Genomic DNA, 57,671 nt, shown 5'->3' with positions numbered 1-57,671 from the left:
CCGCCACGCCGCCAGCAGCCCCGTCCCGTCACCGAAGCCACCCGTGCTGGACCCGAGCACGGCGACGGCGTCCCCCGTGGCGAGGTCCACCCGCAGGTCGGACGTGAAGCCGGGCACCGACCCGGAGTGACCCGCCGTGCGCACCGGCGCGCCGTGGCCCAGCACGTCGTTGCGCACGCGGACCCCCAGACCGTAGGTGCCCGTCCAGGCGGCCCCGGGCTCGTCCACGACCACGCGGGGCGCGGTCATGAGCTGCCGGGCCGTACGGGGCAGCACGGCCTCCCCCGCGACGCCCAGGGTGTCGTGGCAGGCCAGCCAGGTCCCGAACCGCACGAGGTCCGACGGCGTGGACCACACCTCGCCGGCGGGCCCCAGGGCGAGGTAGTCCGGCACCGGCTCGGCGTGCACGAGGTCCTCGTGCGGGTGCACCGCGTAGCCGGCCACGTGCGGACCGACGGGCACGCGCCCGGTCGAGGCCATGCCGAGCGGCGCCCACACCTCGTCCCGCAGCACCTCGTGCCAGGCACGGCCGCGCGCCACCTCCACGAGCCGACCGAGCACGGCGTAGCCCACGTTCGAGTAGTGGTAGCGGGTGCCGGAGGCCGCGAGCCGGGGCAGGCGGGAGGACACGATCTGCTCCCACGTCGAGCCGCCGGCCCGCTCCCACCAGGGCCCGGCGGGTTCGGCGGGCAGCCCGCTCGTGTGGCTCAGCAGCTCCGCGACCGTGGCGTCGGCCGCGGGGGCGTCGGGCAGGTGGGCGCCGACCGGGTCGTGCAGCGCGGCCTTGCCCTCCTCGACGAGCCGCAGCACCGCGACGGCCACCATCGGCTTGGTGATCGAGCCGATGCGGAAGGCGTGCTCCGGCGTGGGCGCGTCCGCGAGCGCCGGGTCCGCCGCGGTCCCGGCCCACGCCACGGCTCCTCCGCGCCCGACGGCGGCGGACAGCGCGGGTGCCCGCGACGCCGTCCGCAGGTCCCCCAGCAGACCCTCCAGCACCTCGAACCCGCCCACGACCCCGTCCATGGGCACAACCTAACGCCCGGCGCGCGCGGTGGGTGACGGCGCGGGTGACGACGGACGGCCGCCGCGCACGGGTGTGCGCGGCGGCCGTCCGGGCCCGGTGCGGGTCAGGCGGGCGTCACGTCGTCCACCGACGGCAGGGTGTTCGTCGTGGCGAGCCGGCGGTACCAGTGCGCCGAGTCCTTCCAGGTGCGCTCGAGCGTGTCGTAGTCGACCCGGATGATGCCGAACCGGCGGTCGTAGCCGTAGGCCCACTCGAAGTTGTCGAGCAGCGACCACGCGAAGTAGCCGCGCACGTCGACGCCGCGGTCGCGGGCCACGCCGAGCGCCTCGACGTGGTCGTGCAGGTAGGTGACGCGCTCGACGTCGTGCACGCGCGCCACGCCGTCCTCGACCACCACGGTGTCGGCGAAGGCCGCGCCGTTCTCGGTGACCATGAGCGGCTGGTCCGGGTAGGTCTCGTGCAGCGAGACCAGCAGGTCCGTGAGGCCCTCGGGCTCGATGTTCCAACCCATGGCGGTGTACGGGCCGGGCTGGGGCAGGAACTCGACGTCGTCCGCCGCGACCCAGGGGGTGCCGGCGGAGTCCTTGTGGCCGTCGGCCTGCTGCCGCTCGCCCTCGCCCGTCCAGTGCCGCACGCGCGCGGTCGAGTAGTAGTTCACGCCGAGCACGTCGAGCGGCTGGCGGGTGATCTCGAGGTCGCCGTCCTGCACGAACGACCAGTCCGTGACCGACGCGGTGTCCCGCAGCAGGTCCTCGGGGTAGGCGCCGTCGAGCACCGGGCCGAGGAAGGCGCGGTTGGCGAGCGCGTCGACCTTGCGGACGGCGCCGAGGTCCGCCTCGGACGACGGGTCGTCCGGCCGGAACACGTGCAGGTTGAGCGTGATCGACGTCTTCGCGGCGTCGCCCAGCACCTCGCGGATCTGCTGCACGGCGAGGCCGTGCGCGAGGTTGAGGTGGTGCACCGCCTGCAGAGCGGCGAGGGGCTCGGTGCGGCCCGGCGCGTGCACGCCCGACCCGTAGCCCAGGTACGCCGAGCACCAGGGCTCGTTGAGGGTGGTCCACACGTCGATGCGGTCGCCGAGCTCCTCGGCCATCCGCCGCGCGTACCGCGCGAACGCGTAGGCCGTCTCGCGGTTGGTCCAGCCGCCTGCGTCCTCGAGCTCCTGCGGGAGGTCCCAGTGGTAGAGCGTGACGACGGGCTTCACGCCGGCCGCGATGAGCGCGTCGACGAGGTCCGAGTAGAACCGGATGCCCTCGGCGTTGAACTCGCCCGACCCGCCCGGCTGCACGCGCGGCCACGCGATGGAGAACCGGTAGGCGCCCAGCCCCAGGTTCTTGATGTGCTCGACGTCCTCCTGCCACCGGTGGAAGTGGTCGTCCGCGACGTCGCCCGTGTCGCCGTTCAGCGTCTTGCCGGGCGTGTGCGAGAACGTGTCCCAGATGGACGGGCCGCGCCCGCCCTCCGTCGCACCGCCCTCGATCTGGTACGACGCGGTCGCGGATCCCCAGAGGAAGTCGCTGGGGAAACTCCGTGCACTCACAGTGCCACCTCTCCCGGGCCGGTGGCCCGAACGGTCTTGCCTTCGCTCTCGACGCCCCATTCACCTGGGGCGTCATCACTGGTCACCCGGACGACGCCGGAGGCGCACCGCACGCGGAACGTCGCGGGGGCGCCGGTGCCACCGGGGACCGTGATCTCTTCGTCGAACCCTTCGGGCAGACGGGTGCAGCGTAACGTCACGCCCTCGGCCCATGCGTAGTCGGGCCGGTCGTCCCGATCACCGACGGGCAGGACCGTCCCCGGCCGGACGAGGACGGGCAGGGTGTCGAAGCCGTGCTCCTCGGTCACCCAGCGCGGGCCGGTGACGGTGGGGGCGAGCCCGTCCGCCGCGACCTCCGGGAGGCGGGTCCACTCGCCGTCCGGCACGTAGACCTCGGCGGTCGTCTCGTCGAAGACGGGCGCGACCAGCAGCGACGGTCCGAGCATGTACTGCGTGTCGACCGCTGCCGCCGTCCGGTCGCCCGGGAACTGGAGCACCATGGGCCGCATCACCGGGGTGCCCTGGCCCGCCGCCTCCTGGCCGAGCCCGCCCAGGTACGGCATGAGCCGCATCTTCAGCCGGGTGAAGGTGCGGGTCACGTCGACGGCCTCGTCGTCGAACGCCCACGGCACGCGGTAGGAGCCCGAGCCGTGCAGGCGCGAGTGCGAGGAGAGCAGGCCGAACGCCGTCCACCGCTTGAAGACGGCCGGGTCGGGCGTGCCCTCGAACCCGCCGATGTCGTGGCTCCAGTACCCGAACCCGGACAGCGACAGCGACAGCCCGCCGCGCAGCGACTCGGCCATGGCCACGAACGTCGACTCGCAGTCGCCGCCCCAGTGCACCGGGTACTGCTGGGTGCCGGCCGTCGCGGACCGCGCGAAGACGACCGCCTCCCCCTGCCCGCGCTCCTGCTCGAGCAGCTCGAAGACCGCCTTGTTGTACAGGTCGGCGTAGGCGTTGTGCATGCGCTGCGGGTCGGAGCCGTCGTGCCAGACGACGTCGGTCGGGATGCGCTCGCCGAAGTCCGTCTTGAAGCAGTCGACGCCCTGGTCGAGCAGCACGCGCAGCTTGTCCTGGTACCACGCGGTGGCCTCGGGGTTGGTGAAGTCGACCAGGCCCATGCCGGCCTGCCACCGGTCCCACTGCCAGACGTCGCCCTCGGGCGTGGTGACGAGGTAGCCCTTCTCCATGCCCTCGCGGAACAGGTGCGAGCGCTGGGCGATGTACGGGTTGATCCACACGCACACCTTGAGGCCGCGCTCGTGGAGCCGGGCGAGCATGCCCTCGGGGTCGGGGAACGTGGCCGGGTCCCACACGAAGTCGCACCAGTGGAACTGCCGCATCCAGAAGCAGTCGAAGTGGAACACCGACAGCGGGATGCCGCGCTCGGCCATGCCGTCGATGAAGCTCGTGACGGTGGCCTCGTCGTAGCTCGTGGTGAACGACGTCGACAGCCACAGCCCGTACGACCAGGCCGGGACGACGGCGGGCCGCCCCGTCAGGGCGGTGTACCGCCGCAGGATGTCCGCCGGGGTGGGCCCGTGGATGACGTAGTACTGCAGCGCCTGGCCCGGCACCGAGAACTGCGTGCGGCTGACGACCTCGGACCCGACCTCGAACGAGACCCGCTCGGGGTGGGCGACGAACACGCCGTAGCCCCGGTCGGTGAGGTAGAACGGGACGTTCTTGTAGGCCTGCTCGCTCGCGGTGCCGCCGTCCTCGTTCCAGATGTCGACGCTCTGGCCGTTCTTGACGAACGCCCCGAACCGTTCGCCCAGCCCGTACACGTGCTCGCCGACGCCGAGCCCGAGCTGCTCGTGCACGAAGTCGCCCTCCGGCGTGGAGGCGACCCCGATGCTCCGCTCGGAGGAGGTGGTGAGCACCCGGCCGCCGGCCACGAAGTCGACGTGCCACGGCCCGTCGGTCGACACCCGCGCGGTCAGGCCACCCGACGTGAGCTCGGCCGGGCCCTCGCCCGGCGCCGCCGGCGTCGTGACCGTGACCGAACCCGGCTGCCGGTGGACGGCGAAGTGCGGTCCCCGGTCGCGGCGGCCCTGGTGGTGCTCGATGCGCACGCCGATGACGTCGTCGGCCGGGGCGTCGAACGTGACGGTCACGAGCGGGCGGTTGAGGGTGTCACCCCGCTTGGTGATCGGCGCCGTCGGCGCGTACACGGTCAGGGTGCCGTCGCCCGCCTCGACCGCGTCGACGTCGCGGGGCCGCAGCATCTCGACCCCGGGCCGCAGGTGCCAGTAGCCGTCGGTGAACTTCATGGGTGGAACCTCGTTGCCTCTCGGTGGGACGCCGTCACTTGACCGCCCCTGCGGTCACGCCCCGGGTCAGGGTGCGCTGGAAGATCAGGAAGAACAGGACGGCGGGCACGAGCGACACGAGCGAGCCCGCGTTGATCGTCGGCGCGTCCATCATGCGGTCGCCCTGGAGGGAGGCCAGGGCGATGGGGATGGTCTGGGTGTCGTTGCTGGTGAGCATGACCAGCGGGATGAAGAACTCGTTCCAGGTCCAGATGAAGAAGAAGATCATCAGCACCGAGAGGGTCGGCCGCACGATCGGGAACACGACCTGCCAGAGGATGCGCCACCGGCTCGCGCCGTCGAGCGCCGCGGCCTCCAGCAGCGCGGGCGGGAAGGTGCCGAGCACGGAGGACAGCAGGTAGGTGCCGAACGCCGACTGGATGACGGTGAAGATGATGATCACCGACCACTGCGAGTTCGATAGGCCCACCGCCTGCGCCATCGTGAACAGCGGGTAGATCAAGGCCTCCTGCGGCAGCATGTTCGCCAGCAGGAACAGCGCGACGATCCACAGCCGCCCCTTGATGCGGCCGATGCCGATCGCGTACGCGTTGAGCAGGGACAGCAGCGCCCCGCCGACCGCGACGAGGGCCGAGATGAAGACCGAGTTCCAGAGCTTGACGGGGAAGTCGGTGCGCTCCCAGAAGCCCACCACGCCGTCGAGGTACAGCGCCGACGGCAGGGACAGCGGGCCGTTCGCCGCGTAGTCCTGCGGCGACTTGAACGCGTTGAGCAGCATGATGCCGAACGGCGCCAGGACGGCGAGGCCCACCAGCACGGCGGCGGCCAGCACGAGCCAGCGGGCGGCCCCGCGGCGGTACCGGGAGTCGATCCCGGTGGATCGAAGATCTGCGGCGACGGTCATCTCAGACCCCCTCCCTCTCACGCCGCTCGGCCCGGTTCTGCAGGCCGAGGATGACCAGCGCCACGACGACGATCACGAGCGTCAGCACGGTCGCGATGGCCGACCCGTAGCCGACCTGGGACTTGTCGAAGAAGCTGAGGTACGAGTAGTAGCTGGGCACGAGCGTCGAGCTCTCCGGGCCGCCCCGCGTCAGCACGTAGATCGGCCCGAACACCTTGAGCGCCGCGACGGTGCAGGTCAGCGTGACGACGAACGTCTCGGGGCGGATCTGCGGCACCGTGATCGCCCGGAACCGGTCCCACCAGCCCGCGCCGTCCAGCTCGGCCGCCTCGTACAGCTCGGGGTCGACGCGCTGCAGCGCCGCCATGAAGATGACCACCGGGTAGCCCATCTGGACCCAGATGAGCACGAGCATCACCGAGGGCAGCGCGGTGTCCGGGTCGCCGAGCCAGTTCGGCGGCGTCTGCACGCCGAGCCCGCGCAGGATCACGTTGAGGGCGCCGGTCTGGGAGTTCAGGATCCAGTTCCACAGCACGCCCGCCACCGCCACGGGCAGGATCTGCGGCAGGTAGTACGTGGCCCGCAGCACCGACGCCACGCGCGGGCCGAAGCGCCGTCCGAGGTAGTCGAACAGCACGGCGGCCAGGACGAGCCCGAGCAGGGTGGGCACGAGCACCATCGCCACGATCATCGCGAGCGAGTTGCCGAACGACGTCCAGAACTTGTCGTCGCCCAGCAGGTCGACGTAGTTGCCCAGCCCGTACCAGCGCAGCGGCGCCATGCCGCCGCGCCACTTGAACAGGCTGAAGTACACGTTGGTCAGCAGCGGGTAGCCGATCACCACGCCGAACGCGACCGCCCCCGGCAGCAGGTAGGGCAGGTAGCCCACCCACTCCGGGCGGCGGCGCGCCCGGCGCGGCGCGCGCGGACGCTCGTCCGCCCGCGCGCGCCGCTCGGCCAGGACGGTGTCAGCCATCGAGCAGGTCGGCCTTGCCGTCCTCGTACGAGCCCTGGAGCCCGTCAAGCACCTCGTCCGGCGTCTTGGACCGGTTGACGAGGGACTGCAGCTCGCTCACCAGCACGTCGTAGTAGCCGGCCACCGGCCAGTCCGGGTAGTACGCGAGGCCGTCCTCGTCGAGGATCGCCTGGAAGTTCTCGGTCAGCTCGCGCGTGCGCTCGTCCTCGATCGCCGACGCGTCGCCCGCCACGGGCAGGCCGCCCTCGACCGCGAGCACGTCCTGCACCTCGGGACGCAGCGTGATGTCGATGAACTCCTCGGCGAGGCTCGGCGAGTCGGCGTTCGCCGGCACGACCCAGAGGTTGCCGGACGAGCCCGTGTGCAGCGTGTTGCCCGGGAAGTTGAACTGGCCCCAGTCCGCCTGCATCTCGGTGGCGAGGCGGCCGAACCACCACGAGCCGCTGACCATGATCGGGTAGGTGCCGTCGATGAACGACACCCCCATGTCCTCCGCCGTCAGCGCCGCCGAGTCGGCGGCGATGTAGCCCTTGTCGATCCACTCGTCGAGCGTCTCGGTGGCCTGCGTCATGGCGTCGTCGTGGAAGTCGACGTCGTTCGCGAAGAGCTGGTAGTCGTCCACGAGGGCGCGGTCGCCGTGGGCGAGCACGAGCTCGTACCAGAGCTGGCCCAGGGGGTACTCCGCGCCGGCCTCGGCCAGGGGCGTCACGCCCTCGGCCTTGAAGGCGGCCAGGACGTCCTCGAGCTCGTCGAGCGTCGTGGGGACCTCGAGACCGAGGTCGGCGAACATGTCCTTGTTGTAGTAGACGCCGACGAACTCGCCGTAGTTGGGAACCCCGTACCAGTCGCCGGAGCCCATGAGGCCCTGCTCGTCGTACCGGGCCGTCGTCGCGAGCGACCCGGGCAGCTTCTCGGCCCAGCCGCGCTCCTCCGCGGCGTCCGTGAGCGGCGCCAGCAGGCCCTGGGCGGCGAGCTGGCCCGCCGTCGCGTTGCCCTTGTTGAACTCCATGACGTCGGGCACGTCGTCGCCCGTCAGCACGATCTTGGCGTTCTTCTGGATCTGCTCGAACGTCTGCTTCTCGACGTCGACCGTGACGTCCGGGTGCTCCTCCTCGAAGATCTCGATGGCCTTGGCCCAGGCCTTGCCCATCGCCGAGTCCTCGTTCTCGTAGTGCCAGATCGTCAGCGTGCTGTCGTCCGTGTCCCCACCGCCGGCGCTCTGGCCCGTGCAGCCGGTCAGGGCAAGTGCCCCGGCCAGGGCGGCCGCCGTGACGGCCGCTGTCCCGTGGTGCTTCATCGCATCTCCTTGGTTCTCGTCCCCGACGGCAGTTGTCGAAGCGGTTCAACACGCTAGCCCGTTGGTAATCCTCGTGTCCAGCCGCATTCTCAGGCTGATCGTGAGACCCGGTGTCGTAGCGCTTGCTCAACATGAGGCACACTGCTCCTGACAGGAGGAGCACCATGACAACGATCGACGACGTCGCCAAGGCCGCGGGGGTCTCGGCCTCGACCGTCTCCTACGTGCTGTCGGGCAAGCGGACCATCTCCGCGCCGACGCGCGCCCGGGTGGAGCGGGCCATCGAGAAGCTCGGCTACCGGCCGCACGCCGGGGCCCGCGCGCTCGCGTCGGCGCGCACCGCCGTCATCGCCCTCATGGTGCCCCTGCGGGTCGGCGTGAACGTGCCCGTCATCATGCAGTTCGTCGCGGGCGTGGTCACCCGGGCCCGCGACTTCGAGCACGACGTGCTGCTCCTGACCCAGGACGACGTCAGCGGGCTGGACCGCGTCACCAGCGGCTCCATGGTGGACGCGCTGGTCATGATGGACATCGAGGCCGACGACCCGCGCGTCCCGCTGGTCGCCGCCGCCAAGCAGCCCACCGTGCTCATCGGGCTGCCGCAGGACCCGGAGGGCCTGAGCTGCGTGGACCTCGACTTCGAGGCCGCGGGCAGGGTCGCGGTGCGGCACCTCGTCGGCACCGGACACACCGACCTCGCCCTCATCGGGTCACCGCCCGAGGTGCTGCGACGGCACACGTCCTACGCCGAGCGGCTCATGCGCGGGCTGCGCGACCAGGCCGCCGGCTCCGGCGCGGCCGTCACGGTCGAGGCGTGCGACTCGACGCCGTCCGGCGCGGTGCAGGCCGTCGACACCCTGCTGGACACGGCCCCGGACACCACCGGCGTCATCGTGCACAACGAGGCGGCCCTCCCCCACGTGCTCGCGCGGCTGGCCGAGCGCGGCCGGGTGCCCGGTACCGACGTGTCCGTCGTCGCCGTGTGCCCCACCGACGTCGCGCTCGCCCAGCGCATCCCGATGACGAGCATCGACCTGCCGGCCGAGGACATCGGCAAGGTGGCGGTCGACATGGTGATGGCGCGGCTCGGCGGCGACCAGCCGTCCGAGACGCGCCTGCTCGCGCCGGTGCTCACCGAGCGCGCGAGCTCGGCGCCCGGGCCGGCGGCCCGCTAGGCGTTCGCCGCGCCGACGTGCGCGGCTCTCGCGTGCTCCCGGTCGAGGATCGCGTAGACCACCTCGGTGGACCACACCCCGTCGCGCAGGTCGCTCTCCACCAGGCGCGCCTCCTGGCGCATCCCGAGCCGCTGCGCCACGCGGATCGACGCCGCGTTCTCCTCGTCGATGCGGGCGAACACGCGGTGGAAGCCGTACACGCCGAACGCCAGCGCGAGCGTCGCACGAGCAGCCTCCGTCGCCAGCCCCCTGCCCCCGGCGTCCGGGCGCACGGCGTAACCGAGCTCGGCCTGCCGCGGCCCCTGGGCGCGCTTGAGCATCGTCTCGCCCACGACGACGCCGTCGACCTCGACGGCCAGCACGAGCACGTCACCCGCGTCCGCGAACGGCGCGCTCGCCCAAGCCCGCAGCTTCTGCTCGGCCGCGGCCCGGTCCCAGGGCTGCTGGTACATGAACCGCACGACGTCGGCCCGCGAGCGCCAGGCGAGGAAGGCCTCGGCATCGGCGGCCGTCACGGGGCGCAGCCGGAGCCGGCCGGTGGTCACGGGCCAGACAGGTCCGGGGGCGGGACCGGAGGGTGTGGAGGGCACGCTCCGACCGTAGCGCCCGGTTCCCGGCGTGCCACCCGAATTGCGTGATCCGGGCGAGGCGGAGATTGCGCGCTGTGAAACGCCGGGTGAAGTGGGCCTCAGCGGCCCTCGTACGGCACGCTCTCCCACCCGGGCGGCACGTCGCGGGGCCGCCAGGAGGGGTCGGGAGTCCAGTCCGCCCAGGCCTTGTCCCACCAGAGGTCGCCGGCGTCGAGCAGGCGGGCGATCCGTGCGCCCTCCGCGCGGATCGCGTCCATCCGGCCGGGGTAGCGGGCCGGGCCGGTCTCCTCGAACTCGACGACGTCCTTGAACTCGTAGGTCTCGGCGTCGGCGGCCCACCAGACGTCGAGCTCGTGGTCGAGGGTGTCGAACCCGATGGCCGTGCGCCGCGGCGCGTCCTCGAGGTTGAGGTACCAGCCCTGGAAGGTGCGCTCGGGGCCGGACCAGAACAGGAAGAGCGAGTGCTCCACCCCGGTCCAGTGCAGCTCGAGGCGACCGTGGCCACGCCACGCGGTGGAGCCGGCGAGCTTCCAGGGGTGCTCGCCGACCGGGAACGTCCCCGAGGCGGGATAGGCCAGCGGCGTGCCGCCCGGCGTGTAGGTGACGAGCAGGTCGCCGTCGTCCTGGACGCAGACCTGCGGGATGGCGATCCACGGCTCGCCGCGCATGATCTCGCGGCGCACGACGGTCTGGCCGGGCCGGAGCACGGGACCGCTCATGCGGCCACCCCCGCCACGTCGAGCCCGTGCCGCAGCACGCGCACCGGGCGAAGGTCCGTGTCGGTGACGAGCACGTCCGCGCGGGCGCCGTCGACCAGCGCGCCGACCTGCCCGGTGAGGCCGAGCACGCGGGCCGGGACGGCGGTCGCGGAGCGCACGGCGTCGACCAGGGGGACGCCGGCGGCCACGGCGTGCCGCACGACGTCGACGAGGTGGGCGGTGCCGCCCGCGATCGCGCCGTCGTCGGCGGGGGCCGACGGGTCGTCGGGAACGATGCGGGCCACCCCTGCGCGGACGGAGACCGACATCGGCCCCAGCTCGTAGCGGCCGTCGGCGACGCCCGCCGCGGCCATCGCGTCGGTCACGAGGGCGACGTTGTCGGCGCCGACCGTCTCGAACACGGTACGCACGGTCGCCGGGTCGAGGTGCACGCCGTCGCCGATGAGCTCGACCACCAGGTCGCCCCGTGCGGCGGCCGCGAGGCAGGCCGCGATCGGTCCGGGCGCCCGGTGGTGCAAGGGACGCATCCCGTTGAACAGGTGCGTCGCCGTCATCCGCCCCGCCGTGCCGCCCGACGCCGTGCCGCCCGACGCGGCCAGGGCCTGCGTGACCTGCGCGATCAGCTCCTCTGCCTGCTCGGTGCTGCCGTCGGTGTGCCCGAGGGAGGGCAGCACGCCGAGCTCGACCAGCGCCTGCGCCACGCCGCCCGCGCCGGTGACGCCGGGGACCTCCGGCGCGACGGTCATGGTACGCAGCCATCCCCGCGCCGCCGCGGCCAGCTCCTTGACCAGCTCCACACTGCCTTCTTGCAGGTCAGCGGGGTTGTGGGCGCCGCGGCGGCGGTGCGAGAGGAACGGGCCCTCCGCGTGCAGGCCCTCGATCTCGCCCGCGTCCGCGAGGTCGGCGAGCACGGCCGCGCGCTCCAGCAGCACGGCGGGCTGTGCGGTGACCAGCGACGCGAGCAGCGCCGTCGTGCCGTGGCGGCGGTGCTCCAGCACGCCGGGAAGTGCCGCCTCGGGCGTGGTGGCGTCGGGGAACGAGGCGCCCCCGCCGCCGTGGTTGTGGAGGTCGACGAGCCCGGGCAGCACGTACGCGTCCGGCGCGGCGGGCGTGCGCGCGACGTCGGCCCCGAAGCCCGCGTCCGCGGCGTCCTGCGCTGCCCCCGCGAAGACGACCCGGTCGCCCGACACGACGACGACGCCGTCGTCCACCAGAGCCGATGCCTGAACCAACCGCCCGCGCACGACGACGACTTCACTCATGCGGACATCCTGCCATCGGTCGTCGCGTGCCCCGGCAGCGGCCACTCACCTTCGAACCCGACGTCTCTCGGCTTTGGCTGCCCCGAGAGCCGAGAAACGTCGGGTTCGAAGCCGATGATGCGGGGCGGACCTAGAAGAGCCGGGACTCCGGGTCGTCGACGCCGCGCATGGCGTCGTAGTCGAGCAGGAGGGTGGCGATGCCGCGGTCCTTGGCCAGGACGCGGGCCTGCGGCTTGATCTCCTGCGCCGCGTAGATACCACGCACCGGCGCCAGCAGCGGGTCGCGGTTGAGCAGGTCGAGGTAGCGCGTGAGCTGCTCGACGCCGTCGATGTCGCCGCGGCGCTTGATCTCCACCGCGACGGTGGCGCCGGTCGCGTCGCGCGCCAGGATGTCCACGGGACCGATCGCCGTGGGGTACTCACGGCGCACGAGCGTGTGTCCCTCCCCCAGCAGCGCGATCTGCTCGGCGAGCAGCTCCTGGAGGTGCGCCTCGACGCCGTCCTTCACGAGGCCGGGGTCGATGCCCAGGTCGTGCGACGAGTCGTGGTGCACCGTGAACAGCTCGACCTCGAGCCGGTCGTCCGACTTCGCGTGCTGGACCGTCCAGACCTCGGTGACGCCGCGCTCGGCGGCCTCGTCCGACGGCGCCCGCACGGCCAGCGTGCACGGCGGGCTCATCCAGTTCAGCGGCTTGTACGAGCCGCCGTCGGAGTGGATGAGCACGCTGCCGTCGGCCTTGACCACGAGCAGCCGCGTGGCGCGCGGCAGCATGGCGGTGAGACGTCCGGTGTACAGAGCAGAGCAGTCGGCGACGACCAGCCGCATCAGAGAACCAGATCCTGTCGTCCGGGTGGGGCGGCCTCGAGCCAGGAGGCGAGGCCGAAGTAGTCGCCGGCGGCGAGGTCGAGCTCGAAGTCGAGCCCGTCGTACCGGCACTGGACGAGGTAGTGGTCGCCCTGACCACGCTCGTCCGGGTCCAGCGGGGTGCGGCCCGTGACGGTCAGCCGCTCGCGGTACCACGTGCGGGCCGGACGGGGTGACAGCGACCAGCACCGCCACCACTCGATCCGGCCCACCGCGTACTGCGCGATGCCCGGCGTCCAGGACCCCTCGGGGTTACCGGTCGGCCGGGCGTTGCAGCTGAACGAGCCCACCCTGCGGGAGAGCGCGCGCAGGCGGGAGATGCCCGCCGCGAGCACGAGCGCGAGCGCGCCGAGCACCGCAATCGCGATCCATATGACGCCCGGCACCCGCGTCCTCCCTCAGACCAGGGAGATCTCGTCGACCACGAGGGTGACGAGGTTGTTGTCGACGGACATGAAACCGCCGGTGACCTGGGCCTCCAGGGCCGGACCCGACGCCGTGTCCACCGTGATCGTGCCCGGGCGGAGCACAGCCAGCAGCGGCGTGTGGTTCGCCAGGATGCCGACCTGGCCGTCCGCCGACGGCGCGCTCACCTGCGTCGCCGCACCGCTCCAGACCTTACGGTCGCGGGACACGAGGTCCACGCTCAGCTCTGCCACGAGAGCTCCTTCCGATGTCGCTGCGTGATGCCGCCCCTACCGGTCGGCCTGATTGTGGCACGACCGGCGGGGCGGCATCACGCCCGGGGATGTCCGAGGCTCAGGCCCCGTACTCCTTCTGGATACGGGCCCAGTTCTCCTCGAGCATCTCGAGGCCACCGATGTTGTAGAACGCCTGCTCGGCGATGTGGTCGAACTCGCCGTCCGCGATCTTCTTGAACGCCTCGATGGTCTCCGACAGAGGCACCGTGGAGCCCACCACACCCGTGAACTTCTCGGCCATGTAGGTGTTCTGCGAGAGGAACTGCTCGATGCGGCGCGCACGCGCGACGACCGTCTTGTCCTCCTCCGAGAGCTCGTCCACACCGAGGATCGCGATGATGTCCTGCAGCTCCTTGTTGCGCTGCAGGATCGACTTCACGCGGGTCGCGACGTCGTAGTGCTCCTGGCCCACGTAGCGCGGGTCGAGGATGCGGGACGTCGAGGCCAGCGGGTCGATCGCGGGGTACAGGCCCTTCGACGCGATCTCGCGCGAGAGCTCGGTCGTGGCGTCCAGGTGGGCGAACGTCGTGGCCGGTGCCGGGTCGGTGTAGTCGTCGGCCGGCACGTAGATCGCCTGCAGCGAGGTGATGGAGTGACCACGCGTCGAGGTGATGCGCTCCTGGAGGAGGCCCATCTCGTCGGCCAGGTTCGGCTGGTAGCCCACGGCCGAGGGCATGCGGCCCAGCAGCGTGGAGACCTCGGAGCCGGCCTGCGTGAAGCGGAAGATGTTGTCGATGAACAGGAGCACGTCCTGCTGCTGCACGTCGCGGAAGTACTCCGCCATCGTCAGCGCCGACAGGGCGACGCGCAGACGCGTCCCCGGCGGCTCGTCCATCTGGCCGAACACGAGCGCCGTCTTGTCGAAGACGCCCGCCTCCTCCATCTCACCGATCAGGTCGTTGCCCTCACGGGTGCGCTCGCCGACACCGGCGAACACCGACACACCACCGTGGTCCTGGGCGACGCGCTGGATCATCTCCTGGATGAGGACCGTCTTGCCGACGCCCGCACCACCGAAGAGACCGATCTTGCCACCCTGCACGTACGGGGTGAGCAGGTCGATCGACTTGATGCCCGTCTCGAACATCTGGGTCTTCGACTCGAGCTGGTCGAAGGCCGGGGGCTTGCGGTGGATCGGCCAGCGCTCGTTGACCTCGAACCGCTCGCCCTCGGCGAGGTTGAGCACGTCACCCGTGACGTTGAAGACCTTGCCCTTGGTGATGTCGCCGACGGGCACGGTGATGGGCGCACCCGTGTCGGTCACCACGGCACCGCGGACCAGGCCGTCGGTCGGCTTGAGCGCGATGGCGCGCACCAGGGAGTCGCCCAGGTGCTGCTCGACCTCGAGGGTCAGGGTGAAGGAGTCCGTGCCCTCGCCCGAGAGGTCGATCTCGGTGGTGAGCGCGTTGTAGATGTCGGGGATCGCGTCCTCGGGGAACTCGATGTCCACGACGGGGCCGATCACGCGAGCGACCCGGCCGGTCGCCGGCCCGCTCGTGTGGTCGACCGTGGCTTCCACGGTGGTGGCGGTCATACTTGCCTCGCTTCGGTGGGCCGGAGGGTCCTCCGGCGGGGAGTCTGTTGTCTGTTCAGGACGCCAGGGCGTCGGCACCGGAGACGATCTCGCTGATCTCCTGGGTGATGTCCGCCTGACGGGCCTGGTTGGCCAGTCGGGTGTACGTGCGGATCAGGTCCTCGGCGTTGTCCGTCGCCGTGTGCATCGCGCGCTGCCGGGCCGCGAGCTCGGACGCCGCCGCGTCGAGCAGGACGGCGTAGATCCGCTGCTCCACGTAGCGCGGCAGGAGCGAGTCCAGCACGGCCTCGGGCGAGGGCTCGAAGTCGTACAGCGGCAGGGCCTCGTTCTCCTCCGCCTCCGACACGCCCTCGACGACCTCGAGCGGCAGCATGCGCACCACGTGCGGGCGCTGCGTGACCATGTTGACGAACTGCGTCGACACCACGTGCAGCTCCGAGACGCCGTCCTCGTCCTCCGTGAGGAGGAACTTCTCGAGCAGCGCCTGAGCGATCTCCTCCGCCGTCTCCGGCGTCGGGCGCTCCGAGCCGTACACCCAGGTGCGAACCATGTCGCGGCCGCGGAAGGTGTAGTACGACACCGCACGACGGCCGGCGACGTAGAGGAGAACCTCCTTGCCCTCGGCCTCGAGCTGCTGGGTGAGCCGCTCGGCCTCACGCACGATCGACGCAGGGTACGAGCCCGCCATGCCGCGGTCCGACGAGACCACGAGGACGGCGGCGCGGTTGCCGCCCTCCTCCTGCGTCAGCGGGTGGTCGATGTTCGTGTGGGTCGCCACGGCCGAGACCGCACGCGTGATGGCCTGCGCGTAGGGAGCCGCCGCCGCCGTCTTCGCACGGGCCTTGCCGATGCGGGACGCCGCGATGAGCTCCTGGGCACGGAACATCTTCTTCAGCGACTGCGTCGACCTGATCCGTGCCTTGTAGACGCGCTGGGATCCACCGGCCATGGGTCAGGCCTTCTTCTTGACGACGATCTGTTCCTGCGCGACGTCGACCGGCCCGTCGTCGACCGCACCGCCGACCAGCGGCGTGCCGTCACCCTTCTGGAAGCCCGCGCGGAAGTCGTCGACGGCGGAGGCGAGCGCCTCCTCCGTGTCGGACTCCAGCTTGCCGGACTCCCGGATCGTCGACAGGACGTCGCTCTTGCGGCGCAGGTGGTCCAGCAGCTCCGACTCGAACCGCTTGACGTCCTCGACCGCGACGTCGTCCAGCTTGCCCTTCGTGCCGGCCCAGACGACGGCGACCTGGTCCTCGACCGCGTACGGCGTGTACTGCGGCTGCTTGAGCAGCTCGGTCAGCACGGCGCCGCGCTGCAGCTGCGCGCGGGACGCGGCGTCGAGGTCGGACGCGAACATCGCGAACGCCTCGAGCGAGCGGTACTGCGCGAGCTCCAGCTTCAGCGTGCCGGAGACCTTCTTCATCGCCTTGATCTGCGCGTCACCGCCGACGCGGGACACGGAGATACCGACGTCCACGGCGGGGCGCTGGTCGGCGTTGAACAGGTCGGACTGGAGGAAGATCTGGCCGTCCGTGATGGAGATGACGTTCGTCGGGATGTACGCCGACACGTCGTTCGCCTTGGTCTCGATGATCGGCAGACCGGTCATCGAACCGGCGCCCAGGTCGTCGCTCAGCTTGGCGCAACGCTCCAGGAGGCGGGAGTGCAGGTAGAAGACGTCACCCGGGTAGGCCTCGCGCCCCGGCGGGCGGCGCAGCAGCAGCGACACGGCGCGGTACGCCTCGGCCTGCTTCGACAGGTCGTCGAAGATGATCAGGACGTGCTTGCCCGAGTACATCCAGTGCTGGCCGATGGCCGAGCCGGTGTAGGGGGCCAGGTACTTGAAGCCGGCGGGGTCGGACGCGGGAGCCGCGACGATGGTCGTGTACTCCAGGGCGCCGGCCTCCTCGAGCGCGCCACGCACCGAGGCGATGGTCGAGCCCTTCTGGCCGACGGCGACGTAGATGCAGCGGACCTGCTTGGTGGGGTCGCCGCTCTCCCAGTTCGCCTTCTGGTTGATGATGGTGTCGACCGCGATCGCCGTCTTGCCGGTCTGGCGGTCGCCGATGATCAGCTGGCGCTGACCGCGGCCGATCGGGATCATCGAGTCGATCGCCTTGATGCCGGTCTGCAGCGGCTCGTGCACGGACTTGCGCTGCATGACGCCGGGCGCCTGGAGCTCGAGGGCACGGGTGCCCTCGGTCTCGATCGCACCGAGGCCGTCGACGGGGTTGCCCAGGGGGTCGACCACGCGACCGAGGTAGCCCTCGCCCACGGGCACCGAGAGCACGTCACCCGTGCGGCGGACCTCCTGGCCCTCCTCGATGCCGGTGAACTCGCCGAGGACGACGACACCGATCTCGCGGACGTCCAGGTTCTGCGCGAGGCCGAGCGTGCCGTCCTCGAAGCGCAGCAGCTCGTTGGCCATCACGCCCGGGAGGCCCTCGACGCGGGCGATGCCGTCCGCGGCGTACGCGACGCGGCCCACCTCCTCGGTGGCAGCTTCCTGGGGCTCGTAGGCCTTCACGAAGCTGTCCAGTGCGGCCCGGACCTCGTCCGGCCGGATCGTCAGCTCAGCCATTGCTCTTCTCCTGTCGTGGCCGCGAGAGCCGCGGCGGAAGGTTCTTGTTCACGTTTTCAGCCGGCCAGACGACGCGAGGCGTCAGCAAGGCGCGACAGGACGGTGGAGTCGACGACGTCCGCGCCGACCTGGATGCGCAGGCCCCCGACGATGGCGGGGTCCACGGTGACGTTCAGCTGGACGGACCTGCCGTACGAGCGCTCGAGGATCGCCGCGAGGCGGTCCTGCTGCGCACGCGTCAGCACGGTCGCGCTGGTCACGGTGGCCACGAGACGCGAGCGGCGCTCGGCCGCGATCTCGCCGAACCAGCCGAGCGTCTGCACGAAGCGCCGGCCGCGCAGCGAGGCTGTCGCACGCCGGGCCAGGCTCAGGGTCACCTCGTCCGCCTTGCCGGCGACCAGCGCGTCCACCAGAGCCACGCGACGCTCCGGTGCCGTGGTGGCGTCGGAGAGCACCTGCTTGGCCTCCCGCTGCCCGTCGAGCGACCGGCTGATCCGGAACAGCTCGTCCTCCACGGTCTCGAGCGCCCCGCGCGCCTCGGCGGACGCCAGCACGGCGTCGACGCCGAGGCGCTCGATCGCGTCGGCCAGGTCCGACTCGTCCGCCCAGCGGGAGCGGACCAGGCCGGAGACCAGGTCGACGACACGCTCGTCGAAGCCGCCCAGCAGGCTCGCCACCAGGCCGGCCTTGGCGTCGCCGTCGCGCGAGGGGTCGGCGAGCGAGCGGCGCAGCGCCGCCGAGTCGTCCAGCGCCGACACCACGGTGAGCAGCTGCTCACCCAGCGTCAGCGCGTCCGCACCCGCGGCACGCAGCACCGGCTCGAAGCGCTCCTGCGCCGCCTTCAGCGATGCCCCGCTCGTTCCCCGCATCACGCCTCCTTGGTGCTTGCCACGGCCTGGCTCGCCTCGAGCTCGTCGAGGAAGCGGTCCACCACGCGCGACTGCCGGGCGGAGTCCTCGAGGGACTCGCCGACGATCTTGGACGCGAGCTCGGTCGCGAGCGACCCGACCTCGGTGCGCAGCGAGACCACGGCGGACTGCCGCTCGGCCTCGATCTGGCGGTGCGCGGTCTCGGTGATCCGCTCCGCCTCCTCGTTCGCCTTGGCGCGCAGCTCCTTGACGATGGCGGTGCCCTCGGCACGCGCCTCCTCACGGACCTGCGCGGCCTCCGCGCGGGCCTCGGCGAGCAGCTCCTGCTGCTTGGCCAGGGCCTCGTCGGCCTGCTTCTGCGCGGCGGCCGCCTTCTCGATGCCACCCTCGATGAGGGAGGCACGCTCGTCCAGCACCGCGTTCATGCGGGGCAGCACGAGCTTGTAGAACACGGCGGCGATGACCACGAGGATCACGGCCGACCAGAGCAGGTCGTACCCGGCGGGCAGGAACAGCTGGATGCCCGCGGGCTCCTCGTCTGCTGCCAGTACGGCGGCAGCGCCCGGGAGCGCAGCCATCACGCGGCGGGGAAGAGGAAGCCGGCGACCAGGCCGAGAAGCGCGAGCACCTCGACGAAGGCGACACCCAGGAACATGGTGGCGCGGAGCTGGCCGGCGACCTCGGGCTGGCGAGCCATGCCCTCGATGGTCTTGCCGATCAGGATGCCGAGACCGATACCCGGGCCGGTGGCCGCGAGGCCGTAGCCGACAGCGTTCAGGTTACCGGTGACCTCGGCGAGAGTGGTGACGTCCACTTGCGTCTTCCTTCCGTTGGGCGCCGGACCGGTGTGGTCCGGCGTCGCGTGGTGTGCGAAGGCGCTGGTGCGCCCGTCGCGGGTTTCCAGGTGAAGCTATGCAGCGCCGCCCGGAGGAGCGAGCACCGTCAGTGCTCCTCCTCCAGCGACATGTTGATGTAGACCGCGGCCAGCAGCGCGAAGATGTACGCCTGCAGGAACGCGACCAGGAGCTCGAACAGCGTCACGAAGATGCCGGCCGGGAGCGTGAGCACGCCGAACGCCATCAGGCCGCTGCCTGCCGAGTCGATCAGGAAGAACTGGGTCGCCGCGAAGCAGAGCACGAGCATGATGTGCCCGGCCACCATGTTGGCGACGAGTCGGACCGCGAGCGAGCCCGGCCGGATGATCACCAGCTGGAGCAGCTCGATCGGCGTCAGGATGAAGTAGATCGGCCACGGGACCCCGGGCGGGAACAGGTTCGCCTTGAGGTACCCGCCCAGACCGTGCTTGCGGATGCCGACGGCCCAGTAGGTGACGAACACCCAGAGCGCGAGCAGCAGCGGCACGCCGATGCGCGACGTCCCGGCCAGGTTCAGGCCGGGGATCACGCTCGTCACGTTGAACGCAAGGATGGTCAGGAAGATCGTCGTGAGCATCGGGACGAACCGCCGGGCGTTCTCCTTGCCCAGGATCTCCTCCGCGATCTGCACCCGGACGAAGCCGAGCAGGAACTCGACCCCCGCCTGGAAACGACCCGGCACCACCTTCGCCCGGCGCGCGGCGATCACGAAGACCGACAGCAGCACGAGCGTGGCGACGATGCGGATGATCCAGATGCGGTCGATCTGGAAGATGGTGCCCTCGAAGAGGATTCCCGACGGGAAGAAGTCGGCGATCGACGGCGTGTGGAAGCCGCCCTCACCCTCGTGGCCTCCAGCGGCGGCGAGGATGGCGGACGTCGCATACGTGGACAGAAGGACTCCCAGGTGGTCATTAGGCCCGGCGCGCATCACCGCAACGGGGCGGAACGGGCGCGCCATCGGGCCTGGCCGTCATGGATTCGTCGTAAGCCTAACCTATCCGCGGTGTGAATCTTGCCGCGGAACGGCATGGCGCGGCCCCTTGTGACTTATTGCGCAACCTCGCGGCGACCCTGCGGACGCCCGTGCGGCGCGCCTCAGGATCCCGCATCCGGATCGACATACGTGATCCGGGCATTGCGGACAGCGCGGTAGTCGAGCAGGGCGGACCCGACGGCGCCCAGCAGGAGCACGACGAACAGCACCACGCGGTCGAAGAAGTCGAACTGCGTGATCACCGCCATGACGACGATCAGCACGACCATCTTGGCGATCCAGCCGCCCATGACGACGGCGCCCATCGTGACGGCGCCCTTGCCGACCGTCCACAGCATCGACAGCACGGTGGCGCCGCAGAAGAACGCGGCCAGCGCCGCGCCGATCAGCGCGCCCCACAGGCCCGGCACGCCGGCGATCAGCAGCCCCGCCGCCGAGCCGAGGACGGCGAGGCCTGCCACCAGGACGAGGCTGTCCCGCAGGGCGGTGCGCAGCATCGCCTGCTCCGCTCCGCGCGCGGCGTGGGGGGCGGGGGGTACCTGCTCGGTCATTCGACGGTCTCCTTGGGGGTGGGTGCGCTCTGCACGGTCACGGGCTCGCCGGGCGCCGACAGCTCGACGGCCTGCTCGACGGCGACGGCGGGCACCTGGCCCGACAGCGCGACGTCGTCGTCGAGGAAGCGGCCGCGGTGGCGCAGCGGGCCGAGAGTGGCCAGCAGCGAGAGCACGGCGAACACCCCGGTCCAGACGAGCACGACCTCCCAGTCCCAGACCACCAGGGCCGCGGCGCTGAACGCGAACACCGCGGTCCAGACGTAGAGGATCACCACGGCGCGACGGTGCGAGTGGCCGAGGGCCATCATCCGGTGGTGCAGGTGCATGCGGTCGGGGGCCATCGGTGACTTGCCGGCCGCGAGCCGCCGGACGACGGCCAGCCCCATGTCCAGCAGCGGGAGCATGAGCACCGCGACGGGCAGCAGCAGGGTGATGAAGGCGGGCAGCGACTGGGCCCCCGTCATGACGTCCGGCTGCACGTTGCCGGTCACGGTGATCGCCGCACCGGCGAACACCAGACCGATGAGCATCGACCCGGCGTCGCCCATGAAGATGCGCGACGGGAAGAAGTTGTGCGGCAGGAAGCCGACGCAGACGCCCACGAGGGCGGCGAGCACCAGCGAGGCGAGGCTCGCGTAGTCGTCCGGCGTCGCCTCGGCGGTCAGCCGGTAGGTGTAGAGGAAGAACGCGCTGCCGCCGATGGCGATGAGGCCGGCGGCCAGGCCGTCGAGCCCGTCGACGAAGTTCACGGCGTTCATCGCGACCACGACGACGAGGACGGTCGCGACGAGCGACATCCGCGACGACGGGATCGTCGTGCCCGCGATCGGCAGCGTGATGAGCTGGACGCCCTGCAGGGCCATGAAACCCGCGGCGAGCACCTGGCCCGCGAGCTTGGTGACCCAGTCGAGGTCCCACTTGTCGTCGGCCCAGCCCAGCGCGCACACGATCGCGGCCCCGCCGACGATGCCCCACACCTGCGACACCTCGCCCGGCTCGAACACGCCGGACAGGAACGGCATCTGCGATGCCAGCAGCACCGCGACGACGAGCCCGATCAGCATGGCGAGGCCGCCGAGCCGCGGCGTCGGGACGAGGTGCACGTCGCGGGCGCGCACCGCGGAGATGGCGGAGGTCTTCAGGGCCACCCAGCGGGCGAAGGGCGTGGTCAGGAACGTGACCGCGGCGGCCACGAGCATCAGGAGCAGGTACACCCTCACTCGTCGTCCTCCGGGTCACCCGCCGCGGGCCCGGTCTGCTCGGCGGGCTGCTCGGCCATCCGGCCGGCGGGCGGGTCGTCGAGGCCCTCGACGTCGGCGACGCGGCGCAGCTCCTCGAGCGGGACGGCGCCCTCGCGCACGACCCGCAGCGCCGGGCCCGTGGCGTCGACGATCGTCGAGGCGACGCCGCCCGGTGCCTGACCGCCGTCCAGGTAGATCGCCACCGACTCGCCGAGCTGGCGCCGTGCGTCGGCGACGTCCTGCGCCGCCGGGCTGCCGGACCTGTTCGCGCTCGAGACCGCGAGCGGGCCGGTCCGCTTGAGCAGCGCGAGCGCGGCCGGGTGGTCCGGCATGCGCAGCGCGACGGTGCCACCGGTGTCGCCGAGGTCCCACTGCAGCGACGGCTGCGCGCGCAGGATCACGGTGAACCCACCCGGCCAGAACTCCTCGACGAGCCGGCGGGCGTCCTCCGGCACGTCGGTGGCCAGTCCGTCGAGCGTGGCGACGTCGCCCACCAGGACCGGCGGCGGCATCTGGCGCCCGCGGCCCTTGGCCGCGAGCAGCGCCGCGACGGCCTCCTTGTCGAAGGCGTCGGCGCCGATGCCGTACACGGTGTCGGTGGGCAGCACCACGAGCCCGCCACGGGAGATCGCATTCACCGCCTCGTCGATCGCGGGGCCCCAGGTCTGGGGGTCGGTGGCGTCGAGCACAGGCTGCACAGGCACACTCACGCGGACCAGTCTTTCACGCTTCGGGCCCTCGGCGGCGCGCGACGACCATCCGGGGCCTTCCCGTGAGGTCGGTGCGGGTCTCCGGCCCGGCGAAGACGGGCAGGCCGTCCTCGTCCCGCACCGCCGCGACCATCGCGCGGGCCGCCGCCGCCTGCACCTCGGCGTGCTCCATGACGTAGAGACCGCCCGCCCGCAGCAGGCGCGCGGCCGCGGCGGTGACGCCCCGCGGCACCTCGAGCCCGTCGGGGCCCAGACCGTACAGCGCGACGGCGGGGTCGTGCCCGGCGACCTCCGGATCGGTCGGCACGGCGTCCGGCGGGACGTACGGCGGGTTGGAGACCACGACGTCGGCCGTCCCGTCGAGGTCGCGCAGCGCGGTGCGCGCGTCGCCCCGGACGAGGTGGACGACGGGCGCGGGGGCGCCGTCGCTCACGGCCGTCACGTTGCGCTCCGCCCACGCGTGCGCGTCCCGGTCGAGCTCCACGGCGTGCACGCGCGCGCGCGGCACCTCGGTCGCCACGGCGAGCGCGATCGCGCCCGACCCGGTGCACAGGTCCACGACGACCGCACCGGCGTCGTCCCGTGCGGCGGCGACCCGCACCGCCTCGTCGACGGCGACCTGCGCCACCTGCTCGGTCTCCGGGCGCGGCACGAACACGCCCGGACCCACCGCGAGCTCGAGGTGCCGGAAGGCGGCACGGCCGGTGAGGTGCTGCAGCGGCTCGCGCGCGGCGCGGCGAGCCACCAGGGCCTCGAACACGCGCACCGCCTCGGGCGGCACGTCGTGCCCGAGCAGCGTCCGCCGGAGCAGCTCGGAGCGGTCGACGCCGAGCACGTGGGCGAGCAGCGTCTCGGCGTCGGGCCGCGGCGACGGCACGCCCCCGGTCGCGAGCTCGGCCTGGGCCCGCGCGAGCAGCGGCGTCGCGGCCGTGCCGCGTGCGGGCCCCTCAGGCACCGGATGCGTCGGCGAGGCGCGCGGCCTCGTCGGCCTCGATCGCGGACCGCACCACCGGGCCGAGGTCGCCGTCGAGCACCTGGTCCAGGTTGTAGGCCTTGTAGCCGGTGCGGTGGTCCGCGATCCGGTTCTCCGGGAAGTTGTACGTCCGGATGCGCTCGGACCGGTCGACGGTGCGCACCTGGGACCGGCGCAGCTCGGCGTTCTCCGCGGCGGCGGCCTCCTGCTGCGCCGCCAGGAGGCGGGCGCGGAGCACGCGCATCGCCTGCTCGCGGTTCTGCAGCTGCGACTTCTCGTTCTGCATCGAGACGACGATGCCGGTGGGCAGGTGCGTGATCCGCACGGCCGAGTCCGTCGTGTTGACCGACTGCCCGCCGGGGCCCGACGAGCGGTAGACGTCGATCCGCAGGTCATTCGGGTCGATCTGCAGCTCACCCGGGTCGTCGACCTCGGGGAAGACCAGCACGCCCGCCGCCGACGTGTGGATGCGGCCCTGCGACTCCGTGACGGGCACGCGCTGCACGCGGTGCACGCCGCCCTCGTACTTGAGGCTGTGCCAGACGCCGTCCTCGGGGCCCTGCACGTCGCGTGCCTTCACGGCGACCTGCACGTCCTTGTAGCCGCCGAGGTCCGACTCCGTGGCCTCGAGGAGCTGCGTCGACCAGCCGCGCTGCTCGGCGTAGCGCAGGTACATGCGTAGCAGGTCGCCGGCGAAGAGCGCCGACTCCTCGCCGCCCTCGCCCGCCTTGATCTCGAGGATGACGTCGCGGCCGTCGTCCGGGTCGCGCGGGACGAGCACGCGGCGCAGCTTCTCCTCCGCGGCCGCCTCCGCCTCGCGCAGGACCGGGAGCTCCTCGGCGAACGACGCGTCCTCCGCGGCCAGCTCCGCGGCGGCCTCGGCGTCGTCGTGCGCCTGCTGCCAGGCGCGGTACGCGCCGACCACCTGGTTGAGCTCGGCGTACCGGCGGCCGAGGGTGCGGGCACGGCCCGCGTCGGCGTGCACGGCCGGGTCGGCCAGCGCCGCCTCGATCTCGGCGTGCTCGCTCAGCAGCGGCCCGACGGCGGCGAAGGCTTCGGTCACGGTTACTCCACAGGGCTGGGCAGGGACTGAGCGGGGGTCGGCCGGACAGACGACAGCGCCGGTGGTCCGTGCCCGACTGCCCCTGGAGAGGTTGTCGGGCCGGACCACCGGCGCTGCAGGGTCGCTACTTCTCGGCCTTCTTGCCGTAGCGCGCCTGGAACCGGGCCACGCGGCCGCCGGTGTCCATGATCTTCTGCTTGCCCGTGTAGAACGGGTGGCAGGCGCTGCAGACGTCGGCGCTGATCTTGCCGGACGTCTCGGTGCTGCGCGTGGTGAAGGTGTTACCGCAGGTGCAGGTGACCTGGGTGACGACGTACTCGGGGTGGATACCGGCCTTCATGATGCTCCTTGGTGTGATTGCCGCTGGGTCGCCCTACGGAAGCGCAGGCGCGTGAACCAGCGAGCCAGCCAGTCATTCTGCCACCGTGTCGCCCGGTCGGGCGACACGGCGGGGTGTGAGATGGGTCGGTCAGACCGTCTCGCCGACGTTCTCGTCCTCGGTGAGACCGCCCGGCGTCGTCTTCTGCACGTGCAGCAGGAACTCGACGTTGGACTTGGTCTTCTTGAGCTGGTTGAGCAGCAGCTCGGCGGCCTGCGTCTGGTCGAGCGCGCCCATGACGCGGCGCAGCTTGTAGACGATGGCGAGCTCGTCCTTCGACATGAGGATCTCCTCGCGCCGGGTGCTCGAGCCGTTGACGTCGATCGCCGGGAAGATGCGCTTCTCGGCCAGGGACCGCGACAGGCGCAGCTCCATGTTGCCGGTGCCCTTGAACTCCTCGAAGATCACCTCGTCCATCTTCGAGCCGGTCTCCACGAGAGCCGTCGCGAGGATGGTGAGCGAGCCGCCGTCCTCGATGTTGCGAGCGGCACCGAAGAACTTCTTGGGCGGGTAGAGCGCCGCGGCGTCCACACCACCGGACAGGATGCGGCCCGACGCCGGCGCGGCCAGGTTGTAGGCGCGCGACAGGCGGGTGATGCCGTCGAGCAGCACCACGACGTCCTGCCCCAGCTCCACGAGGCGCTTGGCGCGCTCGATCGCGAGCTCGGCGACCAGCGTGTGGTCGCCGGCGTGGCGGTCGAACGTGGAGGAGATGACCTCGCCCTTGACCGAGCGCTCGAAGTCGGTGACCTCCTCCGGGCGCTCGTCCACCAGCACGACCATGAGGTGGACCTCAGGGTTGTTGGTGGTGATCGCGTTGGCGATCTGCTGCATCATCAGCGTCTTGCCGGCCTTGGGCGGCGCGACGATGAGACCGCGCTGGCCCTTGCCGATCGGGGCGACGATGTCGATGACGCGCGGCGTCAGCTTCGTGGCCTCGGGGTTCTCCAGGCGGAGGCGCTCCTGCGGGTACAGCGGCGTCAGCTTGGTGAACTCGGGGCGCTCGCGCGCCTCCTCCGGCGTCATGCCGTTGACCGTGTCCAGGCGCACCAGGGCGTTGAACTTGTTGACCTTGGCGTTGCGGCCGGACTGCTGCTGCGGCGGCTCCTCGCCCTCGCGGGGCTGGCGCACGGCGCCCGTCACGGCGTCGCCGCGCCGCAGGCCGGCCTTCTTCACCTGGTTCAGCGACACGTAGACGTCGTTGCTGCCCGGCAGGTAGCCCGACGTCCGGACGAACGCGTAGTTGTCGAGGATGTCGAGGATGCCGGCGACGGGCAGGAGGACGTCGTCCTCGCGCAGGTCGACCTGCTCGAGGCTCGCGACGTCCGGGCCCTGGCGGCCGCGACCGCGCTTGCGGTCCCGGCCCCTGTCGCGACCGCGGCGACGGCGCGAGCCGCGCTCGTCGTCGGTGTCGTTGTTCCGGTCGGCGTTGCGGTCGTTGTTCCGGTCCGCGTTGCGGTCGTTGGTGTTGCGGTCCGCACCGCGCTCGGCGTTCCGCTCGCCCCGGGCGTTGCGGTCGTTGCCGCGCTCGCCGTTGCGCGAGCCCCGGGTGTTGCCCGACTGGCCACGGCCGTCGGAAGTCTTCTCGCCGTTCGCGTCGGCGGCACCCTGGCCGCGACCGGACCGGCGGCCCTGCTCACGCGGCGCCGCGACGGCCTCGGCCAGCTGGGCCAGGCGGGCGGCCTTCTCCGCCTCGGCGTTGGCGTCGGCGCGCACACCCGAGGTGGCGACCTCGGCGGCGGCGACCGGTGCCTCGGCACGGGCAGGGAGGTCGACGCCGTTCCTGTCGGCGCCGGACGTCTCGGCGGGCTTCTTCTCCGCGGTGGTGGCGGCACGGCCCGGACGCTTCGTCGCGCCGCCCGTCCTCTCGCGGATGGTCTCCACGAGGTCGCTCTTACGCATCCTGGAGGTGCCCTTCACGCCCAGGTCTCCGGCGAGGGCCTGGAGCTCGGCGAGGCGCATGCTGCTCAGCGCTCCGGCGGTACGGCCGGCTGCTTCCTGAGCGTTATCGGTGGTGTCTGTCACGAAGGACCCTTCCCCCTCGAACTGCGGCGTGACGCGTGATCGCGGGCCGCGGGATAGTGGGCGCCCGGCGCGGACGGCCGGAGCGCGGAAAACCTCGCATCAGTGGTACGACGACGACGGCTGACGGGGGCGATGTCTGCCTTCTCGTGAGATGCGGTGGCCGTGCGTGACGACCTGCAACGGGCACGGATGAGCGGCCGAGGTCCACTGGATCGAAACCCTGCCGGTCAGGCGGTGAGGAACCGAGGACGAACCGGGCTCTCGCCACCATGGCTCAGGACGTGAAATCCCGAAGGTTCACTGCATACTACCACCCCGCACTGCCCCAGATCATGGGCCGACACGGCCCGCTGTCGGTCGACCGGCTGCACCTGACGAGCCGGACGATAGCGCACCCGTGTTACGGGAAACTCTCCTGGCCCGCGCGCCGGCCAGGTCGATGCCGGGACTGAGCCTGCGCCACCCCGCCGCCCCGTCCACCAGGTCGGCCAGCACCTCGTCACGACGCGCGCGGTGCTCCGGTCCGGCGAGCACCAGGACGGTGGGCCCCGCACCCGAGACGGTCGCGGGCACGCCCGCCTCCCGCAGCGCGCGCAGGAGCTCGCTGGAGGCACCGAGGACGCCCGCGCGGTAGGACTGGTGCAACCGGTCCTCCGTCGCGTCGAACAGGAGCTCCGGCCGCCGGGCCAGGGCCTCGACGAGGAGCGCCGCCCGGCCGGCGGTGAACGCGGCGTCGCCGTGGGCGACCCGCGCGGGCAGCGCGGCGCGCGCCCGGGCGGTGGCCAGCCGCACGTCCGGCACCAGCACCGTGGCCTCGATGGACGGGTCCACGTCGAGCCCGACGGCACGGGCTCCGGCGTCCGTGGTCCAGGCGACGGTCGCGCCGCCCTGGATCGCGGGCGCCGCGTTGTCCGGGTGCCCCTCGAACTCGGTCGCCAGCGCGAGCACCGTGGCCGCGTCGATCGCCCGCGGGTCGGCCAGCAGGGCCCGCGCCGCGACGATGCCGGCCACGACGGCGGCCGACGACGAACCGAGCCCCCTGCCGTGCGGGATGACGTTGTGGCACGTCATGTGCAGGCCGGTGGGCACGGCCCCCGCGAGGTCCATCGTCCGGCGCAGGGCGCGGACCACCAGGTGGTCCTCCCCCACGCTGACCTCACCCGCTCCTTCACCCTCGACCTCGACGACCACCTCGTCGCGCGCGACGAGGCGAACCTCCACCTCGTCGTACAGCGCGAGGGCGAGACCGAGCGCGTCGTACCCCGGGCCGAGGTTCGCGCTGGTGGCGGGCACCCTGACCCGCACGTGGTCGGCGCCGAGCTGCATCAGAGCGACAGCGCGTCGGCGATCGACACGACGTCGGCGGAGACCCGCACGGGCTCCACCTCGCCGCCGTCGGGGGTCCGCAGCGCCCAGCCCGGGTCCTTGAGCCCGTGGCCAGTCACCGTGATCGTGATGCGCGCCCCCTGCGGCACCAGCCCGCGCTCCGCCCGGGCCAGGAGCCCGGCGACGCCCGACGCCGACGCCGGCTCGACGAACACGCCCACCTCGGCCGACAGGATGCGGTGGGCGGCGAGGATCTGCTCGTCCGTCACGGCCTCGATGACGCCGCCGGACGTGTCCCGTGCCTCCTCGGCGAGCTGCCAGGAGGCGGGGTTGCCGATGCGGATCGCCGTCGCGATGGTGTCCGGCTCGTCGATCGGGTAGCCCTTGACGATCGGCGCGGCGCCCGCGGCCTGGAAGCCCCACATCGCCGGGGTCCTGCTCGCGACGCCCGCCTCGGCGTACTCGGTGTAACCCTTCCAGTAGGCCGTGATGTTCCCGGCGTTGCCGACGGGCAGCACGTGGATGTCCGGCGCGTCGCCCAGCGCGTCCACGATCTCGAAGGCTGCGGTCTTCTGGCCCTCGATCCGGTCGGGGTTCACGGAGTTCACGAGCTCGACCGGGTGCGTGTCGGCGAGCTTGCGCGCGGCGACGAGGCAGTCGTCGAAGTTGCCGTCCACCTGCAGCAGCCGCGCGCCGTGCGCGACGGCCTGGCTGAGCTTGCCCATGGCGATCTTGCCGTCCGGCACCAGCACGGCGCACACCATCCCCGCACGCGTCGCGTACGCGGCGGCCGACGCCGACGTGTTGCCCGTCGAGGCGCACACCACGGCCCGGGCGCCGCGCGCGGCGGCGGCCGAGATCGCCGTGGTCATGCCGCGGTCCTTGAACGAGCCGGTCGGGTTCATGCCCTCGACCTTGACGTAGACATCGGCGCCCGTGCGCTCGGACAGCGCCGGGGCCGGGACCAGCGGCGTACCGCCCTCACCCAGCGTCACGATCGTCCGTCGGAGGTGCTCGGGCAGACGGTCGGCGTACTCGGCGATGACGCCGCGCCACAGGCGCGGGCCGGTCGTGGCGGACGGGGGGACGTTCGGTTCAGCGGGCAGCACGGGCACGGTTCAGCCTTCGACTCTCAGGACGGACGTGATCTCGCGGACCGGATCGAGCGTGCGGACCGCCGCGATGGTGGCGGCCAGCGACGCCTCGCGGGCGGCGTGGGTGGTCAGGACCAGCTCTGCGGTGCCCTCGGTGGGCTCCGTCTGGCGCACGGTGTCGATCGACACGCCGTGGTCGCCGACGACGCCGGCGACCTGGGCGAGCACGCCCGGCAGGTCGGCCACCAGCAGCCGCACCTGGTAGCGGGTCACCGCGGCGTCGGGCGGCAGCAGGGGTCGCGCGGCGTACGTGGACTCCTGGGGGCCCTTGCCGCCGAGGACGCGGTGCCGCGCCGCCGAGACGACGTCGCCCATGACCGCCGACGCCGTCGGGCGCCCGCCGGCGCCCTGGCCGTAGAACATCAGCGGGCCCGCGCCGTCCGCCTCGACGAAGATCGCGTTGAACGCGCCCTTCACCCCCGCGAGCGGGTGGTCGGCGGGCACGAGCGCCGGGTGCACGCGCACCGCGACGCCCTCGCCGGTCTGCTCGGCGATGGCCAGCAGCTTGACGGCGTGGCCGGTGCGCGCGGCCCACGCGACGTCGTCGGACGTGATGCCGCGGATGCCCTCGCGCGCCACGTCGTCCGCCGAGACCCGCGTGTGGAAGGCGAGGCTGGCCAGGATGGCCGCCTTGGCGGCCGCGTCGTACCCGTCGACGTCGGCCGTCGGGTCGGCCTCGGCGTAGCCGAGCTCCTGCGCCTGGGCGACCGCCTCCGCGAGGTCGAGCCCGCCCGTGGCCATCTGGTCGAGCACGTAGTTCGTCGTGCCGTTGACGATGCCGAGCACGCGGCGCACGTGGTCGCCCGCGAGGGACTCCCGCACGGGGCGGACGATCGGGATGGCACCGGCGACCGCGGCCTCGTAGTAGATGTCGACGCCCGCGGTGTCCGCCGCCTTGTAGAGCGTCGGGCCGTCGGCCGCGAGGAGGGCCTTGTTCGCGGTGACGACGGCGGCGCCGCCCTCGATGGCACGCAGCAGCAGGCCGCGCGCCGGCTCGAGGCCGCCCATGACCTCCACGACGATGTCGGCGCCGTCCACGAGCCCCGCGGCGTCCCGCGTCAGCAGCTCGCGCGGGACGACCGGGTCGCGGGGCTGCTCGACGTCGCGCACCGCGATGCCCGCCAGCTCGAGCGGCACGCCGACCCGGGCGGCCAGGTCCTCCCGCTGCTCGAGGAGGACGCGCGCCACCTCGGTGCCCACGACACCGCAGCCGAGCAGGGCGACACGCAGCCCGCGTGCGGGCTCGGGAACGGGGACGGGCACGGCGGTCCTGCTTTCGTCGGGAGACTCGTCGGGGCGGGCGGCACGGCCCGCGCGCGGGCCGGTGCGCTGAGCTCCGGCCGCCTGCGATCAGGGTAACCGGAGCCCCCGCCCCCCGCGGCCCCCGTCTCACCGCCGCCTCCGCCGAGGTAGTCATGGGGCGAGGTAGTCACTCAGCGCGTGCTGGGTGACTACCTCGCCACGTGACTACCTCGGCGGCGAGGGTGTCAGGACTCGTTGACGCCGTGGCAGACCTTGTACTTCTTGCCCGAGCCGCACGGGCACTGCGCGTTGCGCGGCGTGCCCGGGAAGGTGCGGCCGTCGGACGACGCCGAGGTCGCCTCGCCGTGCAGCGCGGCGCGACGGCGGGCGCCGTCGGACCCCTGCACGAACGCGGAGCCCGATCCGTCCTCGCTGGGCGCCGAGTACGTCAGCGGCTGCTGGCGGTTCGGCGCGTCCAGGCCCTTGGCGAGCAGGATCGGCTCGGTGGCCGCACCCGCGGCGCGGCGCTGACGCGGCGCCGGAGGCTGCTGACCCTGCGGCTCACGCGGCGCCGCGGCGGGCTGTACGGCCGGGATCTGCGTCGTCGGCGGGGCCTCGGGCCGGTTGGTGCCGAGCCGCCCGCGCGGCGGCACGGGGCCGGCGGCGGGGAGGTCGGAGCCGCCGTCGGCCGGCTGCCCCTCGTCCTGCGCGCCCGGCTGCTGGACGGTGACCTCGAGGTTGAACAGGAAGCCGACCGACTCCTCCTTGATGGCGTCGGTCATCGCCTGGAAGAGCTGGTAGCCCTCGCGCTGGTACTCCACCAGCGGGTCGCGCTGCGCCATGGCGCGCAGACCGATGCCCTCCTTGAGGTAGTCCATCTCGTAGAGGTGCTCGCGCCACTTGCGGTCCAGCACGGACAGCACGACGCGGCGCTCGAGCTGCCGCATGGCGGGCGGGGTGAGCTCCTCCTCGCGCTGCTGGTAGGCGACCCGCGCGTCGGACAGGATCTCCTCGAGCAGCATCTCGGGCGAGAGACGGTCGAGGCCGCCGGCCTCCTCGACGATGTCCTCCGGCGTCAGCGACACCGGGTAGACGGCCTTGAGCGCCGTCCACAGCGCGTCGAGGTCCCACTGCTCCGGCGAGCCCGCCGCCGTCGCGTTCGTCACGTAGTCCGTGATCGTGTCGGTGAGGAAGTGCTGCACCTGCTCGCGCAGGTCCTCGCCCTTGAGCACCCGGAGGCGCTCGGCGTAGATGACGCTGCGCTGCCGCGAGAGCACGTCGTCGTACTTGAGGACGTTCTTGCGGATCTCGAAGTTGCGCGACTCCACCTGGCCCTGCGCGGACATGATGCCCCGCGTGACCATCTTGGACTCGAGGGGCATGTCGTCGGGGAACCCGGCACGGTTCATCATCGACTCGGCGAGGCCCGAGTTGAACAGGCGCATGAGATCGTCCTGCATCGACAGGTAGAACCGGGACTCGCCCGGGTCGCCCTGACGGCCGGACCGGCCACGGAGCTGGTTGTCGATGCGGCGCGACTCGTGGCGCTCGGTGCCGAGCACGTAGAGGCCGCCCGCGTCCTTGACCTCCTCGTGCTCCTGCGCGACGCGCGCCTTGGCCTTCTCCAGCGCCTCGGGCCAGGCCGCCTCGTACTCCTCCGGGGTCTCGACGGGGTCGAGGCCGCGCTCGGCGAGCTCGTCCACCGCGATGTGCTCGGCGTTGCCGCCGAGCATGATGTCGGTACCGCGGCCCGCCATGTTGGTGGCCACCGTGACGGCGCCCTTGCGGCCCGCCATCGCGACGATCTTCGCCTCGCGCTCGTGCTCCTTCGCGTTGAGCACGTTGTGCGGCACGCCGGCCTTCTTCAGCTTGGCGCTGAGCAGCTCGGACTTCTCGACGCTCGTCGTGCCGACGAGCACGGGCTGGCCGTAGGCGTGGCGCTCGACGATGTCGGCGACGACCGCGTTGAACTTGCCCTCCTCGTTCTTGTAGACGAGGTCGGGCTGGTCGATGCGCTGCGGCGGCTTGTTCGTCGGGATCGGGACGACGCCCAGCTTGTAGGTGCTCTGGAACTCCGCGGCCTCGGTCTCGGCCGTACCGGTCATGCCGGACAGCTTGTCGTAGAGGCGGAAGTAGTTCTGGAGGGTGATCGTGGCGAGCGTCTGGTTCTCCGCCTTGATCTCCACGCCCTCCTTGGCCTCGATGGCCTGGTGCATGCCCTCGTTGTAGCGACGGCCCGCGAGGATACGGCCCGTGTGCTCGTCGACGATCATCACCTCGCCGTTCAGCACGACGTAGTCCTTGTCGCGCTTGAACAGCTCCTTGGCCTTGATCGCGTTGTTGAGGAACCCGATGAGCGGCGTGTTGAGCGACTCGTACAGGTTGTCGATGCCGAGGTAGTCCTCGATCTTCGCGATGCCCGGCTCGAGCACGCCGACGGTGCGCTTCTTCTCGTCGACCTCGTAGTCGACGGTCGGCACCAGCCGGCGCACGACCTTCGCGAACTCGGTGTACCAGCGGTTGGCGTCACCGGCCGCGGGGCCGGAGATGATGAGCGGCGTGCGCGCCTCGTCGATGAGGATCGAGTCCACCTCGTCGACGATCGCGAAGTTGTGGCCGCGCTGCACGAGGTCGTCCTCCGACCACGCCATGTTGTCGCGCAGGTAGTCGAAGCCGAACTCGTTGTTGGTGCCGTACGTGATGTCGGCCGCGTACATCTCGCGGCGCTGCGCCGGCGTCTGGCCCGACAGGATCACACCCGTCGTGAGGCCCATGAACCGGTAGACGCGGCCCATCAGGTCGCCCTGGTACTTGGCCAGGTAGTCGTTCGTCGTGATGACGTGGACGCCCTTGCCGGTCAGCGCGTTGAGGTACGCGGCGGTCGTCGCCACCAGCGTCTTTCCCTCACCGGTGCGCATCTCGGCGATGTTGCCGAGGTGCAGCGCCGCACCGCCCATGATCTGGACGTCGAAGTGCCGCTGCCCGAGCGTCCGCTTCGACGCCTCCCGGATCGCGGCGAACGCCTCGGGCATGATCTCGTCCAGGGTGGCGCCGTGCTCCAGGCGTTCCCTGAAGCGCGCCGTCTCCTCGCGCAGCTCCGTGTCGCTCAGCTCGACGAAGCTGGGCTCCAAGCGGTTGACCTGCGCTGCCACGGACTGCAGCTTCTTCAGGACACGTCCTTCGCCGATGCGAAGGACCTTGTCGAGGATGGACACGCGGGTTCTCCCAGGTCGTCGTCAAGTTCGCCGTCGTCCATCGTAGGCCCCCGAGGCGGGCCGACGGCCCACTGACGGACGGCGGACCGGCGCGGTTCGCTCCAGGGGTAACGAGCGCGGGCGTCCCAGGGTTCCTCGGGGCCGAGGTGACGCTCGGCGTGTTCGCGCGGAGCGTCATGCGGTCCGACCACAGGGCGGTAGCAGATAAACTGGGTCGCACCGCCCACCCGCCCGCCGCTCGTGGGGCAAGCCGCACCGTGCTCGACCCGGGTCCTCGCACCCGCCGGTCACGACGTCCTGTCCCACCGCCCCAGACAGGACGGTACGGACGTGCTCCTCGTACTGATCGCCCACGGGGTCCTGGCCCTGGCCGCCCCCGCACTCGTCGCCGCCATGGGCCGGCGCGCCTTCTGGGTGCTCGCCCTCGGTCCGGCCTCCGCCGCCGCCTACGCCCTCGTCCGGACCCGCGCCGTGCTCGACGGGCGCACCCCCGCCGAACGCATCGAGTGGGTGGAACCGCTCGGGCTCGCGATCGACCTCCGCCTCGACCTGCTGTCCTGGGTCATGCTGCTGGTGGTCGGCGGTGTCGGCGCCCTCGTCATGCTCTACTGCGGCGCCTACTTCTCCCGCGAGGCGCGCGGCCTGGGCAAGTTCGGCGGCATCCTCGTGGCGTTCGCCGGGTCGATGGCGGGCCTCGTGGTCGCCGACGACATGCTCCTGCTGTTCACCTTCTGGGAGCTCACCACCGTCTTCTCCTACCTCCTGATCGGTCACTACGCGGACCGCACGTCGTCGCGCCGCGCCGCGATGCAGGCCATCGTCGTGACGACGGCGGGCGGCCTCGCGATGCTGGTCGGCATCGTCGTGCTGGGCGTCACCGCGGGCACGTGGAGCGTGTCGGCGGTCGTCGCCGACCCACCGTCCGGTCCCGTCGTGACCGCTGCGGTGGTCTGCCTCCTGGCCGGGGCCGCCACCAAGTCGGCGCTCGTGCCCACGCACTTCTGGCTGCCCGCCGCCATGGCGGCACCGACCCCGGTCTCGGCCTACCTGCACGCGGCCGCCATGGTGAAGGCCGGCATCTACCTCATCGCCCGCTTCGCCCCCGCGTTCTCCGACCTGACGGCCTGGCGCGTCGTCGTGCTCGTGCTGGGCGGCGCGACGCTCCTGCTGGGCGGGTACCGCGCCCTGCGCCAGCACGACCTCAAGCTGGTCCTCGCGTTCGGGACCGTCTCGCAGCTCGGCCTGCTCACCCTGCTGCTCGGCTACGGCACGCGCGCCGCGGCGCTCGCCGGGCTCGCCCTCCTGGGCGCCCACGCGCTGTTCAAGGCCTCGCTCTTCCTCGTGGTCGGCGTGGTCGACGCCGCGACCGGCACGCGCGACCTGCGCAAGCTCGCCGGCGTCGCGAAGAAGCTTCCCGTGACCACGACGGCGGCCGTGCTGGCGACCGCCTCGATGATCGGCCTGCCGCCGTTCGCGGGGTACGTGGCCAAAGAGGCGGCGCTCGCCGCCTGGGCGCACGAGGACGACCCGCTGAGCACGGTCATGATCGTCGTCGTGGCCGTCGGCTCCGCCCTCACGGTCGCCTACGGGCTGCGGTTCCTGTGGGGCGCCTTCAAGCCACGCCTGCCCGCCCCCGCCGAGCACGCGCCGACGACGGTCCACCCCCAGCCGTTCTGGATGGTCGCCCCGCCGCTCGTCCTGGCCCTGCTCGGCCTCGGCGTCGCGCTCGTGCCCCAGGTGGGCGAGGACCTGCTGGGGCCGCACGCCGACACGTACCCCACGGGTGAGCCCGGGCACCTCGCGCTCTGGGACGGGTTCACGCCGGTGCTCGCGCTCACCGTCGCCGTGCTGCTCGCCGGCGCCCTGGCGTTCTGGCAGCGCGAGCGGGTCGAGCGGCTGCAGGGCGCGCTGTGGATGCCCGAGGGCGCCGACGCCGTCTACCGCAGGACGATGCGCAAGCTCGACCGGATCGCGAGCGACGTCACGGCGGGCACCCAGCGCGGTTCCCTGCCCTTCTACCTCGGCGTCATCCTGCTCGTCCTGGCCGTCGGCCCCGGCGTCGCGCTGGCCACGGGGCTCGTCGGGGCCCGCGGGGACCGGGCGCTCGCCGTGGCCGCCGACGCCGCCGACCGCCCCGACGTGCTGCGCCTCGGGCCGTTCGCCGTCGTGCCGTGGGACCGCCCCGCCCAGCTCGCCGTCGTCCTCGTGGTCGTGGTGGCCGCCGTGCTCGTGGCCCGCGCGCGCCGGCGGCTCAAGGCGGTGTTCCTCGCGGGCGTCGCGGGGTACGGCAACGCGGCGCTGTTCCTGCTGCACGGCGCGCCGGACCTCGCCCTCACCCAGGTGCTGTGCGAGACGATCACGCTCGTCGTCATGGTGCTGGTGCTGCGGCGTCTGCCCCCGTACTTCTCCGACCGTCCGCTCGCGGCCAGCCGCTGGGTGCGGCTCGGCATCGGGGTGCTCACCGGCCTCGTCGTGATGGCGTTCGTCGCCGTCGCACCGCTGGCCCGCGTGCACGTGCCCATCTCGGTCGACTTCCCGGCCGAGGCCGAGACGTTCGGCGGCGGGCACAACGTCGTCAACGTGACCCTCGTGGACATCCGCGCCTGGGACACGGTGGGCGAGATCTCCGTGCTGCTGGTGGCCGCGACCGGCGTCGCGTCGCTCGTCTTCCTGCGCCAGCGCAGCGGCGACGTCCTGCGCCTCGACCCGACGGGGGACGAGCCGAGAGGCCGGACGGCGCGCGCCGGGTCCCGTCAGGTGCGGCCGGGCACGTGGCTGGTCGCCGGGCCGACCCTCGACGCGGGCGCACGCTCCGTCATGTTCGAGGTGGTCACCCGGATGCTCTTCTACCCGATGGTGCTGTTCGCGCTGTTCCTGCTGTTCAGCGGGCACAACGCCCCCGGTGGCGGGTTCGCGGCCGGGCTCGTGGCCGGCCTCGCGCTGGCGGTGCGCTACCTCGCCGGCGGGCGGTACGAGCTCGGCGAGGCCGCCCCGGTGCACCCCGGTCTCGTGCTCGGCACCGGCCTGTTCCTGTCGGCCGGTGTCGGCCTCGTCGCCCTGCTCGCCGGCCAGGCGGCCCTGGAGAGCGTGATCGTCGACCTGCACCTGCCCCTCCTGGGCGAGGTGCACCTCGTCACCAGCCTGTTCTTCGACATCGGAGTGTTCCTCGTGGTCATCGGCCTGGTCATCGACATCCTCCGCACGTTCGGCGCCGAGCTGGACCGGCAGGCGGAGCCGTACGCCGCGACGGCGGGGTCGCGGGTGCGCGTCCCGTTCGCCACCGCCGGCTCGCGGTCCGATGCCCGCAAAGAGCCGGAGCGCGAAGGATCAGCGGGCGAACGCACAGAGCCCGGCGAGCGCGCGGGCACCGGGGCCCGGTCGGGGGGTCGGAGCACATGATCGTCCTCGACAACGTCCCCTCCGGCGCGCTCCTCCTGGCCGTCGGCGTCCTCTTCGCCGCCGGGGTCTACCTGCTGCTCGAGCGCTCGCTCACGCGCGTGCTGCTCGGGTTCGTCCTGCTCGGTAACGGCGCCAACCTCGCGCTCCTGCTGGCCGGCGGGCGCGCGGGCGCCCCGCCGATCACCGGTGTGACGGACGAGCCGATGAGCGACCCGCTCGCCCAGGCGATGATCCTGACCTCGATCGTCATCACGCTCGCGCTCGTCGCCTTCGTGCTCGCCATGGCCTACCGGTCCTGGCAGCTGCACGGCCACGACGAGGTCCAGGACGACGTCGAGGACACCCGCATCGCACGGCTCGCCGTCCAGGACGCGCCGTCGTACGCCGACTCCGACGCCGAGGAGCCCGCCGTCACGCTCGACGTCGAGGCCGAGGCGACGCGGGACGAGGTCGCACTGCCGGACACGGCGAAGGCGACACTGCCGGACACGGCGAAAGGCACACCGCCGGACACGGCGACGCGGCCGGCGGCCGCCGGCGAGCGCACGGGCGGAGGTGAGGACGCGTGAACCTCTGGACCGTGCAGACCCTCGTCCCCCTGCCCGTGCTCGTGCCGCTGTTCGCCGCCGGGCTCGCACTCGCGCTGCACCGGCACGAGCGGGCCCAGCGGTTCATCTCGGTCGCCGCGCTGTCCGTCGCGGTGGCCGCCGCGGCAGGCCTCGTGGTGGCGGCGCACGACGGCCCCGTGGTCAACGACCTCGGCGGCTGGGCCGCGCCGGTCGGCGTCAACCTCGTCGCCGACCCGCTGGCCGCGCTGATGCTGCTGATCAGCAGCATCATGCTGCTCTGCGTGCTGCTGTACTCGATGGCGCAGGGCATCGCCGACGGCGACGGCCGCACCGTCCCCGCCGCACGCGGCGCCGAGGAGCTGCGACGCACCCTGCAGGCGCAGGACGCCGACGCCGACGAGTCCGGCCGCCGCGACGTCCTGCCCGTCGCGATCTTCCACCCGACGTTCCTCATCCTGGCCGCCGGGGTGGCGGACGCCTTCCTCGCCGGCGACCTGTTCAACCTGTACGTCGGGTTCGAGATCCTGCTCGCGGCGTCGTACGTGCTGCTGACGCTCGGCGGCACGAGCGAGCGCATCCGGGCGGGCAGCGTCTACGTCGTGGTCGCGCTGCTCAGCTCGATCGTGTTCCTGCTCGCCGTCGGGCTCGTCTACGCGGCCACCGGCACGGTGAACATGGCGCAGCTCGCCGAACGCCTGCCCGACATCGACCCCGGCGTCCGCCTGGGCATCCAGACGATGCTGTTGCTCGCCTTCGGCATCAAGGCGGCGATCTTCCCGTTGTCGGCCTGGCTGCCCGACTCCTACCCGACGGCACCCGCCCCGGTCACGGCCGTGTTCGCGGGCCTGCTCACCAAGGTCGGCGTCTACGCCATCCTGCGCACGCAGACCATGCTCTTCCCGCACGACGAGAAGCTCGAGGCCGTCCTGCTCGTGCTGGCGCTGGCGACCATGCTCGTCGGCATCCTGGGCGCGGTGGCGCAGGACGACGTCAAACGTCTGCTCTCGTTCACGCTGGTGAGCCATATCGGCTACATGATCTTCGGCGTCGCGCTCGCGACCGAGGCCAGCACCGCCGCCGCGATCTTCTACGTGGTGCACCACATCACCGTGCAGACCGCGCTGTTCCTCGTGGTCGGCCTCATCGAGCGCCGCGCGGGCACCACGTCGCTCGAGCGCCTGGGCGGCCTGGCCACAATGGCGCCGGGACTCGCCGTGCTCTTCTTCGTGCCCGCGATGAACCTCGCGGGCATCCCGCCCCTGTCGGGCTTCCTCGGCAAGGTCGGGCTCCTGGAGGCCGGTGTCGTGGACGGGTCGGTGCTGGCCTGGATCCTCGTGGTGGGGTCGGTCGTCACCTCGCTGCTCACCCTGTACGCGGTGATCCGCGCCTGGAACAAGGCGTTCTGGCAGCCGTGCCCGGACGAGCGCTCCCTCCCCGCCCGCGCGCCCATCCCGCTGGGCATGATCGGCCCGACGGCGGCGCTCGTCGCCGTGGGCGTGAGCCTCACCGTGCTGGCCGGCCCGCTGTGGAAGTACGCCGAGCGGGCGGCGGTCATGGTGATGGACGGCAGCACCTACGTCGAGGCGGTGTTCCCCGACGGGGCGCCGCGTGGCACGGGCGAGTCCAACGAGGTGCAGGACGAGACCGAGGGGAGCACCCCGTGAGCGCAGCCTCCTGGGACGCGGAGCACGACGGCGGCGCACCGGGCACCGAGGGCCCGCGACGGCGCTGGGTGCGCCGGGTGAGCGCGATGTGGCCGACGGCGATCGTGGGCGCCGTGCTGTGGGTGCTCCTGTGGGGCGACCTGTCCTGGGCGAACGTGCTGGCGGGACTCGTGCTCGGTGCGCTCGTGGCCCTCGCGCTGCCGCTGCCGCCGGTCGCCACGGGCACGGTCGTGCGCCCCGGACCCCTCCTGCGCCTCGTCGGCCGGTTCTTCGCGGACCTCACCCTCGCCTCCTTCCAGGTGGCCTGGCGTGCCGTCGTGCCCGGACCCACGCCGGAGGGCGGGCTCGTGACCGTGCCGCTGCGCACCCGCTCCGACCTGTTCATCGCCACGACTGCGGGGCTGTCCTCGATGGTGCCCGGCACGATGGTGGTCGACCTCGACCGCAAGCAGGGCACCCTGCGGCTGCACGTGCTCGACCTGGAGCAGTCCGGCGGGGCCGTGGAGGTGCGCCGCGCGACGCAGGAGCTCGAGGAGCGGGTGCTGCTGGCCTTCGCGCCCGACGACGAGCTGGGCCGGGTCGCCCGGCGCCCGGCGCCGCGGGCGGACGACGACCCCGACGACCGGCCGCACGCAGGGCCGGACGCAGGGCCGGACGCAGGGCCGGACACTGGGCCGGACACTGGGCCGGACACAGGACCGGACACAGGACCCGACGCACGACCCGCCGGACGGGAGGCCCGACGATGATGATCGCCGTCGCCGTGATCGCCACCCTCCTGCTGGCCGCGGCCGCCCTGCTCGCCGTGGTCCGGCTGGAGCGCGGCCCCTCCATGCTCGACCGCACCATCGCCTTCGACGTGCTGACGACCGCCCTGGTCGGCGCCATCGCGGTCGAGGCCGCGCTCTCGCGCCGCACGGAGCTCGTGCCGATCCTCGTCGTGCTGTCGATGGTCGGATTCGTCGGGTCGGTCACCATCGCACGGTTCGCCGCCGTCGAGCCGCCCAAGGACGGCGCGCCGGGGTCGCGGAGCACGCCGCGCCGTCGTCGCGGGCGTGCCGGCGGGGTGGGCGTGGAGCCGGACGGCAGGCGCGAGGCCTCGCCCGACGCCCTGGCCCGGACCGCGCTCGAGGCCGCGCCCGGCGGTGAGGCCCGGTCCGGCGGCGAGGCCCGGTCCGGCGGTGAACCCCGGTCCGCCGGCGGGGCCGAGACCGACGCCGACGCCGCGACGCCGGCCGTGACCGAAGGGCGGGAGACGCCGTGATCTCCGACGTGATGACCGTCGTGACCGACGTGCTGGCGGGCCTCTGCCTGCTGCTCGGCGCCTTCTTCTCGTTCTCGGCCGGCATGGGTGTCGTGCGGTTCGACAACCTGCTCGCGCGGCTGCACGTCGTCGCCAAGCCGCAGGTGCTGGGGCTCCTGCTGCTCCTGGCCGGGGTCGCGCTGCGGCTCCAGGACCGCGGAGCGGCGAGCATGCTCGTGCTCGTCATGCTCTTCCAGATGCTGACGTCGCCCGTCGCCGCGCACATGGTCGGCCGGGCCGGGCTGCGCACCGGAAAGGTGGACCCGGCGCACGTCCGCTCGGCGGACGAGCCCGAGGAGACGGCAGACACCGCGACGCCGCGGACCGACACCGGGGCCTGAGCGCTGCCCGGAGACGCGCTCCCGGCGCGCCCGGGCCGACCGCCCGCCGTCGCTCCGCTCAGGCGCCGGTGACCGGCCGCGCGGGCTCCTCGTGAGTGCCGGGCGAGGACTCCGCCGCGCGGAGCGCGGCCTGCGCGTCGCGCAGACGCTCGGCGGCCGCGTAGCCGAGCGCGGCCTCGGCCGCCTCGTCCGCGAGCGCCTGGCCCGCCGTGCCGTACAGGTGGAACACGGCGTCCGCGCCGTGCCGTTCGAGCTCGGCCACGTCGTCGTCGTACCGGGCGACGGCGGCGACCGTGCCGTCGAAGCCGCTGGCGCGCAGCTGGGAGAGGGCGATGAGGTTGGCGGCGTGGAAGGGCATGGCGAGGATGGCGAGCCGGACGGCTCCGGCGCTGCGCACGCGGCCCCAGAACTCGATGTCGGTGGCGTCGGCCTGCACCACGGTGATGCCCTCGCGGCGCAGGGCCGCGACGCGCGCCGGGTCGTGCTCGACGCCCATGACGTCCATGCCGTAGTCCTCGCGGAGCTGGCGCACGGCACCGCGGCCGACGCGGCCCATGCCCAGCACGAGCGCCTCGGCGCCGGAGACGTCGATGAGCTGCTCCTCCGGGTGCAGCCACGCGTTGGGCCGCGACGGGAAGCGTCCGGCGAGCCGGATCGCGAGCTCGTTGCCGCGCGTGTTGACCGCGGAGGAGAGCACGAAGCTCCCCGCGACGGCGACCGCGAGCACGACGAGCCACTCGTCGTGCAGCAGGGCGGCCTCGGAGCCGACCGCGACGACGATGAGGCCGAACTCCGAGTAGTTGGCCAGGACGAGGCCGGTGAGGATGGCGGTGCGCTTGCGCAGGCGCATCAGTCGCAGCAGCACCGCCGTCACGATGCCCTGCAGGGGCAGCATGGCCAGGAGCAGGAGGCCGATGACGCCGGCCTGCCAGGTGAGCGCGCCGGAGAACCCGATGGACACGAAGAAGCCGACGAGCAGCAGCTCCTTGACCGTGAACAGGGTGCGGGAGAGCTCGGTGGCGGCGGGGTGGCCGGCGAGCAGCATGCCGAGCACGAGCGCGCCGAGGTCGCCCTTGAGGCCGACGGCGTCGAAGAGCGCGTAGCCGGGGCCGAGCGCGACGGCGACGCCGAACAGCGCCTGGAGCTCGCCGTGGCCCATACGGGACCAGACCTTGCGCAGCAGCCACGCGCCCGGCACGAGCAGGACGAGAGCGAGCGCCCAGGGGCTCGGCGGGTGGTCCGACGCGACGGACAGGAAGACGACGGCGATGAGGTCCTGCATGACGAGGACGCCGATGGCGATCCGGCCGTAGAGGGCGGACTGGTCGGACCGCCCGTCGAGCACCTTGACCACGAACACGGTCGACGAGAAGGACAGGGCCAGGCCGAGCAGGGCGAGGACGCCGAGGCCCTCGCCGCCCAGCATGGAGAAGCCGAGCACGCCGAGCAGGCCGAGGAACCCGACGGCGATGGCGACGCTGACCGCGAGGTGGGCGACGGTGGTGAACCAGACGTCCTTGCGCAGCAGCGTCTTGACGTCGAGCTTGAGCCCGATGCCGAACAGCAGGAGCGTCACCCCGAGGTCGGCGACGGTCTCGAGGTACCCGGGCTCCTCGATGCCCACGGCGTGCAGCACGAACCCCGCCACGAGGAACCCGACGAGCGGGGGCAGGCGGAGCAGGACGGCACCGAGCCCGGCCACGACCGCGGTCACCAGGAAGATCGCAGCGGTCACCATGGGCCGAGTTTAGGTGCCGCGTGTTTCAGGAAAGGGTCAGCGCGGACGCCAGGGCGGGTGAAAGAGCGCCTCTGGCCTCGACGGACACCTCGTCGAGGCCGAGCCACCGCGCCATCGTGCGCAGCTCGTGCGCCAGGCGTTCCGGCGTCGCGTCCGTCAGCGCCGGCTCGGCGTGCGCCGACTGCACGCGCAGCACGCCGGCCGCCCGGTCCGCCTTGAGGTCGACGCGTGCCGTGAGCCTGCTGTCCTCGAGGAACGGGAGCACGTAGTACCCGTCCACGCGCTGGGCCGCCGGCGTGTAGATGCCGATGCGGTACCGCATGCCGAACAGCCGCTCGACGCGCCGGCGCTCCCACACGAGCGGGTCGAAGGGCGCCAGCAGCGCCTGCCCGGCCGCCCGCCGCGGCCGCGCGGCGTCCCGGTGCAGGAACCATCGCTCGGTGCCGCCCTCGACGCGTGCGGGCAGCAGCACGCCCTCCTCGACGAGGTCGGCGAGGGCCTGGTCGGCCACGGCGCCCGTGAGCCGGTAGTAGTCCTTGAGCGCCCGCGCCGTGGCGACGCCGTGCGACCGGGCGCCGAGCTCGAGCAGGGCGCGCTTCGCGTCGGCCTCCGGCACCTCGCCGAGCGCCTCGGCGGGCAGCACGCGCTCCGGCAGGTCGTAGAGCCGCTCGAACTGCGCGTTGCGCCCGGCCGAGACCACCTCGCCGGTGAGGAAGAGGTGCTCGACCACCCGCTTCTCGGTGGTCCAGCCCCACCACGTGCCCCGCTTGCGCCGCACGGAGCGCCCGTCGGCCACGAACCGGTCGTGGACCTGCGAGGCCGACAGGGGCCCCTCCGCCGCCACGAGCTCGCGGACCTCGGCCACCTGCGGCGCGTCGGGCAGCCGCACGCCGTCGAGCTCGCCCCAGTCGTGCTCCTGCGCGAACCAGCGGCGGCGGAAGGCCAGCAACGGCCAGGCCCGCGGCGGCACGTAGGCGGCCACGTGCGCCCAGCTCTCGACCAGGCGCCGCTCGGCCACGACGGCGCGGCCACGGCGGCGGGCGTACCGGCCGGACGCCGTCGCCCGGTCGAGCAGGTCGGTGTCGTACGGCCCGAGCCGGGCGAACAGCGGGAGGAGGTGGGCGCGCGCCAGCACGTTGACGGAGTCGATCTGGAGCACGCCGAGCCGGTCGATCACGCCCTGCACGTGCCGCATCGTGCGCGGCCCGTCGACGCGCGGCCGGTGCAGGCCCTGCGCGGCGACGGCGGTGAGCCGGGCCTGTTCGAGTGACAGCGAGACGGTTTCCACGTCCCCATCCTGCCGCCGACCACTGACACTCCCGCGCGCCCACGCCCGCGGGACGCCCTGTGGACAACCCGCCGGACCCCCCCGCCGACGCGGCAGGCTGGGGGGATGCGTCCCGTCCGCGAGCTCGTCCGCCTGCTGCTGCCCGTGGCCTGCCCCTGCGGCGAGCCGGACGTGCGCTGGTGCGCGCGCTGCGCCGGGCTCCTGGCAGGCCCGCCGGTGCGGGTCGAGGCCGGCGCCCCGCGGCTCGACCGGATGGATGGGGTGGCGCCGGTGCCGGTGTGGGCGCTCACGGCGTACACCGGCCCGGTGCGCGACGTCGTCGTGCACTGGAAGGACCGCGAGCGGGCGGACCTGGACCGCCTGCTCGCGCCGGCGATGCGCCGGGCGGCGCGGTGGATCGGCCGCCTCCTCGGTGACCACGACCTGGATGACCTGCGCGGACACCTCGTCGTCGCTGTCGTGCCCGTGCCGTCCACCGCGGCGGCGCGCCGCACCAGGGGGCGCGAGCCCGTCGCGGTCCTGGCGCGCGCCGTCGCCCGCGGGCTGCGGGACGCCGGGCTGCCCGCGCGCGTGGTGCCCGCCCTCGCGCGGCGCGGCCGGGCGCGCGACCAGGTCGGTCTGGGCGCCCGGGCCCGCGGGCGCAACCTCACGGGGAGCGTCCGTATGACGAGACGCGGGCGGCGAACCCTCGGACACCGCGCGCCGTGCGTCCTCGTGGACGACGTCCTCACGACAGGGGCGACGCTCGCCGCCGTCGAACGCGCGCTCGAGCGGCACGGGCACGCCGTGCTCGGCGCAACTGTGCTGGCAGCGACGCCGGCCCCCGACGGGGCCGGCAGGGCGCGTCGCGCGCCCCGGCAGGCGGCACCGGAGGTCGCGAGGGGCTCGGGCGCCGAACCTGAAAGTGTGACAGAGAACTGTCAGGTTGTTCACTGACAGTTGGGGCTGTCGTTACCCAGGCGACGGAGTTAGCCTGAACGTCCCACGGCGAGATCCGCGGGCCCCGTCGAGGTCGACGGCGGTCGCAGCGACGGGAGGTGGTTCGTGCCCGGCACCGGCAGGGGGTGCCAGACCGAGTAGCAACGGGCCACGCCGCCGGCAAGGGACGGCGTGCCCAGGTTCCCGGAGCGGAGTGACGCACATGGAAATTGTCGTAGTCGGCAGGCACACGGAGGTGGCGGACCGGTTCCGCCAGCACGTCGAGGAGAAGCTCGCCAAGGTGGAGCTGCTGTCCCCGTACGTGCGTCGGGTGGACGTGGAGATCACGCGTGAGAACAACCCGAGGCTGTCCGACAACCGGGAACGCGTCGAGCTCACGCTGCGCGCGAAGGGCCCGGTGATCCGCGCGGAGGCCGCGGCGGACGACCGGTTCGGAGCCCTCGACCTGGCCATCGACAAGCTCAACGAGCGGCTGCGCCGTGCCCACGACCGGCGCAAGAACCGCCGCAACACCAAGGTGACCCCGCCCGTCGACGTCCGCCCCCTCGACGAGATCCTCACGGAGGACGGCGGGACGGACGAGGCGGAACCGCAGATCTCGACGCCCGCGGCGCTGTCGGAGCCGGGCGACTCCGTCGAGACGACCATCGGTGACTCGCCGGTGGTGATCCGCCAGAAGCTGCACCACGCCGACCCGATGACGCTGGACGACGCCGTCTACGAGATGGAGATGGTGGGTCACGACTTCTACCTGTTCATCGACAAGGAGACGTCGCGGCCGTCGGTGCTCTACAAGCGCAAGGGCTGGACCTTCGGCGTGATCCAGCTCGACAACCCCTGCACGGGCGCGCCCGTCACCGACCTGACCTGACAGGTCCCGACCACCTGCCGGCGCAGGCCGGGCGGGCCACCCGCCCGGCCGAGCGCCTCAGCCCGGGTAGGCCACGAGGTCGATGTCCTCGGCCAGGGGCTGCCACACGCCGGCCTCCTCGTGCTCGAGGTTGCCGTCGGCGGTGACGACGAGGATGCCCTGCTCGGTCACCCCGGCCGCGAGGTGCTCGACGTCGGTGAGCCCCGTGAGCTGCTTGGTGGCGCCGCCCGTCCCGGCGAGCCCGCCCACCCCGGCCGTCCACACGCCCGACCCGCCGTCGCCGCCCCGCGTGAGCAGGGCGAGCGTCGTCAGGCCGGACCAGCGGGCCGCCTCGACGCCGGTCACCGGCGCCGCCACGGAGACCGCTCCGGTGGACAGGTCGACCGGCTGCTTGTCCTCGTCGCGCACCACGCCCGCCACGTGCACGTGAGTGCCCGACGGCGCCTCGCTCACGATGACGACACGGGCGCCCTCCGGCGAGACGGCGACGCTGATGACCTTGCGGCCCGCGAGCCACTCGGGATCGAGGGTCACCTCCTCGCCCGACCCGAGGACGCGTAGCTCCCCCGCTCCCCCGCTGGTCCACGTGGCGCCGTACCGGTCGACCGACGGCGCGGCCAGGTCGGGTCCCTCGAACAGCTCGACGGGGCCCTCGGGGGTGAGGCTCACGATCTGGTCGTCACCGTCGCGCACGGCGATCGGCCCGCCCGCCGGGCTCACGGCGAACGCGGTCGGGTCCGCGACCGCGGACAGGTCCGACGTCGTCTCGTAGGTCTCGAGCGTGCTGTCGCGCACGAGGTAGAAGTCGTCGTCCTGCACCACGATGGCCTGCCCCGTCGTGGCGGGCAGGGTGACCGAGGCCGCGGCCGACGAGAGACGGTTGGTCCCGCTGTACAGCTCGACGGGCACGGACCGCCCGGCGCCCTCGGAGAACGTCGCGGAGAGCTGGGCCGCGATCACGGCGCGCTGCGGACCGGCCACGGTGCCGAACTGCTCGCTGAGGCGCACCGCGACGGCCTCCTCGCCGTCGGACTCCCGGACCGCCGCCGAGCTGAGCTGGGTGCCCTCGGGCACGAGGGACTGCGTCGCGCCCTGCAGCCACTCGGGCGGGCCCGCCAGCACCTGCTGCACGGCGGCGCTGCGCCAGCTGCGGCGCGGGAACCAGCGCAGGTCCGGCACGAGGTGCTTCGTGTCCGTGGCGGAGGGGAAGTACAGGCGCGTCGCGCGGTACTGGTTGGCGAACAGGTTGGCCGGCACGAGGACGCCGTCGTCGAGCACCGAGATGCGCCATTCGCCGCCCACGCGCACGAGGGTGAACCGGTAGCCCAGCTCGCGCGGGTTGCCGACCTCGGAGTAGGCGCCGGAGGTGTCCAGCGTCGCGATCGTCGTCGCGCGCACCACCATCTCGACCACCTCGGCCTCGTCGAGGTTCGCCTCGTCGTCCTGCCCCACGGGCTCGGCGACCGGGGTCTCGCGCACCACGCGCACCGCCGACGCCGGGTCCCAGGTGCTCTCGACCTCCTCGGTGAGGAACTCGCGCGCCGTCTCGAACTCCTCGGGCGACGTGGTCGCGGCGACGGCGGCGCCGAGGAAGCCGGACACGATCTGCCGCGGCGTGGCGCCGACAGCGGGCCCCTGCGGCAGCATCGCGATGTCGGCGGGCGGGTCGACGTCGGCGTTGCCGACGCGGACCGGACCCGACATCGGGATCTGCGCGCACGCGCCCAGGGTCGCCGTGACGGCCAGCGCGAGGGCAGCGGCAGCACCCCGGCGGACGAGTCGACGCATCAGCGCACCTCCACACGGTGCTCGGGCTCGGACAGGTCGGGGATCGCGGTGGGCGTCGGCCCTGCGGTGGGGTGGACCACCGGCACCTGGCCGGTCCGCGGGGACGGGTCGTGCGACGGCGGCGCGAGCGGGATCGGCGGCTCGCCGACCTGGACGCCGGCGCTGCGCGGCAGGGTGAGCCGGAAGCTCGCGCCCTGCCCGGGCCTGCCCCACGCGTCGAGCCGGCCCGCGTGCAGGTGCGCGTCCTCGAGCGCGATCGCCAGGCCGAGCCCGGAGCCGCCGGTGGTGCGCGCCCGGGCCGGGTCCGCACGCCAGAACCGGTCGAACGCGTGCTCCACCTCCTGCGGCGTCATGCCGACGCCGTAGTCGCGCACGACGACGGCCACCGCGCGGTCGTCCTCGGCCACGGTGACCTCGACGGGGCGCCCCTCGGCGTGCTCGATCGCGTTCACCACGAGGTTGCGCAGGATGCGCTCGATGCGGCGCGGGTCGAAGTCGGCCGCCGCGTCGGCGTCCGGCAGGCGCACCGACACCGGGACGCCCTTGGTGTCGGCGAGCGGTGCCGCCTGCTCGACGACGGACATGACCAGGTCGCGCAGGTCGCGGCGCTCCGCGTCGAGCACCGCGGCGCCCGCGTCGAACCGGCTGATCTCCAGCAGGTCGGACAGCAGCGACTCGAACCGGTCGATCTGCCCGAGGAGCAGCTCGGCCGAGCGCGCGGCGTCCGCGTCGAGCTCCCCGCGGGACTCGTGGATGATCTCGCTCGCCATGCGGATGGTGGTCAGCGGGGTGCGCAGCTCGTGCGACACGTCGGAGACGAACCGGCGCTGCATCGCGGACAGCTCCTCCATGCGGCGGATCTGGTCCTGCAGGCTCTCGGCCATCTCGTTGAAGGAGCGCGCGAGGCTGGCCATCTCGTCGGTGCCGCGGGTGCCCGGCATGCGCTCGGACAGGTGCCCCTCGGCCAGGCGCTCCGCCACGGTGGCCGCGCGCGTCACCGGCGTGACCGTCTGCCGGGCCATGGTCCAGGTGACCACCCCCAGGAGCGCCAGCATGCCGAACCCGCCCGCGAGCAGCACCCGGTGCACGAACGCGAGGGTCTCCTGCTCGGGCGCGAGCGAGTACAGGTAGTAGATCTCGTACGTCGCGTCGGGCGCCGCGCGGACCGTCGAGCCGACGATCACGCCCGGCTGCACCACGTTCGGGTCGTTCCGCGACGGGATGGCGACCGCCTGGAGCAGCTGGTCGTCCTCGGACGCGAGGTTCGCCTCCCGCAGCTCGTCGCTGATCACGACGTCGGTCAGGTCGGCCCGCGAGGCGACGTCCGCCGCCTGCGACGTGCCCCCCGGCTCCTGCAGCAGGAAGTACTCGTCGGCCGTGGAGCCGCTGGTCACCGACAGCGTCGCGATGGTGTCGAACAGGAGCGTCTGCAGCTCGCCGTCCGACGTCGTCGAGGTCGTCGCGAAGTTCTCGGCGACCTGCGCGGTGAGCCCGGCCGACTCCCGGTCGATCGCCGCGAGCCGCTGGTCGTAGATGCCGTCCCGCACCGAGGTCGACAGGTACAGGCCGAGCACGGTGATCGCGGCCAGGCCGATCGCGAGCGCCGTGGCGACGACGCGCAGCTGCAGCGACGAGCGCCACTGCGCGACGGCCCGCCGGGTGGCCCGGACCGCGGCCACCCGGGACCTGGCGACCGTTCGGCGCAGCCGCGCGGCCAGGCCGGACGGCATCAGCGGGTCGCGCCAGCCTTGTAGCCGACGCCGCGGACCGTGAGCACGATCTCCGGGTTCTCCGGGTCCCGCTCGATCTTGGAGCGCAGGCGCTGGACGTGGACGTTGACCAGGCGCGTGTCGGCGCTGTGCCGGTAGCCCCAGACACGCTCGAGCAGCACCTCGCGCGTGAACACCTGCCAGGGCTTGCGGGCCAGGGCGACGAGCAGGTCGAACTCCAGCGGCGTGAGGGCGATGCGCTCGCCGCCACGGGTCACCGTGTGGCCGGTGACGTCGATCTCGACGTCACCGACGACGAGGCGCTCGGGGCCCGGGTCCTCGCTGCGGCGCAGGCGCGCCTTGATGCGGGCGACGAGCTCCTTGGGCTTGAACGGCTTGGAGACGTAGTCGTCCGCCCCGGACTCGAGGCCCACGACCACGTCGAGCGTGTCGGACTTGGCGGTGAGCATGATGATCGGCACGCCGGACTCGGCGCGGATCTCCCGGCACACCTGCACGCCGTCCTTGCCGGGCAGCATGAGGTCGAGCAGCACGAGGTCCGGCTGGTGGGTGCGGAACATCCCCAGCGCGGAGTCGCCGTCGGCGCAGAAGATGGCCTCGATGCCCTCGCCCTTGAGGACGATGCCGATCATCTCCGCCAGGGCTGTGTCGTCGTCGACGACGAGAACTCGTACCTTCATGCCCTCCAGTGTGCCAGGCCGGTCCAGCAAAGCCGGTCCCGCGGCCGCCGCGCGGCCCGCGGGAGGCCCAGGTTCACCCGCGGCGGGGCACGACAGGGGGGACAACCCCCGGCCCCTCCGGGCGGCCGGCACCATGTCGCGCCGGACCCGCCGCGGTCCACCCTGGCACCATGACCTCCATGACCGTCGACCGGCACGCGGCCGGCACCTCCGCCCCGGCCGGGCGCACCCCGCGGCGCGGGCCCGGCTTCCTCACGGCCCCGTTCGCGGGCCGCACCTGGCGCGAGCAGGCCTACCTGACGCTCGTGCTCCTGCTCGCCCCGTTCGCCTTCACGTACGCCGTGCTCGGCGTGGGTCTGACGGCCGGTGTGGGCGTGACGGTGGTGGGGCTGTTCGTGTCGGGCGCCGTCGTGCTCGGCGGGCGCGGCTGGGGCGGCGCGTACCGCGGCCTGGCCCGCGAGCTGCTCGACACCGACGTGCCCGCGCCCGCCCCCTACGTGCGTCCGCGGGGTTTCTGGCGCACCCTCGGGTCGCTGCTCGGCGACGCGGCGGGCTGGCGCGCGCTGCTGTTCCTGCTCGTCACGTTCCCGCTGGCCCTCCTGTCCTTCGTCGTGAGCGTCACGGTGCTGGCGACGGCCCTCGGCTCGATCACCTACGGCCTGTGGTTCCGGTTCCTGCCCGAGCAGGAGGGCGCCGACGGCGCGCTGCACCGCGGGGCCCAGTTCGGCCCCTCCTACTTCGTGGACACGCCGCCGCGCATCGCGCTGCTGGCGCTGGCCGGTGTCGTGCTCCTGTTCTGCTGGCCGTGGCTCGTGCGGATGTTCACGCTGCTGTTCCAGGTGCTCACGGAGGGCCTGCTCAGCCCGACCCGCGCCAGCCTGCGCGTCGCGGAGCTCGAGCGCTCCCGCACCGGCACGGTCGACGACGCCGACGCCCGCCTGCGCCGCATCGAGCGCGACCTGCACGACGGCACGCAGGCGCGCCTGGTCGCCGTCGCGATGCAGCTCGGCGAGGCGCGCGAGCACCTCGCCGAGGGCGGCGACGTCGGCGAGGCGGCCGAGCTGCTCGACACCGCGCACACGTCGACCAAGGAGGCGCTCACGGAGCTGCGCGAGCTGGCCCGCGGCATCCACCCGCCGGCGCTCGACAGCGGCCTCACCGTCGCGCTCGAGACGCTCGCCGCGCGGTCACCGCTGCCGGTCGTGGTCGACGTCGACCCCGCGGTGGAGTCAGACGGCCGGCTGGCGCCCGCCGTGGAGTCGATCGCGTACTTCACGGTGGCCGAGCTCGTCACGAACGCGGCCAAGCACGCCCGGGCCGGCAGCGTCCACGTGCGGGTCGAGGGCCCGGCGCAGGAGCGCGGAGCCGGCGTACGCATCCAGGTGCGCGACGACGGGCGCGGCGGGGCCCGCGTGGTGCCGCCCGACGGCACGGGGCTGCGCTCGGGCCTGGCCGGCATCGTCGAGCGGGTCCGGTCCGTCGACGGCACGTTCGACCTGTCCAGCCCGGCCGGCGGCCCTACGGTGGTGACCGTGCACCTCCCGACGACGACCGCACCGGGCTCGGCATGACGAGCGGCACGACGAGCGGCACCCCCGGCCCCGCGCGGCCGGCCGACGGGCTCACGGTCGTGCTCGCGGAGGACTCCGCGATCCTCCGCGACGGCCTCGCCGCCCTCCTGACCCGCCGCGGCCACGCCGTGGCGACGGTCGGGGACGGCGTCGCCCTCGAGCGCGAGGTCGACCGCCTCGCCCGCCAGGAGTCGCTGCCCGACGTCGTCGTCGCGGACATCCGCATGCCGCCCTCGTTCACCGACGAGGGCCTGCGCGCGGTGCTGGGCCTGCGGGCCCGGCACCCGGCCCTGCCCGTGCTCCTGTTCTCGCAGTACGTCGAGACCCGGTACGCGAGCAGGCTGCTCGCCGGCGACGCGCGCGGCGTCGGCTACCTGCTCAAGGACCGGGTGGCCGACGTGCGCGACTTCGTCGACGCCCTGGTCCGCGTCGCGCGCGGCACGACGGTGCTCGACCCGGAGGTCGTCTCGCAGCTCATGGGCTCCGCCCGCACCGACGACGGCCTGGACCGGCTCTCGGCGCGCGAGCGGGAGGTGCTCGGACTCATGGCACAGGGCCGGTCCAACGGGGCGATCGCCGACCTGCTGCACCTGTCCTACGGCGCCGTCGAGAAGAACGTCGCCGCGATCTTCACCAAGCTGGACCTGCCGCAGGACGCCGCCGACCACCGCCGCGTGCTGGCCGTGCTGCGGTACCTGGGGGTGTGATGACCCGTCGTCGGGGTATCCCCCCGCGGGAGGAGGGGCTGCTGGGGGTGCACTCGGGGGATCACCCGATGGTCTCGGGGGCGCCGGGACGGAACACTGGCCGCATGACCGCGCCGAGGCCCGATCGACACACCGATCGACACCGCCACGACACCGCCCCGCACCCGGGAGCCGTGGCGTGACGGCGCTGACCGCCGTCGCGGTGGGGCTCGCCCTCGTCGACGCGGTGTGCTTCGCGCTCAGCGCCACGCTCCAGCACCACGCCGTCTCCGACCGGCACGACGACGGCCACCTCAGCCTGCGCAGCCTGCTCGGCGTGGTGCGACGGCGCCGCTGGCTGGCCGGCATCGCGCTCGGCGGGCTGGCCGTCACCCTGCACGCCGTCGCCCTCCTGCTCGCGCCCCTGCGCGTCGTCCAGCCGATCGGCGTGCTCGCCGTGCCCATCGCCGTGCTGCTCACCGCCTCCCGCATGCGGGTGAGGCCCGCGCGCGGGGTGCTCGTCGGGGCGGCGCTCGCCGTGACCGGCGTGGTCGCGTTCGTCGTCGTCTCGGCGGGCACGACCGTCAGCACGCCGCCGGAGACGACGGCGCTCGTGGTCGCCTGCGCCGTCGTCGCGGCCGTCACCCTCGTGCTCACCCTCGGCGGTCTCGTCACGCGGGGCTGGCTGCGGTGCGTCGCCTACTCGACCGCGGCGGCCGCCGCGTTCGGCCTCGTGTCCGCGCTGGTGCGGGCGGTCTCCCTGCGCGTGACCTCCGGTGAGGCCGAGCTGCTCGACCCCGGGATCCTCCTGGCGGCCCTCGTGGTCCTCGTGGTGACCGTGGGCGGGGGCTGGCTCGTCCAGCAGGCGTACGCCGCCGGGGCGCCCGCCGTCGTCGTCGCCTGCCTCACCGTGGTGGACCCCATCGTCGCCGTGCTGCTCGGGGCCGCGCTGCTCGGCGAGGGCGCGGGCACGCCGCTCGGCCTCTGGTCGGTGATGGGCCTCGCGACCGCGGCCGCCGTCGCGGGCGTCATCACGCTCGCCAAGTACCACCCCGAGGCGACCACGCGGGCCGCCGCGGCGCCGGCCCCCGCGCTCGAGGGGAGCCTGACGTGAGCGGGCTGCACATCTGCTTCTTCACCGACCAGCACCCCCGCACCCTGGGGGGCGCGCAGGCGTCCGTGCAGCTCCAGCGCACGTTCCTGGAGCGCGCGGGACACACGGTGACGGTCGTGGCGCCGCGGTCGCCGGTCGACCCCCAGGTCGCGGACCCCGGCGTCGTCGCGCTGCCCGGCCCCACCGTCGCGCGCGGCCAGTACACCGCCGCGCTGCCCGGCCGGCGCCTCGACGCCCTGGTCGACCGCGAGCTCGGCGCCCGCGGACCCGTCGACCTCGTGCACCTCCAGGGCGACTTCTGGGGCGCCTGGCTGGGCAAACGGTTCGCCGCGCGGCACGGAACGCCCGTCGTGCTCACCACGCACACCAACGTCGACGCGTCCTTCCGGGCCGTCGCCGGGCCCGTCGCCGGGATCGGCCTGCGCGCCGTCGCGGCGTGGCAGCGCCTGGTGACCGGCAACCGGACCCGCAGGTCCGGGCTCGGCGCCGGCTACGACTACCTGCGCGCCCTCGCCTCGGGCGCCGCGGCCGTCGTGGCGCCGAGCACCCACTTCGCCGCCCGCCTCGAGGCGGCGGGCGTGCCGGTCACCGCGGTCGTCCCGACCGGCGGGCACGACGACGACGTGCGCGGCCTGCGCGCTGCCGGGCACGGGGCCGGCCGGCACGACCGCGCCGACGACCTGCCGGACCAGCGCGCCCCGCGCCACCCCGGCGACCCCGTGCGCGTCGTGTGGCTGAGCCGGTTCAGCGCCGAGAAGCGCCCGCTCGAGCTCCTCGACGCGCTCGCCGCGACCGGCCCGCGCGTCGAGGCCGACCTCTACGGCACGGGCGTGCTGTTCGAGCGTGCCCGCCGCACGGTGCACGCCCTCGGACTGACCGACCGGGTGCGCCTGCACGGCGCCGTCGGGCACGCCGAGGCTCTGCGCGCGATCGCGGCGGCCGACCTGCTCGTCCAGACCTCGCAGGGCTTCGAGACGCAGGGCATGACGGTCTACGAGGCGCTGGCGCTGGGCGTGCCGGTCGTGGTGCGCGACCCCGACATCGCCCGCGAATTGGGCGACGCCGCCTGGGTACGGCACGCGCCGGGCCGGTCCGCGGCGTCGCTCGCCGGTGCGCTGGACGCCGCCGCACGGGCCGTCGGGTCGGACGCCGCGCCCCGCGTACCCGCCGCGGTGTCGGAGGGCCTGCTCCAGTCGGCCCAGACCCGGCGCCTGCTCGACGTCTACGCCGGCGCGCTGCGCGGGCCGGCGACCGGCGAGGCGACAGCCCCCGTCACAGCCGCCCCGCGGCCTTGAGCGCGAGGTACTCGTCGGCCAGCCGCGGTGCCAGGTCGTCCGGCAGCGCCTCGACGACGTCGGCCCCGTAGCGGCGCAGCATCGTCGTGACGGCCGTGCGCTCGAGGTCGCCGCGCGCCGCGGCCGCCGCGTCGTACACCTCCGCGACGGTCTCGCGGCCGTCCCGCAGCCGCGCCACCTCCTCGTCCGCCACGGAGGCGACGACGACGGTGTGGTCGCGCGTGAGCTGGTCCACGACGGTCAGCAGGCCGTTCTCCACGGCCGCGGGGTCGAGCGTGGTCAGCAGCACCACGAGCGCGCGCTGTGTCATGCGCGTGCGCACCTGCGTGACCACACCCGGCCAGTCGGTCTCGAGCAGCGCGGGCTCGACCGTCGCGAGCGACTGCGCCATCGCCGGCATGAGCCGCGGCCCGGCCGCGCCCGCGACCCGGGCGCGCACCGTGCGGTCGTACGCGACCAGCTCGACCCGGTCGCCCGCGTGCCCGGCCAGTGCCGCGAGCAGCAGCGCCGCCTCGATGCTGGCGTCGAGGCGTGGGGCGCCGGTCGAGTCCTCGGCGCCGACACGGGCCGCCGACGTGCGGCCCGTGTCGAGCACGACGAGCACGCGGCGGTCCCGCTCGGGCCGCCACGTGCGGACCACGACCTCCCGGCGCCGCGCCGTGGCACGCCAGTCGATCGAGCGGACGTCGTCGCCCACGACGTACTCGCGCAGCGAGTCGAACTCGGTGCCCTCGCCGCGGATCTGCACGGCCGCGCGGCCGTCCATCTCCCGCAGCCGCGCCAGCCGCGACGGCAGGTGCTTGCGGCTGGCGAACTCCGGCAGCACCCGGAGCACGCCGGGGACGGGCAGGGTCACCTGGCGGCCGGCCAGCCCGAGGGGACCGAGGCTGCGGACGGTCACGCCGCCCGCCGACCGGTCACCGCGCCGTGTCGGTACGAGCGTGGTGGGCAGCCGCACCGCCTCGCCGTCGGGCAGGGTCACGCGGTGCCTGCCGGGGCCGCCGGGCGCGGGGCGCGCCCGGTCGCCGCTCCCCCGGCCCGGACCGGCGCCGGCCGACGGCGGCCACGCGTCCCGGACGACGGCGCGCAGCCTCCTGCCGGACACGTTCCGCACCACGAGCTCGCTCGTGGTCTCGGCGTGCAGGCGCACGGAAGCGGGCACGCGGCGCTGGACCGCGACCCGGCGCGGCGAGGCCGCGAGCAGGACGTCGGCCAGGCACGCGAGGACCACGACGGCGGCCCATACCAGGACGGTCCCCGTCGCGGGCAGCAGCAGCACGGGCAGCACGCCGAGCCCCATGAGGGCGGCGGCCCGCCACGTCACGACCATGCGGGCCGCCTCAGCGCGGCACGGGCACGGAAGCCAGCACCGTGTCCAGCACGCCCTCGGCGGTGACGCCCTCCAGCTCCGCCTCGGCGCGCAGCTGCACGCGGTGCCGCAGCGTCGGGTGGGCCAGGGCCTTGATGTCGTCCGGCGTCACGAAGGAACGACCCGACAGCCAGGCCCACGCGCGGGCCGTGCGCAGCAGCGCGGTCGCGCCGCGCGGCGAGACGCCGAGCGAGAGGGACGGCGAGAAGCGGGTCGCCCGGCACACGTCGACGGCGTAGCCGAGCACCTCGCGCGAGACCTGCACCTGGGCCACCTCGGCGCGGGCGCGCTCGAGCACGGCCGCGTCCGCCACGGGCCGCACCCCGGCCGCGGCCAGGTCGCGCGGGTCGAACCCGGCGGCGTGCCGTGCCAGCACCTCGACCTCCTGGTCGCGCTCGGGCAGGGGCAGCACGAGCTTGAGCAGGAAGCGGTCGAGCTGCGCCTCGGGCAGCGCGTAGGTGCCCTCGTACTCGACAGGGTTCTGCGTGGCGATCACGAGGAACGGGTCCGGCAGGCGCCGCGGGGTGCCGTCGACCGAGACCTGACGCTCCTCCATGGCCTCGAGCAGCGACGACTGCGTCTTCGGCGGCGTGCGGTTGATCTCGTCGGCGAGCACCAGGTTGGTGAACACCGGGCCCTCGCGGAACGAGAACTCGGCCGTCCGGGCGTCGTAGACGAGCGAGCCCGTCACGTCACCGGGCATGAGGTCGGGCGTGAACTGGACGCGCCGCGTGTCCAGGTCGAGCGCGGCGGCCAGCGTGCGGACCAGCAGGGTCTTGGCCACGCCGGGCACGCCCTCCAGGAGCACGTGCCCCTGGCACAGCAGCGCGATGAGCAGGCTCGTCACGGCGGCGTCCTGCCCCACGACGGCCTTGCCCACCTCCGTGCGCACGGCGGCCAGCGCGCTGCGCAGCTCTTGCGAGGGCGCCGGGGGTGCGTCGGCGGGCCGGTCGGGCGTCGCGGGAGCCTGCGCGGCGGCGGGCTCGGCGGTCGGCGGCGTCGGCTGAGGGGTGGCTGGTTCGGTCACGGTCGGTGGACCTCGCTCTCCAGGATGTCGAGTCGGCGCGCGAGCTCGGCGAGCGCGGCGTCGTCAGCGGGGGGTGGGCCGTAGAGCAGGTCTGCCACCTGCTGCGACGGGCGGTCGGTCGCGGTCACGACGGCGTCGACCACGGTGTCGGCGTCGGCCGAGCGGGCCAGGCCGAGCCGCTTGGCGACCCGGTCGGCCGTCGCGGCGCGCAGGCCCGCCGCGGCGTGGCCGCGGG

Annotated in this window: 50 protein-coding genes and 2 pseudogenes (1 of these 52 running past the window's edge); 13 read left to right on the top strand and 39 right to left on the bottom strand. The window is 73.3% G+C overall.

Annotated features, from left to right (window positions below):
• The 6 genes from HLB15_RS02550 to HLB15_RS02525 form a co-directional block, all read right to left on the bottom strand.
• Positions 1–1,023: the 5' portion of a serine hydrolase domain-containing protein gene (locus HLB15_RS02550; protein ID WP_171103377.1), read on the bottom strand. It extends 378 nt beyond the left edge of the window; only the first 1,023 of its 1,401 coding nucleotides appear in the window; its start codon is at positions 1,021–1,023; its stop codon lies beyond the left edge, outside the window.
• Positions 1,024–1,127: 104 nt separating this feature from the next.
• The gene (locus tag HLB15_RS02545; protein WP_171103376.1) at positions 1,128–2,564 is read right to left on the bottom strand and encodes a GH1 family beta-glucosidase; all 1,437 of its coding nucleotides are present in this window, start codon (positions 2,562–2,564) and stop codon (positions 1,128–1,130) included.
• Positions 2,561–4,837: an alpha-xylosidase gene (gene yicI, locus HLB15_RS02540; RefSeq protein WP_171103374.1), complete on the bottom strand. Its 2,277-nt coding sequence runs from the start codon at positions 4,835–4,837 to the stop codon at positions 2,561–2,563. The genes HLB15_RS02545 and yicI overlap by 4 nt, the downstream gene beginning before the upstream one ends.
• Before the next feature lie 34 nt (positions 4,838–4,871).
• On the bottom strand, positions 4,872–5,741 hold the full coding sequence (locus HLB15_RS02535; RefSeq protein ID WP_171103372.1) for a carbohydrate ABC transporter permease: 870 nt from the start codon (positions 5,739–5,741) through the stop codon (positions 4,872–4,874).
• Between the two features lies 1 nt (position 5,742).
• A complete protein-coding gene (locus HLB15_RS02530; RefSeq protein WP_229785399.1) occupies positions 5,743–6,717 on the bottom strand; it encodes a carbohydrate ABC transporter permease in 975 nt (324 codons plus the stop codon).
• Positions 6,710–8,014 (bottom strand): ABC transporter substrate-binding protein, encoded by a 1,305-nt coding sequence (locus HLB15_RS02525; RefSeq protein WP_171103370.1) that lies wholly within the window; start codon positions 8,012–8,014, stop codon positions 6,710–6,712. The genes HLB15_RS02530 and HLB15_RS02525 overlap by 8 nt, the downstream gene beginning before the upstream one ends.
• A 164-nt stretch (positions 8,015–8,178) precedes the next feature.
• Here HLB15_RS02525 and HLB15_RS02520 point away from each other — a divergent pair, with 164 nt between their 5' ends.
• The gene (locus tag HLB15_RS02520) at positions 8,179–9,189 is read left to right on the top strand and encodes a LacI family DNA-binding transcriptional regulator (RefSeq protein WP_171103369.1); all 1,011 of its coding nucleotides are present in this window, start codon (positions 8,179–8,181) and stop codon (positions 9,187–9,189) included.
• Here HLB15_RS02520 and HLB15_RS02515 read toward each other — a convergent pair.
• The 25 genes and pseudogenes from HLB15_RS02515 to secA form a co-directional block, all read right to left on the bottom strand.
• Positions 9,186–9,779 carry a GNAT family N-acetyltransferase gene (locus HLB15_RS02515; protein ID WP_171103366.1) on the bottom strand — a complete coding sequence of 198 codons (594 nt, stop codon included), beginning with the start codon at positions 9,777–9,779 and terminating at the stop codon, positions 9,186–9,188. The two genes, HLB15_RS02520 and HLB15_RS02515, sit on opposite strands and share 4 nt — an antisense overlap.
• 98 nt (positions 9,780–9,877) lie before the next feature.
• A complete protein-coding gene (locus HLB15_RS02510; protein WP_171103365.1) occupies positions 9,878–10,498 on the bottom strand; it encodes a ribonuclease FAU-1 family protein in 621 nt (206 codons plus the stop codon).
• A complete protein-coding gene (locus tag HLB15_RS02505; RefSeq protein WP_171103364.1) occupies positions 10,495–11,760 on the bottom strand; it encodes an N-acetylglucosamine-6-phosphate deacetylase in 1,266 nt (421 codons plus the stop codon). The genes HLB15_RS02510 and HLB15_RS02505 overlap by 4 nt, the downstream gene beginning before the upstream one ends.
• Before the next feature lie 130 nt (positions 11,761–11,890).
• Positions 11,891–12,586, bottom strand: coding sequence for an endonuclease NucS (nucS, locus tag HLB15_RS02500; protein ID WP_171103363.1), 696 nt, complete (start codon positions 12,584–12,586; stop codon positions 11,891–11,893).
• Positions 12,586–13,011, bottom strand: a complete 426-nt coding sequence (locus HLB15_RS02495; RefSeq protein ID WP_171103360.1) for a DUF2550 domain-containing protein — start codon at positions 13,009–13,011, stop codon at positions 12,586–12,588. Before HLB15_RS02495 ends, nucS begins: the two co-directional genes overlap by 1 nt.
• 12 nt (positions 13,012–13,023) lie before the next feature.
• Positions 13,024–13,284 carry a F0F1 ATP synthase subunit epsilon gene (locus HLB15_RS02490; protein WP_171103358.1) on the bottom strand — a complete coding sequence of 87 codons (261 nt, stop codon included), beginning with the start codon at positions 13,282–13,284 and terminating at the stop codon, positions 13,024–13,026.
• Between the two features lie 100 nt (positions 13,285–13,384).
• Positions 13,385–14,860, bottom strand: coding sequence for a F0F1 ATP synthase subunit beta (atpD, locus tag HLB15_RS02485; protein ID WP_171103356.1), 1,476 nt, complete (start codon positions 14,858–14,860; stop codon positions 13,385–13,387).
• Positions 14,861–14,915: 55 nt separating this feature from the next.
• Positions 14,916–15,809, bottom strand: a complete 894-nt coding sequence (locus tag HLB15_RS02480; RefSeq protein WP_171103354.1) for a F0F1 ATP synthase subunit gamma — start codon at positions 15,807–15,809, stop codon at positions 14,916–14,918.
• 3 nt (positions 15,810–15,812) lie between these two features.
• On the bottom strand, positions 15,813–17,441 hold the full coding sequence (atpA, locus tag HLB15_RS02475; RefSeq protein ID WP_171103352.1) for a F0F1 ATP synthase subunit alpha: 1,629 nt from the start codon (positions 17,439–17,441) through the stop codon (positions 15,813–15,815).
• Between the two features lie 56 nt (positions 17,442–17,497).
• On the bottom strand, positions 17,498–18,310 hold the full coding sequence (locus tag HLB15_RS02470) for a F0F1 ATP synthase subunit delta (RefSeq protein WP_171103350.1): 813 nt from the start codon (positions 18,308–18,310) through the stop codon (positions 17,498–17,500).
• The gene (locus tag HLB15_RS02465; protein WP_171103348.1) at positions 18,310–18,888 is read right to left on the bottom strand and encodes a F0F1 ATP synthase subunit B; all 579 of its coding nucleotides are present in this window, start codon (positions 18,886–18,888) and stop codon (positions 18,310–18,312) included. Before HLB15_RS02465 ends, HLB15_RS02470 begins: the two co-directional genes overlap by 1 nt.
• The gene (locus tag HLB15_RS02460; protein WP_119142629.1) at positions 18,888–19,124 is read right to left on the bottom strand and encodes an ATP synthase F0 subunit C; all 237 of its coding nucleotides are present in this window, start codon (positions 19,122–19,124) and stop codon (positions 18,888–18,890) included. Before HLB15_RS02460 ends, HLB15_RS02465 begins: the two co-directional genes overlap by 1 nt.
• 128 nt (positions 19,125–19,252) lie before the next feature.
• The gene (gene atpB, locus HLB15_RS02455) at positions 19,253–20,146 is read right to left on the bottom strand and encodes a F0F1 ATP synthase subunit A (RefSeq protein WP_229785401.1); all 894 of its coding nucleotides are present in this window, start codon (positions 20,144–20,146) and stop codon (positions 19,253–19,255) included.
• Between the two features lie 137 nt (positions 20,147–20,283).
• Entirely contained in the window at positions 20,284–20,733 is a 450-nt protein-coding gene (locus HLB15_RS02450) for a Cg1360 family ATP-synthase-associated protein (protein WP_171103346.1), read from the bottom strand.
• Positions 20,730–21,956, bottom strand: coding sequence for an MraY family glycosyltransferase (locus HLB15_RS02445; RefSeq protein ID WP_171103345.1), 1,227 nt, complete (start codon positions 21,954–21,956; stop codon positions 20,730–20,732). Before HLB15_RS02445 ends, HLB15_RS02450 begins: the two co-directional genes overlap by 4 nt.
• Positions 21,953–22,681 carry an L-threonylcarbamoyladenylate synthase gene (locus HLB15_RS02440; protein WP_373291103.1) on the bottom strand — a complete coding sequence of 243 codons (729 nt, stop codon included), beginning with the start codon at positions 22,679–22,681 and terminating at the stop codon, positions 21,953–21,955. The genes HLB15_RS02445 and HLB15_RS02440 overlap by 4 nt, the downstream gene beginning before the upstream one ends.
• A 19-nt stretch (positions 22,682–22,700) precedes the next feature.
• The gene (gene prmC / locus HLB15_RS02435; protein WP_171103343.1) at positions 22,701–23,642 is read right to left on the bottom strand and encodes a peptide chain release factor N(5)-glutamine methyltransferase; all 942 of its coding nucleotides are present in this window, start codon (positions 23,640–23,642) and stop codon (positions 22,701–22,703) included.
• On the bottom strand, positions 23,635–24,723 hold the full coding sequence (gene prfA / locus HLB15_RS02430) for a peptide chain release factor 1 (RefSeq protein WP_171103341.1): 1,089 nt from the start codon (positions 24,721–24,723) through the stop codon (positions 23,635–23,637). The genes prmC and prfA overlap by 8 nt, the downstream gene beginning before the upstream one ends.
• Positions 24,724–24,847: 124 nt before the next feature.
• Entirely contained in the window at positions 24,848–25,063 is a 216-nt protein-coding gene (rpmE, locus tag HLB15_RS02425; protein WP_171103340.1) for a 50S ribosomal protein L31, read from the bottom strand.
• Positions 25,064–25,192: 129 nt separating this feature from the next.
• Positions 25,193–27,127 (bottom strand): transcription termination factor Rho, encoded by a 1,935-nt coding sequence (rho, locus tag HLB15_RS02420; RefSeq protein WP_171103339.1) that lies wholly within the window; start codon positions 27,125–27,127, stop codon positions 25,193–25,195.
• Positions 27,128–27,457: 330 nt separating this feature from the next.
• Positions 27,458–28,453: a homoserine kinase gene (gene thrB / locus HLB15_RS02415; protein ID WP_171103338.1), complete on the bottom strand. Its 996-nt coding sequence runs from the start codon at positions 28,451–28,453 to the stop codon at positions 27,458–27,460.
• Positions 28,453–29,562: a threonine synthase gene (gene thrC, locus HLB15_RS02410; protein ID WP_171103414.1), complete on the bottom strand. Its 1,110-nt coding sequence runs from the start codon at positions 29,560–29,562 to the stop codon at positions 28,453–28,455. The genes thrB and thrC overlap by 1 nt, the downstream gene beginning before the upstream one ends.
• A 9-nt stretch (positions 29,563–29,571) precedes the next feature.
• A complete protein-coding gene (locus tag HLB15_RS02405; protein WP_171103337.1) occupies positions 29,572–30,870 on the bottom strand; it encodes a homoserine dehydrogenase in 1,299 nt (432 codons plus the stop codon).
• A gap of 224 nt (positions 30,871–31,094) precedes the next feature.
• On the bottom strand, positions 31,095–31,256 hold the full coding sequence (locus tag HLB15_RS25030) for an SEC-C metal-binding domain-containing protein (protein ID WP_417715065.1): 162 nt from the start codon (positions 31,254–31,256) through the stop codon (positions 31,095–31,097).
• A gap of 314 nt (positions 31,257–31,570) precedes the next feature.
• Positions 31,571–34,064, bottom strand: a pseudogene (gene secA / locus HLB15_RS02400) (preprotein translocase subunit SecA); the annotation flags it as partial.
• Positions 34,065–34,394: 330 nt separating this feature from the next.
• On the opposite strand from secA, the gene HLB15_RS02395 reads away from it, so the two are divergent.
• From HLB15_RS02395 to mnhG, 6 genes are read left to right on the top strand one after another with little or no spacing between them, the layout of a single operon-like run.
• Positions 34,395–37,463, top strand: a complete 3,069-nt coding sequence (locus HLB15_RS02395; protein ID WP_171103334.1) for a Na+/H+ antiporter subunit A — start codon at positions 34,395–34,397, stop codon at positions 37,461–37,463.
• Positions 37,460–38,032, top strand: coding sequence for a Na(+)/H(+) antiporter subunit C (locus HLB15_RS02390; protein WP_171103332.1), 573 nt, complete (start codon positions 37,460–37,462; stop codon positions 38,030–38,032). Before HLB15_RS02395 ends, HLB15_RS02390 begins: the two co-directional genes overlap by 4 nt.
• Positions 38,029–39,696: a Na+/H+ antiporter subunit D gene (locus tag HLB15_RS02385; protein WP_171103330.1), complete on the top strand. Its 1,668-nt coding sequence runs from the start codon at positions 38,029–38,031 to the stop codon at positions 39,694–39,696. The genes HLB15_RS02390 and HLB15_RS02385 overlap by 4 nt, the downstream gene beginning before the upstream one ends.
• Positions 39,693–40,445, top strand: coding sequence for a Na+/H+ antiporter subunit E (locus HLB15_RS02380; protein ID WP_229785411.1), 753 nt, complete (start codon positions 39,693–39,695; stop codon positions 40,443–40,445). The genes HLB15_RS02385 and HLB15_RS02380 overlap by 4 nt, the downstream gene beginning before the upstream one ends.
• Complete coding sequence (locus tag HLB15_RS02375; protein WP_229785413.1) at positions 40,442–40,960, top strand: MrpF/PhaF family protein; 519 nt, start codon at positions 40,442–40,444, stop codon at positions 40,958–40,960. Before HLB15_RS02380 ends, HLB15_RS02375 begins: the two co-directional genes overlap by 4 nt.
• Positions 40,957–41,340 (top strand): monovalent cation/H(+) antiporter subunit G, encoded by a 384-nt coding sequence (mnhG, locus tag HLB15_RS02370; protein ID WP_308424934.1) that lies wholly within the window; start codon positions 40,957–40,959, stop codon positions 41,338–41,340. The genes HLB15_RS02375 and mnhG overlap by 4 nt, the downstream gene beginning before the upstream one ends.
• Before the next feature lie 58 nt (positions 41,341–41,398).
• On the opposite strand, the gene HLB15_RS02365 is transcribed toward mnhG, so the two are convergent.
• Together HLB15_RS02365 and HLB15_RS02360 are read right to left on the bottom strand one after the other, a co-directional pair.
• A complete protein-coding gene (locus HLB15_RS02365; protein ID WP_171103329.1) occupies positions 41,399–43,078 on the bottom strand; it encodes a cation:proton antiporter domain-containing protein in 1,680 nt (559 codons plus the stop codon).
• Between the two features lie 25 nt (positions 43,079–43,103).
• The gene (locus HLB15_RS02360) at positions 43,104–44,366 is read right to left on the bottom strand and encodes a winged helix-turn-helix domain-containing protein (protein WP_171103327.1); all 1,263 of its coding nucleotides are present in this window, start codon (positions 44,364–44,366) and stop codon (positions 43,104–43,106) included.
• Between the two features lie 105 nt (positions 44,367–44,471).
• Between HLB15_RS02360 and HLB15_RS02355 the strand changes: the two genes are divergently transcribed.
• Together HLB15_RS02355 and hpf are read left to right on the top strand one after the other, a co-directional pair.
• Complete coding sequence (locus tag HLB15_RS02355; protein WP_189087022.1) at positions 44,472–45,302, top strand: ComF family protein; 831 nt, start codon at positions 44,472–44,474, stop codon at positions 45,300–45,302.
• A 205-nt stretch (positions 45,303–45,507) separates the two neighbouring features.
• Positions 45,508–46,176 (top strand): ribosome hibernation-promoting factor, HPF/YfiA family, encoded by a 669-nt coding sequence (gene hpf / locus HLB15_RS02350; RefSeq protein ID WP_171103325.1) that lies wholly within the window; start codon positions 45,508–45,510, stop codon positions 46,174–46,176.
• 57 nt (positions 46,177–46,233) lie between these two features.
• On the opposite strand, the gene HLB15_RS02345 is transcribed toward hpf, so the two are convergent.
• The 3 genes from HLB15_RS02345 to mtrA are packed head-to-tail and all read right to left on the bottom strand — an operon-like array spanning position 46,234 to position 50,374.
• Positions 46,234–47,964 carry an LpqB family beta-propeller domain-containing protein gene (locus HLB15_RS02345; RefSeq protein WP_171103323.1) on the bottom strand — a complete coding sequence of 577 codons (1,731 nt, stop codon included), beginning with the start codon at positions 47,962–47,964 and terminating at the stop codon, positions 46,234–46,236.
• Positions 47,964–49,694, bottom strand: coding sequence for an MtrAB system histidine kinase MtrB (gene mtrB, locus HLB15_RS02340; protein ID WP_171103321.1), 1,731 nt, complete (start codon positions 49,692–49,694; stop codon positions 47,964–47,966). Before mtrB ends, HLB15_RS02345 begins: the two co-directional genes overlap by 1 nt.
• Positions 49,694–50,374, bottom strand: coding sequence for an MtrAB system response regulator MtrA (gene mtrA, locus HLB15_RS02335; RefSeq protein ID WP_171103320.1), 681 nt, complete (start codon positions 50,372–50,374; stop codon positions 49,694–49,696). The genes mtrB and mtrA overlap by 1 nt, the downstream gene beginning before the upstream one ends.
• Positions 50,375–50,544: 170 nt before the next feature.
• Here mtrA and HLB15_RS02330 point away from each other — a divergent pair, with 170 nt between their 5' ends.
• The 4 genes from HLB15_RS02330 to HLB15_RS02315 all read left to right on the top strand — a co-directional run bounded on the left by HLB15_RS02330 (position 50,545) and on the right by HLB15_RS02315 (position 55,040).
• Entirely contained in the window at positions 50,545–51,945 is a 1,401-nt protein-coding gene (locus tag HLB15_RS02330; RefSeq protein WP_229785415.1) for a sensor histidine kinase, read from the top strand.
• A complete protein-coding gene (locus HLB15_RS02325; protein WP_171103319.1) occupies positions 51,942–52,652 on the top strand; it encodes a response regulator in 711 nt (236 codons plus the stop codon). Before HLB15_RS02330 ends, HLB15_RS02325 begins: the two co-directional genes overlap by 4 nt.
• A gap of 178 nt (positions 52,653–52,830) precedes the next feature.
• Positions 52,831–53,745, top strand: a complete 915-nt coding sequence (locus HLB15_RS02320; RefSeq protein ID WP_171103318.1) for a hypothetical protein — start codon at positions 52,831–52,833, stop codon at positions 53,743–53,745.
• The gene (locus HLB15_RS02315; protein ID WP_171103317.1) at positions 53,742–55,040 is read left to right on the top strand and encodes a glycosyltransferase; all 1,299 of its coding nucleotides are present in this window, start codon (positions 53,742–53,744) and stop codon (positions 55,038–55,040) included. Before HLB15_RS02320 ends, HLB15_RS02315 begins: the two co-directional genes overlap by 4 nt.
• On the opposite strand, the gene HLB15_RS02310 is transcribed toward HLB15_RS02315, so the two are convergent.
• From HLB15_RS02310 to HLB15_RS02300, 3 genes and pseudogenes are all read right to left on the bottom strand, one after another.
• A complete protein-coding gene (locus tag HLB15_RS02310) occupies positions 55,018–56,370 on the bottom strand; it encodes a DUF58 domain-containing protein (RefSeq protein ID WP_171103315.1) in 1,353 nt (450 codons plus the stop codon). The two genes, HLB15_RS02315 and HLB15_RS02310, sit on opposite strands and share 23 nt — an antisense overlap.
• Before the next feature lie 10 nt (positions 56,371–56,380).
• On the bottom strand, positions 56,381–57,436 hold the full coding sequence (locus HLB15_RS02305; RefSeq protein WP_373291100.1) for an AAA family ATPase: 1,056 nt from the start codon (positions 57,434–57,436) through the stop codon (positions 56,381–56,383).
• Positions 57,433–57,671 (bottom strand): annotated as a pseudogene (locus HLB15_RS02300) (DUF4350 domain-containing protein); the annotation flags it as partial. The gene HLB15_RS02305 and the pseudogene HLB15_RS02300, both read right to left, overlap by 4 nt.

The sequence above is a fragment of the Promicromonospora citrea genome (assembly GCF_013004695.1).
GTDB lineage: Bacteria > Actinomycetota > Actinomycetes > Actinomycetales > Cellulomonadaceae > Promicromonospora > Promicromonospora citrea.
This window is presented reverse-complemented; position numbering and strand designations above follow the sequence as displayed.

Coding starts and splice junctions, on each gene's coding strand:
- yicI (WP_171103374.1), bottom strand. CDS start 4,837: ATGAAGTTCACCGACGGCTACTGGCACCTGCGGCCCGGGGTCGAGATG.
- HLB15_RS02535 (WP_171103372.1), bottom strand. CDS start 5,741: ATGACCGTCGCCGCAGATCTTCGATCCACCGGGATCGACTCCCGGTAC.
- HLB15_RS02530 (WP_229785399.1), bottom strand. CDS start 6,717: ATGGCTGACACCGTCCTGGCCGAGCGGCGCGCGCGGGCGGACGAGCGT.
- HLB15_RS02525 (WP_171103370.1), bottom strand. CDS start 8,014: ATGAAGCACCACGGGACAGCGGCCGTCACGGCGGCCGCCCTGGCCGGG.
- HLB15_RS02520 (WP_171103369.1), top strand. CDS start 8,179: ATGACAACGATCGACGACGTCGCCAAGGCCGCGGGGGTCTCGGCCTCG.
- HLB15_RS02510 (WP_171103365.1), bottom strand. CDS start 10,498: ATGAGCGGTCCCGTGCTCCGGCCCGGCCAGACCGTCGTGCGCCGCGAG.
- HLB15_RS02505 (WP_171103364.1), bottom strand. CDS start 11,760: ATGAGTGAAGTCGTCGTCGTGCGCGGGCGGTTGGTTCAGGCATCGGCT.
- nucS (WP_171103363.1), bottom strand. CDS start 12,586: ATGCGGCTGGTCGTCGCCGACTGCTCTGCTCTGTACACCGGACGTCTC.
- atpD (WP_171103356.1), bottom strand. CDS start 14,860: ATGACCGCCACCACCGTGGAAGCCACGGTCGACCACACGAGCGGGCCG.
- HLB15_RS02480 (WP_171103354.1), bottom strand. CDS start 15,809: ATGGCCGGTGGATCCCAGCGCGTCTACAAGGCACGGATCAGGTCGACG.
- atpA (WP_171103352.1), bottom strand. CDS start 17,441: ATGGCTGAGCTGACGATCCGGCCGGACGAGGTCCGGGCCGCACTGGAC.
- HLB15_RS02470 (WP_171103350.1), bottom strand. CDS start 18,310: ATGCGGGGAACGAGCGGGGCATCGCTGAAGGCGGCGCAGGAGCGCTTC.
- HLB15_RS02465 (WP_171103348.1), bottom strand. CDS start 18,888: ATGGCTGCGCTCCCGGGCGCTGCCGCCGTACTGGCAGCAGACGAGGAG.
- atpB (WP_229785401.1), bottom strand. CDS start 20,146: ATGGCGCGCCCGTTCCGCCCCGTTGCGGTGATGCGCGCCGGGCCTAAT.
- HLB15_RS02450 (WP_171103346.1), bottom strand. CDS start 20,733: ATGACCGAGCAGGTACCCCCCGCCCCCCACGCCGCGCGCGGAGCGGAG.
- rpmE (WP_171103340.1), bottom strand. CDS start 25,063: ATGAAGGCCGGTATCCACCCCGAGTACGTCGTCACCCAGGTCACCTGC.
- thrB (WP_171103338.1), bottom strand. CDS start 28,453: ATGCAGCTCGGCGCCGACCACGTGCGGGTCAGGGTGCCCGCCACCAGC.
- HLB15_RS02390 (WP_171103332.1), top strand. CDS start 37,460: ATGATCGTCCTCGACAACGTCCCCTCCGGCGCGCTCCTCCTGGCCGTC.
- HLB15_RS02375 (WP_229785413.1), top strand. CDS start 40,442: ATGATGATCGCCGTCGCCGTGATCGCCACCCTCCTGCTGGCCGCGGCC.
- HLB15_RS02365 (WP_171103329.1), bottom strand. CDS start 43,078: ATGGTGACCGCTGCGATCTTCCTGGTGACCGCGGTCGTGGCCGGGCTC.
- HLB15_RS02355 (WP_189087022.1), top strand. CDS start 44,472: ATGCGTCCCGTCCGCGAGCTCGTCCGCCTGCTGCTGCCCGTGGCCTGC.
- hpf (WP_171103325.1), top strand. CDS start 45,508: ATGGAAATTGTCGTAGTCGGCAGGCACACGGAGGTGGCGGACCGGTTC.
- HLB15_RS02345 (WP_171103323.1), bottom strand. CDS start 47,964: ATGCGTCGACTCGTCCGCCGGGGTGCTGCCGCTGCCCTCGCGCTGGCC.
- mtrB (WP_171103321.1), bottom strand. CDS start 49,694: ATGCCGTCCGGCCTGGCCGCGCGGCTGCGCCGAACGGTCGCCAGGTCC.
- mtrA (WP_171103320.1), bottom strand. CDS start 50,374: ATGAAGGTACGAGTTCTCGTCGTCGACGACGACACAGCCCTGGCGGAG.
- HLB15_RS02330 (WP_229785415.1), top strand. CDS start 50,545: ATGACCTCCATGACCGTCGACCGGCACGCGGCCGGCACCTCCGCCCCG.
- HLB15_RS02325 (WP_171103319.1), top strand. CDS start 51,942: ATGACGAGCGGCACGACGAGCGGCACCCCCGGCCCCGCGCGGCCGGCC.
- HLB15_RS02310 (WP_171103315.1), bottom strand. CDS start 56,370: ATGGTCGTGACGTGGCGGGCCGCCGCCCTCATGGGGCTCGGCGTGCTG.